Origin of the sequence: Hydrotalea flava, from assembly GCF_001623405.1 — a bacterium.
GTDB lineage: Bacteria > Bacteroidota > Bacteroidia > Chitinophagales > Chitinophagaceae > Hydrotalea > Hydrotalea flava.
Map to the genome: position 1 here is coordinate 1 of NZ_LUHG01000040.1, position 57,671 is coordinate 57,671.

Annotated in this window: 54 protein-coding genes and 1 pseudogene (1 of these 55 running past the window's edge); 44 read left to right on the plus strand and 11 right to left on the minus strand. The window is 37.1% G+C overall.

The window, feature by feature from the left end; all coding sequences use genetic code 11:
* A pseudogene (locus tag A0F92_RS03210) lies at positions 1-371 on the plus strand (integrase core domain-containing protein); the annotation flags it as partial.
* A gap of 259 nt (positions 372-630) precedes the next feature.
* Here A0F92_RS03210 and A0F92_RS03215 read toward each other — a convergent pair.
* From A0F92_RS03215 to A0F92_RS03250, 8 genes are all read right to left on the minus strand, one after another.
* The gene (locus A0F92_RS03215; protein ID WP_068241640.1) at positions 631-6,135 is read right to left on the minus strand and encodes a helicase-related protein; all 5,505 of its coding nucleotides are present in this window, start codon (positions 6,133-6,135) and stop codon (positions 631-633) included.
* Complete coding sequence (locus tag A0F92_RS03220; RefSeq protein WP_068241642.1) at positions 6,107-6,589, minus strand: hypothetical protein; 483 nt, start codon at positions 6,587-6,589, stop codon at positions 6,107-6,109. Before A0F92_RS03220 ends, A0F92_RS03215 begins: the two co-directional genes overlap by 29 nt.
* An 11-nt stretch (positions 6,590-6,600) precedes the next feature.
* Positions 6,601-6,921, minus strand: coding sequence for a DUF4134 domain-containing protein (locus A0F92_RS03225; protein ID WP_068241643.1), 321 nt, complete (start codon positions 6,919-6,921; stop codon positions 6,601-6,603).
* Between the two features lie 102 nt (positions 6,922-7,023).
* Positions 7,024-7,482 (minus strand): hypothetical protein, encoded by a 459-nt coding sequence (locus A0F92_RS03230; protein ID WP_068241645.1) that lies wholly within the window; start codon positions 7,480-7,482, stop codon positions 7,024-7,026.
* A 126-nt stretch (positions 7,483-7,608) separates the two neighbouring features.
* Positions 7,609-7,842 (minus strand): helix-turn-helix domain-containing protein, encoded by a 234-nt coding sequence (locus A0F92_RS03235; RefSeq protein ID WP_068241647.1) that lies wholly within the window; start codon positions 7,840-7,842, stop codon positions 7,609-7,611.
* A gap of 345 nt (positions 7,843-8,187) precedes the next feature.
* The gene (locus A0F92_RS03240) at positions 8,188-9,399 is read right to left on the minus strand and encodes a hypothetical protein (protein WP_068241649.1); all 1,212 of its coding nucleotides are present in this window, start codon (positions 9,397-9,399) and stop codon (positions 8,188-8,190) included.
* A gap of 125 nt (positions 9,400-9,524) precedes the next feature.
* On the minus strand, positions 9,525-10,169 hold the full coding sequence (locus tag A0F92_RS03245) for a LuxR C-terminal-related transcriptional regulator (RefSeq protein ID WP_167516781.1): 645 nt from the start codon (positions 10,167-10,169) through the stop codon (positions 9,525-9,527).
* A gap of 351 nt (positions 10,170-10,520) precedes the next feature.
* Positions 10,521-11,090, minus strand: a complete 570-nt coding sequence (locus A0F92_RS03250) for a GNAT family N-acetyltransferase (protein ID WP_068241653.1) — start codon at positions 11,088-11,090, stop codon at positions 10,521-10,523.
* Positions 11,091-11,297: 207 nt separating this feature from the next.
* On the opposite strand from A0F92_RS03250, the gene A0F92_RS03255 reads away from it, so the two are divergent.
* From A0F92_RS03255 to A0F92_RS03300, 10 genes are all read left to right on the plus strand, one after another.
* Positions 11,298-11,858, plus strand: a complete 561-nt coding sequence (locus A0F92_RS03255; protein WP_068241655.1) for a helix-turn-helix domain-containing protein — start codon at positions 11,298-11,300, stop codon at positions 11,856-11,858.
* Between the two features lie 135 nt (positions 11,859-11,993).
* Positions 11,994-12,380 carry a hypothetical protein gene (locus A0F92_RS03260; protein WP_068241657.1) on the plus strand — a complete coding sequence of 129 codons (387 nt, stop codon included), beginning with the start codon at positions 11,994-11,996 and terminating at the stop codon, positions 12,378-12,380.
* A gap of 147 nt (positions 12,381-12,527) precedes the next feature.
* Entirely contained in the window at positions 12,528-12,899 is a 372-nt protein-coding gene (locus tag A0F92_RS03265) for a hypothetical protein (protein WP_068241659.1), read from the plus strand.
* Positions 12,900-13,141: 242 nt separating this feature from the next.
* Positions 13,142-13,882, plus strand: a complete 741-nt coding sequence (locus A0F92_RS03270; RefSeq protein ID WP_068241661.1) for a heavy-metal-associated domain-containing protein — start codon at positions 13,142-13,144, stop codon at positions 13,880-13,882.
* A 108-nt stretch (positions 13,883-13,990) separates the two neighbouring features.
* On the plus strand, positions 13,991-15,238 hold the full coding sequence (locus A0F92_RS03275; protein WP_068241663.1) for a hypothetical protein: 1,248 nt from the start codon (positions 13,991-13,993) through the stop codon (positions 15,236-15,238).
* Positions 15,239-15,347: 109 nt separating this feature from the next.
* Positions 15,348-15,740 (plus strand): HYC_CC_PP family protein, encoded by a 393-nt coding sequence (locus A0F92_RS16115; RefSeq protein WP_068241664.1) that lies wholly within the window; start codon positions 15,348-15,350, stop codon positions 15,738-15,740.
* A 200-nt stretch (positions 15,741-15,940) separates the two neighbouring features.
* Positions 15,941-17,137, plus strand: a complete 1,197-nt coding sequence (locus tag A0F92_RS15760) for a heavy metal-binding domain-containing protein (RefSeq protein WP_068241666.1) — start codon at positions 15,941-15,943, stop codon at positions 17,135-17,137.
* 25 nt (positions 17,138-17,162) lie between these two features.
* Positions 17,163-17,600 carry a hypothetical protein gene (locus A0F92_RS03290; RefSeq protein WP_068241667.1) on the plus strand — a complete coding sequence of 146 codons (438 nt, stop codon included), beginning with the start codon at positions 17,163-17,165 and terminating at the stop codon, positions 17,598-17,600.
* 60 nt (positions 17,601-17,660) lie between these two features.
* Positions 17,661-18,182, plus strand: coding sequence for a YybH family protein (locus A0F92_RS03295; protein ID WP_081301256.1), 522 nt, complete (start codon positions 17,661-17,663; stop codon positions 18,180-18,182).
* 21 nt (positions 18,183-18,203) lie between these two features.
* On the plus strand, positions 18,204-20,474 hold the full coding sequence (locus tag A0F92_RS03300; protein ID WP_253810110.1) for a copper-translocating P-type ATPase: 2,271 nt from the start codon (positions 18,204-18,206) through the stop codon (positions 20,472-20,474).
* A gap of 457 nt (positions 20,475-20,931) precedes the next feature.
* Here the strand turns inward: A0F92_RS03300 and A0F92_RS15480 are convergent, their stop codons facing one another.
* Positions 20,932-21,156 carry a hypothetical protein gene (locus A0F92_RS15480; protein ID WP_143439185.1) on the minus strand — a complete coding sequence of 75 codons (225 nt, stop codon included), beginning with the start codon at positions 21,154-21,156 and terminating at the stop codon, positions 20,932-20,934.
* Positions 21,157-21,477: 321 nt separating this feature from the next.
* Here A0F92_RS15480 and A0F92_RS03310 point away from each other — a divergent pair, with 321 nt between their 5' ends.
* The 27 genes from A0F92_RS03310 to A0F92_RS03450 all read left to right on the plus strand — a co-directional run bounded on the left by A0F92_RS03310 (position 21,478) and on the right by A0F92_RS03450 (position 49,404).
* A complete protein-coding gene (locus A0F92_RS03310) occupies positions 21,478-22,137 on the plus strand; it encodes a DUF4136 domain-containing protein (protein WP_068241671.1) in 660 nt (219 codons plus the stop codon).
* A gap of 37 nt (positions 22,138-22,174) precedes the next feature.
* Positions 22,175-25,393, plus strand: a complete 3,219-nt coding sequence (locus tag A0F92_RS03315; protein ID WP_068241673.1) for an efflux RND transporter permease subunit — start codon at positions 22,175-22,177, stop codon at positions 25,391-25,393.
* A 219-nt stretch (positions 25,394-25,612) separates the two neighbouring features.
* Complete coding sequence (locus tag A0F92_RS03325; RefSeq protein ID WP_167516782.1) at positions 25,613-26,227, plus strand: class I SAM-dependent methyltransferase; 615 nt, start codon at positions 25,613-25,615, stop codon at positions 26,225-26,227.
* A gap of 2 nt (positions 26,228-26,229) precedes the next feature.
* Positions 26,230-26,799 (plus strand): DUF2911 domain-containing protein, encoded by a 570-nt coding sequence (locus A0F92_RS03330; protein ID WP_068241679.1) that lies wholly within the window; start codon positions 26,230-26,232, stop codon positions 26,797-26,799.
* Positions 26,800-26,805: 6 nt separating this feature from the next.
* Positions 26,806-27,591, plus strand: coding sequence for a hypothetical protein (locus A0F92_RS03335; protein ID WP_068241681.1), 786 nt, complete (start codon positions 26,806-26,808; stop codon positions 27,589-27,591).
* 358 nt (positions 27,592-27,949) lie between these two features.
* The gene (locus tag A0F92_RS16020; protein WP_353744848.1) at positions 27,950-28,270 is read left to right on the plus strand and encodes a DUF6660 family protein; all 321 of its coding nucleotides are present in this window, start codon (positions 27,950-27,952) and stop codon (positions 28,268-28,270) included.
* 260 nt (positions 28,271-28,530) lie between these two features.
* Complete coding sequence (locus A0F92_RS03345; RefSeq protein ID WP_068241684.1) at positions 28,531-32,907, plus strand: CusA/CzcA family heavy metal efflux RND transporter; 4,377 nt, start codon at positions 28,531-28,533, stop codon at positions 32,905-32,907.
* Between the two features lie 26 nt (positions 32,908-32,933).
* Positions 32,934-34,145 carry an efflux RND transporter periplasmic adaptor subunit gene (locus tag A0F92_RS03350; RefSeq protein ID WP_068241686.1) on the plus strand — a complete coding sequence of 404 codons (1,212 nt, stop codon included), beginning with the start codon at positions 32,934-32,936 and terminating at the stop codon, positions 34,143-34,145.
* A gap of 44 nt (positions 34,146-34,189) precedes the next feature.
* Positions 34,190-34,513 carry a hypothetical protein gene (locus A0F92_RS03355; protein WP_068241688.1) on the plus strand — a complete coding sequence of 108 codons (324 nt, stop codon included), beginning with the start codon at positions 34,190-34,192 and terminating at the stop codon, positions 34,511-34,513.
* 23 nt (positions 34,514-34,536) lie between these two features.
* Entirely contained in the window at positions 34,537-34,932 is a 396-nt protein-coding gene (locus A0F92_RS03360) for a hypothetical protein (RefSeq protein ID WP_074421079.1), read from the plus strand.
* Positions 34,933-34,993: 61 nt separating this feature from the next.
* Positions 34,994-35,371: a SpoIIAA family protein gene (locus A0F92_RS03365; protein ID WP_068241692.1), complete on the plus strand. Its 378-nt coding sequence runs from the start codon at positions 34,994-34,996 to the stop codon at positions 35,369-35,371.
* A gap of 78 nt (positions 35,372-35,449) precedes the next feature.
* Positions 35,450-35,926 carry an MgtC/SapB family protein gene (locus A0F92_RS03370; protein ID WP_068241693.1) on the plus strand — a complete coding sequence of 159 codons (477 nt, stop codon included), beginning with the start codon at positions 35,450-35,452 and terminating at the stop codon, positions 35,924-35,926.
* A 30-nt stretch (positions 35,927-35,956) separates the two neighbouring features.
* On the plus strand, positions 35,957-36,244 hold the full coding sequence (locus A0F92_RS03375; RefSeq protein WP_068241696.1) for a TFIIB-type zinc ribbon-containing protein: 288 nt from the start codon (positions 35,957-35,959) through the stop codon (positions 36,242-36,244).
* A 57-nt stretch (positions 36,245-36,301) separates the two neighbouring features.
* Complete coding sequence (locus A0F92_RS03380) at positions 36,302-36,919, plus strand: lipoprotein signal peptidase (protein ID WP_068241697.1); 618 nt, start codon at positions 36,302-36,304, stop codon at positions 36,917-36,919.
* A gap of 120 nt (positions 36,920-37,039) precedes the next feature.
* Positions 37,040-39,037 (plus strand): FTR1 family protein, encoded by a 1,998-nt coding sequence (locus tag A0F92_RS03385; RefSeq protein WP_143439619.1) that lies wholly within the window; start codon positions 37,040-37,042, stop codon positions 39,035-39,037.
* A 93-nt stretch (positions 39,038-39,130) separates the two neighbouring features.
* Positions 39,131-39,862, plus strand: a complete 732-nt coding sequence (locus A0F92_RS03390) for a ZIP family metal transporter (RefSeq protein WP_068241701.1) — start codon at positions 39,131-39,133, stop codon at positions 39,860-39,862.
* Positions 39,863-39,878: 16 nt separating this feature from the next.
* The gene (locus A0F92_RS03395) at positions 39,879-40,568 is read left to right on the plus strand and encodes a DUF1345 domain-containing protein (RefSeq protein WP_068241764.1); all 690 of its coding nucleotides are present in this window, start codon (positions 39,879-39,881) and stop codon (positions 40,566-40,568) included.
* Between the two features lie 35 nt (positions 40,569-40,603).
* A complete protein-coding gene (locus A0F92_RS03400; protein ID WP_068241703.1) occupies positions 40,604-40,840 on the plus strand; it encodes a hypothetical protein in 237 nt (78 codons plus the stop codon).
* A 315-nt stretch (positions 40,841-41,155) separates the two neighbouring features.
* Entirely contained in the window at positions 41,156-41,770 is a 615-nt protein-coding gene (locus A0F92_RS03405) for a class I SAM-dependent methyltransferase (RefSeq protein WP_068241705.1), read from the plus strand.
* A gap of 3 nt (positions 41,771-41,773) precedes the next feature.
* Positions 41,774-42,391, plus strand: a complete 618-nt coding sequence (locus tag A0F92_RS03410; protein ID WP_068241708.1) for a hypothetical protein — start codon at positions 41,774-41,776, stop codon at positions 42,389-42,391.
* 10 nt (positions 42,392-42,401) lie between these two features.
* Positions 42,402-44,402 carry a heavy metal translocating P-type ATPase gene (locus tag A0F92_RS03415; RefSeq protein ID WP_068241710.1) on the plus strand — a complete coding sequence of 667 codons (2,001 nt, stop codon included), beginning with the start codon at positions 42,402-42,404 and terminating at the stop codon, positions 44,400-44,402.
* Positions 44,403-44,411: 9 nt separating this feature from the next.
* Entirely contained in the window at positions 44,412-45,029 is a 618-nt protein-coding gene (locus A0F92_RS03420) for a hypothetical protein (RefSeq protein ID WP_068241713.1), read from the plus strand.
* A 63-nt stretch (positions 45,030-45,092) separates the two neighbouring features.
* Positions 45,093-45,479, plus strand: coding sequence for a DUF302 domain-containing protein (locus tag A0F92_RS03425; protein WP_068241715.1), 387 nt, complete (start codon positions 45,093-45,095; stop codon positions 45,477-45,479).
* 15 nt (positions 45,480-45,494) lie between these two features.
* Positions 45,495-45,722: a hypothetical protein gene (locus A0F92_RS03430; RefSeq protein WP_068241716.1), complete on the plus strand. Its 228-nt coding sequence runs from the start codon at positions 45,495-45,497 to the stop codon at positions 45,720-45,722.
* Between the two features lie 515 nt (positions 45,723-46,237).
* On the plus strand, positions 46,238-46,603 hold the full coding sequence (locus A0F92_RS03440) for a heavy-metal-associated domain-containing protein (protein ID WP_068241721.1): 366 nt from the start codon (positions 46,238-46,240) through the stop codon (positions 46,601-46,603).
* Between the two features lie 65 nt (positions 46,604-46,668).
* Positions 46,669-47,172 (plus strand): TlpA family protein disulfide reductase, encoded by a 504-nt coding sequence (locus A0F92_RS03445; RefSeq protein ID WP_167516783.1) that lies wholly within the window; start codon positions 46,669-46,671, stop codon positions 47,170-47,172.
* Positions 47,173-47,211: 39 nt separating this feature from the next.
* The gene (locus A0F92_RS03450; RefSeq protein WP_218836917.1) at positions 47,212-49,404 is read left to right on the plus strand and encodes a TonB-dependent receptor; all 2,193 of its coding nucleotides are present in this window, start codon (positions 47,212-47,214) and stop codon (positions 49,402-49,404) included.
* A 159-nt stretch (positions 49,405-49,563) separates the two neighbouring features.
* Here the strand turns inward: A0F92_RS03450 and A0F92_RS03455 are convergent, their stop codons facing one another.
* Both A0F92_RS03455 and A0F92_RS03460 read right to left on the minus strand, forming a co-directional pair.
* Entirely contained in the window at positions 49,564-49,992 is a 429-nt protein-coding gene (locus tag A0F92_RS03455) for a hypothetical protein (RefSeq protein ID WP_068241726.1), read from the minus strand.
* Positions 49,993-50,041: 49 nt separating this feature from the next.
* On the minus strand, positions 50,042-51,739 hold the full coding sequence (locus A0F92_RS03460; protein ID WP_068241727.1) for a DUF262 domain-containing protein: 1,698 nt from the start codon (positions 51,737-51,739) through the stop codon (positions 50,042-50,044).
* A 244-nt stretch (positions 51,740-51,983) separates the two neighbouring features.
* Between A0F92_RS03460 and A0F92_RS03465 the strand changes: the two genes are divergently transcribed.
* The 6 genes from A0F92_RS03465 to A0F92_RS03490 form a co-directional block, all read left to right on the plus strand.
* Positions 51,984-52,487, plus strand: a complete 504-nt coding sequence (locus A0F92_RS03465) for a gamma-glutamylcyclotransferase family protein (protein ID WP_068241729.1) — start codon at positions 51,984-51,986, stop codon at positions 52,485-52,487.
* A 571-nt stretch (positions 52,488-53,058) separates the two neighbouring features.
* Positions 53,059-53,457, plus strand: coding sequence for a single-stranded DNA-binding protein (locus A0F92_RS03470; protein ID WP_068241731.1), 399 nt, complete (start codon positions 53,059-53,061; stop codon positions 53,455-53,457).
* Between the two features lie 66 nt (positions 53,458-53,523).
* Entirely contained in the window at positions 53,524-54,558 is a 1,035-nt protein-coding gene (locus A0F92_RS03475; RefSeq protein WP_068241733.1) for a DUF932 domain-containing protein, read from the plus strand.
* 147 nt (positions 54,559-54,705) lie between these two features.
* Positions 54,706-55,572, plus strand: a complete 867-nt coding sequence (locus tag A0F92_RS03480; protein ID WP_167516784.1) for a caspase family protein — start codon at positions 54,706-54,708, stop codon at positions 55,570-55,572.
* Between the two features lie 193 nt (positions 55,573-55,765).
* Positions 55,766-56,239 (plus strand): JAB domain-containing protein, encoded by a 474-nt coding sequence (locus A0F92_RS03485; protein WP_068241737.1) that lies wholly within the window; start codon positions 55,766-55,768, stop codon positions 56,237-56,239.
* Positions 56,240-56,294: 55 nt separating this feature from the next.
* On the plus strand, positions 56,295-57,671 hold the 5' portion of the coding sequence (locus A0F92_RS03490) for a DUF3375 domain-containing protein (protein WP_068241739.1). The gene runs 87 nt beyond the window's last position; only the first 1,377 of its 1,464 coding nucleotides appear in the window; its start codon is at positions 56,295-56,297; its stop codon lies beyond the right edge, outside the window.

Genomic DNA, 57,671 nt, shown 5'->3' on the forward strand with positions numbered 1-57,671 from the left:
CTAAACAACTGCCACTGCTGCGGATTTTAACTGATCGTGGAACCGAATTCTGTGGCAAGCCGGAGTATCATGAGTATGAATTGTATCTTCAAATCGAAGGAATAGAACACTCAAAAACGAAAGCCCGCAGCCCTCAAACCAATGGTATCTGTGAACGTTTTCATCGCACCATTCAGGAAGAATTTTATGCAGTAGCGTTCAGAAAAAAAATATACACCTCCGTAGATCAAATGCAGCAGGATCTTGACCAATGGCTAAGACACTACAATGAAGAGCGGACACACTCAGGTAAATACTGCTATGGCAAAACGCCCATGCAAACTTTTATTGACAGTGTGCATTTAGCCAAAGAAAAACGTATCGATGAACTCTTGGAAAAAGACGCTAACTTTAGCATGTCAGAAGAAGCGGAAGCAGGCTCTGCTGAGGAGCAACCTGCCAGGAATATTCTGACCGATGAAAATAATAAAGCGGTTGATCAAAACCCAACCACTTTTAACCAATAATTTTTATCGCATATGCCTTAAAAAAACCTGCTCTAAATTTAACCGGTTGTCAGATTAAGTAGTAGCAATTACATATTAACAAAATATGGCGGAACCGAAAAGTCTATGAGTAGGACTACATCCATCAAATCCGCATCCCTCTTGTTTTAACATCATCTTGTTTTTTCTTCGGCAAAAGACTCTTAGTGTTTTGGGATATGCCAGGCTCCATTTTTACTACCGGTGCTTCGATAGTTATTTCAGCAGCCTCATGCTGTTTCATCTGATTCTCCTGTATCTTCAGCATAATCTCCCTTTCCAATCTTGATACATCTTTCTTCAACTGCCCTAATTCATCTTCCTTATCAAAAGGCTTTGCCACGATCTTTTCCAGCATTGGAATGTTTTGGTTCAGCTCACTCAGTACTCTTTGATATTTTTCTTTTAAACTTTCCACCCGGTCAATTGCATTTAAAAAGTATCGGGCCGCAAGCTTGGGGTTGTCAATATTGATATGCCCCTGGTTCCAAGAGTATTTAATGCCGGTCTGTTTATTCTCGGCATAAAATACATTATTGTATTTGTATTCAAAGAAGCCTTTGTCCTCATAAGTTTCTTTTTGCCTGCGGATAAATAAATCAAAGCCATACAGTTCTCCAACCTTTTTATTATCATCGTCACCAATATCAGGTTTCCAGGCTGTGTAGAGACGGATTAAATGCTTGCCGATAGTTTCTGCATCTGCATTATTTAGACCTTCGAGATGAACAGGATTAATCTTTATTCCGTCTTTATCATACTGTAACTGACTTTTGTATTGCTTTTCATCTATACTCAACTTGTCTAAAGTTTGCAGTGTTTTACTTTTATCTTCCTGAAGATTTTCTAATTTAAACCTTGACCGGAATGTTTCTTTATGGTGGGCATTGCGTAAACTCTCCAATACTGCAATCTTCTTTTCCATCTTCGATTTCTCCAGCAGTGTAGTATCTCCGGATAAGATGGCGATGTATTCAGAAAAGTTCATACCACTCTTTTCATCAATGCTTCCTTCATCAATTGTTCTTACATTCAGTTCGCAGTTCTTCATCTGGCTGATGAAGGTTTGTTTATTTTTTAACAGGTTGAACTTGTAATTATCCAATGACTGCTCAACAGCATAAATAAAGTTCTTAACCTTATTATTGTAAAACTCCTTTGCAACAATATTCCCCTGCCTTGCTCCACGGCCATCTCGTTGTTCCAGTTCAGAGGGCTTCCAGGGAATATCCAAATGATGCATGGCAACTACTTTCGATTGAACATTCAGTCCTGTACCTGCCTTTTCTGTGCTGCCTAATAAAATGCGTATATCACCATTGTTCATTTTACGAAACAGTTCAGGTTTTTGCTTATCTGTCCAGTCATGTATGAATGTGATATGATGGGCAGGAATTTTAAAATCATTGATTAGCTTTTCTTTCAGAGCATCATAAATGTTAAACTCATCAGGCTTTGGCGTACCAATGTCACAAAATACAATTTGAGTGCCTTTGTGTTCCTTGCTTTGCTCATATACTTCAGCTACTTTTCTTGCACAAACATTTACCTTATTATTAGGATGGTCACTGTATTTTTCAGCATCAATCAACCTCATATCGGCTGCCATTTTCTTAGCATAATTCGTAGCAATCAGCATACGGCCTTTATCTTCTTCATCTGTCAGTCTTGGCCTGCCAATTAATTCACCATCACCGGTTTTGGCAAATTGCATCAGTCGTTTTGTAAATTCCTGTTGTTCTGGTGTTGGTGGAATATTGATTAACTGTTCATCAATTTCAGGTTTATCAAGGTTAATATGCTTTGCTGTTTTATAATCTGTAATCTCGTTATAGAATAAAGCCAGCTCTGGCACTTTAATAAAGTGACGGAACCTTTCTTTCGCAATAATTTCATTGGTAACTGAAAATTCAAAGTCAGTTGTCTTTTTTGCAAACACGGCTGCCCAGGCATCAAAATTTTCAATCCGCTGTCGTTCCATTTCCTTTGGACGTAGGTATTTAAACAGCAGGTACATTTCAGTAAGGCTGTTACTGATAGGTGTGCCAGAAAGAAATGTAACACACAGGTCGCTGTTAAATCTTGTTTGCAGTTCCCGAACGGCAAACAGCATATTTAATGCTTTCTGGCTTCCTTCTTTATTTCCCAGGCCAGCAACTCTATCATGTCGTGTAGTGTAAGTAAGATTTTTATACTTGTGGGCTTCATCTACAAATAAATGGTCAATACCCAGTTCCCGAAAGTTAATACCTGCATCTTTCTTTTCTTCAATACTTTTTCTCAATTCCTGAAGTTTAACCCCAAGATTTGTTTTGCGTATTTCCAGACCTTTCAACATTCGCCTGCTAATTTCACCACCCATTTCTTTTATGGTATGCAAATCCCTTTCTACATTGTCAAGCTCCGCTTCAAATATTTGCTTTTGTATTTCAGGGCTTTGGGGAATTTTTCCAAACTGGTCATGAGTAAGAATAATGCAATCCCAATTATTATTTTTTATTTCATTAAACAACCGCATCCGTTTAGCCGGTGTAAAATCATTTTCATCCGGTGACAGTATCCTTGCATTGGGGTAAGCTTTTCGGTAAGTTTCTGCAATTTGCCGCACATTAGCTTTAAGTGCAAGAATCATTGGCTTGTTTACAATCTTCAGCCGCTTCATTTCATGGGAAGCTACCACCATTGTCAATGTCTTTCCTAAACCAACTTCATGGTCAATCAATGCTCCACGATTTTGCACAATACGCCAAACGGAGTTTTTTTGTGAACTGTACAAATCATCAATAGCCAATCTTTTTCTATCCAACCCCGGAAACTGCAAATGGTTGCCGTTATACTCTCTCAGCACATAGCAATTAAAGGTGTCGTTGTATAATGCTTCAAGTTCCTTTTTATCGTTATCAGGTAATTCTTTCAGCCAGTCAATAAAACCGTTGCGTATGGATTCTATTTTTTGATGTGCTAATTGTATAGCTTCACTATCCGGCACACGGATTCTTTTGCCAGCTACCTCTATTTCATAAGTATAGAACGGCGTAGTATTTTCTAAGGCATATTCCAACAAGGCATCGCCATAAGTTGGCCGACCGGCTTTTGTGGTAACAGCATACTCCTGGTTAATTTTGGCATTGGTGAGCTTTGCTTTTACTTTGAAAGTATCTAAAGAAGAAAAATAATTTACTTCGGTATTGAGTTCAAACAAGTGTGAAGCAAAACGATTGTAGTAGTCAAGGGGAATCCACCTTTCTCCCAAATTAAAATCAAGCAATTCAAATGGAATTTTTTCGGGTTGTACTTTTTGTATTGCTGTAAGACTTTCTAGCAGTTGCAGATTATCGGGATTCTTCTCTGCAACTTCTGTTGCAATTCGCAACTTACTTACCACATTACCACTTAAGAACTGGTCGGCTGTTTCCCATTCATTATTAGCCGGATTAATGTAAATATGGTTACCCAGAGCGGCAATGGTTTCAGGTTCTGTATTGTCTGTTGCTGCAGCAATAAACTCCATATCCACCTTGCCTTTATCATTCAGGCTTTTTGCCAGGGCTTCTAAAGGATTGTCGGTTGTATAAACTTCCTGTTTCGGTAATAAGGATTGAGTAAGAATATCAGACTTAATAAACTGTTCCCCTTCTTTTCGTTCGATTGAGGAAAGCATGGTTAATCCAAATGCTTCATCTTTAAGAATCCTTTGCCGATTAGCAGCAGCGTTTAGTAGTCCATATCCTTTAATCAATGCTTCATATCCTTCGTTTAAATCTTTTCTCAAATTTTCATCTGCTGCAATACCTGTGTTTTCCTTTTCTGTAAGGGATAAATACATATCCCTTATGTTGGTATATTGCTGATAAAAACCAAGGTCTTTTTTATCTTGCAGGCTGGGCATAAAAACAGGCTCGTTATCATCGAATGCCAGGTAAGAAACAAAGCCAACCCTGTTGTTATGTACAATCAGTGTACCTTCTTTAAAAAGTGGATTTATATTCTTCAATGTTTCCAGCCTGTCAACTTCTCCCAATGAAACATGAAACACTGCTTCACCATCGTTATAAAATTGCTCGTCATATTTTTTGAGTGAATTGGTTAAGCCAGCCAATTCATGCTGAAGTAAAGCTGCATTCATCCAATTAGCGGAGAACTGTAATTCATCAGTATTGGAGTAAAGTTTATATACATATTGTTTGAAGGCAGTTGATTTTGCCGTCATTAAAACAATCAATTCATGTTCCGGTTTGTCTTTCGTTCGGATGATATTTAAAATTCTCGCGGTCTTTTTATCAATTACTGTTGCATCCAACGGATTGATATAAGCCGCAGCCCGGTTTACAATAGTTGCTGAACCGGTATCAAACAAACCCAACTGAACTGAAGAATTATCGGATTTGTTTTCAGGCATATCCGTGTAAGTAAGCTGTTTGCCTTTCGGCTTTTCAATTTGTGTAATTGCCTGATTGAAATTTTCATAATTAAATCTTTTATCAAACCCTTCGTTGATAGTTCTGCTTAAAGCTGGAGCAATCAAATTAATGTCGCCGGTTTGCCAGATAGTTTCATGTGCTTTACCATATTGGTCTCTGCCGGGTTTTATCTGGTTACCGAGAATAATTTCAGGATGAAGAACGATGAAATGATTGTGGTGATAGTTACCAAATTCGTTTTGTTGTTCAACTGTTTTAGTTAACTGTTTTTCTTCTTCTGAAAGAGATTTTTTAGTTTGATTCTTTTGAACAATCAGCAAATGGCTTGGAGCTTCGGTATTGCCTGTATCTTTCATCAGGTTATCCGGCATTACATTCAAACTAATAAAATCCGAACGGGTAAAAAGATATTCCCTGGCGATTTGGTTAGAGCGGCTGTTTAGGAAGGCATCGGTAGTGATATAAGCCATTACACCACCGTCTTTCAGCTTATTGAGCCCCTTTACAAAGAAGTAATTGTGAATTTTATCCTTCAGCTCTTTTTCCTGCATGCTTTCATCATACACTTTAAAATTGCCAAAGGGAATATTGCTTACGATTAAATCGTACTGGCTGTTTTCTGAACCCGAAGTTTCTTGAAAGCCTTTTATTTGAACGGAAGCAGGAATGGATAACGAACTACTTAATGCGGTTAATACTTTACCAGTAAGAAAATCTTTCTCAATAGCATTGACTTTTTGCAATGATGGAAATGCAGCAACTGCTTCCGTTACAAACACACCAGCACCACTGCTTGGTTCATACATAGCAGTAGGTTCAATACCCTTCTCTTTTAAAACACTAAATAGTGTTTGCGGAATTATTTCAGGAGTGTAAAAAGCAGTGAGAATACTGTTACGGATAGAATCAATTGCATCTTCATATTCTTTCTCACCAAGTTTTTGCTGCAATAGTTCATGCAGTTCAATTATTTGCGGATATAGTTTTAAATCTTCTTTAGAAGCATTTTGCTTCTTCCATTCTTCTTTGGATGCCTTTTGAAACAGAATTGCTTTTAATCCACCGAAGCCGGAATATTTCTTCAAAGCAGAAAGCTGGTCAAAAGACAATTTATTTTCTTCCGACCAGTTCAACGCAATACGAATAGCTTCAATATTGTCTTTAAGTTTTTGCTGACTGTTGTAACTCATTGCTCACAGATTCATTCACACGGTTACTTTCCAGGTATTCACTTACTGCGCCGGTTATGGCATAGCGGATAAACTGATTGTCCTCATTTTCTTCGGCAAACACCAGGTCATCAAAAGTGGAATTACAAAAGCTAATCATATTGACAACCTCATGCTGAAGCAATCCCGATTGAAGAAGTTGCTTATAGTCATTTTCAAATTCCGTTTCCAGGATATTCAGTATGTAGTTGTATCTCGATGGACGTAATTCTTTTGTAATTTCCTGCAGGCAAGTTTCCACAATAATATATTCAGGCCGGCTGCTATTCTTTAACTGCTTTATTAATGGCCCGGCGGTACTTACCTTGTCATACAGCCAAACACGGAGTTTATCTTTAGCTTCTAAATCAAAAAGTATATCAGGATTATTATCCCTGATATACTCCAGTAATTTGCCAATCAAGATTTCTTTCATACAAAATGGGTTTATACTCCAAAGAATGAACGGATAACGGTGGCCACTATCACCAGGAATACGCAACTGCCAAACCATGCGGCTGCTACTTTACCTGTATCATGGTCGCCGCTATTCCATTTCTGGTACACTTTTACGGCACCTATCAACCCCACAATGGCGCCAACTGCATACATTAGGTTTACACCGGCAGCAAAATAGCTTCGTACTTTGGTGTTGGCTTCATTAATACCAGCGTTGCCATCCTGCGCTAGCACTGATACAGTAAGGAACAGTAATAAAATGGACAGTGTTCCGCAAATCACCCTTTTTCTTTCAATCACTTTTTTCATACACACATTAATTTTGAGAAATAAATAATAAAAAAGAATGCTTCACTATACTTAACCCATCGCACTTGATTTTCCTGCACACAGATAATGAAGCATTACTTTTCAGCGCCAGATATGTTGCATATCTGTTGCTGTAAATCTTCCAGCAAAATATTGATTTAGTAAACCAGATATTGTTGTTTCCACTGCCATTTTGTTTTCATCACTTTTTAAGGCTGGATATTTCTCCAATATCATCTTAACAGCAAAACAAATTTCCTTTTTTGGGGCCTCCAGCTTTATTTCAGCCAAGTAAGCATTCACTTCATCCCAAAATGGTTGAAGTATACCATTTATTTCATTAACAGGTTCCTTTGGTAAAAAATCAGCATGATTACTTACTGAAAACTGTTTTTTGATTTCTGCAACAGGAATTGCTATACCTGTTTCGTCTATTTTTCTTATTCCTATCAGGCGAAGTATTTCCCAACGAAAATATTTGTAAGCTACATAGACGTAATAGCAAATTAAGGCAAACAACAGAGCTGTGATGTATTGACCCCATGATATTAATTGTAACATAATACTGTCAATCTTTGGTTATGAATTTGTATCTATAAAAGGAATACAAAAACATTTCCAAAAACTGCGAATTTGAGATAGGTACAGTAGGACTACCTGAAGGATGAAAAAAGCCTGGAAGCGAAATCAATCATACTCCGTCATAAGTAATTCGGAAGGGGAGATTTCTAATGCCTTTGCTAATTGCAGGATTGTAGTAAACGTTATATTGATTTGGCCTTTTTCAATTTTTGAAATCTTGCTGTTATCAATATCGCAAGCATACGACAGCTCACGGAGGCTTAGTTTTTTTGCTTCCCGAAGCCTTTTAATATTTGAACCCAACTTTTTTAAATTGCCTTTGTCGCTTTGCCGAATCATAAAAAAAAATGAGTTGGCAAGATGACCTAAACAGGCATAATAATTGCGGTCTAAAAAGGCCGCAGTTAATAATTACTTACAAGTTTTAGCAATGAATGAAGAATTATTTAGAAGAAGTCCCCTATCAAATCATCTCTTTACTCCAGAGTTTCAAGATATGTGTGACCGCCTTTGTTTTAAGAATATGGGCCAAATACTAAATTGGCCGGTAAGCCAGCTACTAAACTTAAGTGGATTTACATATCATCATTACCAGGAACTGTGGAAGTATCTTGATAAAAATGGCCTTACCAGGCTAATCAAATTTTAATTGAATATTCTGTTTCGCCGACAGAAATGAGGCGCTTACAACTTTCCCAATATATGAATCCACTTTTGGAGCATTTCTTTCATCATACCTATTGTTGCTTTATCAGGGGCATGATATTTTGTTTCCAGACTGCCAAATGAAATTTCTTCCCGTTGCAAAGTGGTGAAGGTTTTGGCGACAGTTCGTAACATGGGAGCCATAGTACGGTTTACAATTATTTTATCAACTACCAAAAGCCTAATGAGTAAGCCCAATTTTGCAACCGATAGTGTTGTATTGATTTTGTTTTCGGGGTCAATTCCTGATAAGTTGGCTACCTGCATAAAATTCCCTGCCTCACAATACTTTATTTCTTCTGCTATCCATGTGCTAACCTGTTCCTTCAGCGAAGGCATATTATCGTCAAAGCAATAGTTTATCCTGAAAGGTAATTGATTAATACTTTTTAGTTCAGACCGAAGCAGGTTTATTTTCTCCGATTTTGATGCAAGTGGGGTTAACAGGTTCACTAATCTGTCAAACTCATAAATCACAAACCCGGAACAGTTGAAATTAAAATAGTACAATATGTTTCTTATAGAAGAACTGGTAAAGTTATATTCTTTTAGCAGTTCTTGCAGAAGTTCCTTTTCGTAGAACAACTGACGATAAGTGACATTGTGCTGATGACTTTCTGTTGGCTCCATGAAATGATTGTTTATTACTTCAGATAGACCAGTATCAGCTGGCATTGAACTACTCAATACATGTTTTAATTTTTCAGCAAGACTATTTATTTCCTTATTGTAAATAGTTGCAAGCGCCGCAGGTACTCTCTCATTTTTGTCAAAATACTTTCCAAAAAACTCTTGAACAAAGTATATTGTTTTTAGCAGGACCTGTATGAATGATACCACTGAATCACTTGTGGTTTTATTCAGATTTGTGTTTGTGTAAACTGAAAGATGGTCGAGTAGTCTCGTTGCCATCATCTGAACCATTCGGATAAATTGCTCCTTGTCCTTCGCAGCATTTCTGCCAATCATTTCATCGAGAATGAGTCGTTGCAGATTTTCAGCTATATTGGTATGCTGGTTTAATAAAGTCCCAATTATGTGAATTTCCTGACTGCCAGAAGGATTATCTCCATATTTTAATGTATTACTTAGCGAATTACTCCATTGGTGAAGTATTTCCGTGGCTGATGTCAACTCCATTTTTCCCGTTACTTCCGCATCAGAAGCAACGCCATTCTCTCTTTTTGACATAATGATTGATTTGGTATAAACAATACCAATTCAACTATCAAAATATAAACCTAATCCAATACGTAAATCTTACTATTTCACTGCGTAAAATTGACTATTTTTTGCTTTTCTGCTTGCTACGCATTTTATACCATATCCAGTTTCCTGCTCAGTTCTAAGCGATTAGATACCTGCGCCTTTTCAAATATATTCTGTACATGTTTTGCAACAGTCCTTTCCGCAATAAACAACATTTCAGCAATTTGTTTATGCGAATACCCTTTGTAAACGAGTATAACAATTTCAATTTCTCTGGTTGTAAAGCTATACAATTTGCAATTTTGTGTAAGTCTCTCTTCCCGGCTAATCCTTTCCAATTCCTGTGTACGTTTTCTCACCTCTTCCTGTAATTGCTCATTCCATTTAAGCAACTGTTCTTCAGAAGTAATCAGCCGTTCATGCTCTTCCCGTAACCGAACGATATGCTGTTTCAATTGCAGCGCCAGCAATAAAAGAAAACCAGTATTTGTTGTAGTAGCTTCCACTGCCTGTCCCAAGTTGAAGTAGTCAATAATAGGTAATCCAACCCAGGGTGTCAGGCTCAGGAAAAGAACAGCAACTTCTTCTTTCGCCCCTCTTATACTAAAATCATTTTGATACTTAACTTTTACGCTACTTATCAATGTGAAAATTACCCATAGCGCATAAATAACCGGAATAATAAGCAGGTTTTTTGCAGTATCCAGATTACCGGACGCAGCGAAGAGAGTTACAAATACTATGTAAGGCAAAACAAGAAAAAATACGACTCCCCGGTACGCATGAAATTTCATTTTTTCAAGTGCAAAAGATTTATGAACATAATACGGAAAATAACAGGGGGTAATAAAGCCGGTTCCATAGGCTATAGATTCTTGTATAAAAAAAGAACCTGGCAAATTAGGGTCAGGCAAAAAGCCACCAGTAACATTGTAAAGAATAAGCAACAGGATAAGGGCAATATTAAGTTTAGTTGATTTATCATCTGGTCTTGCAAACCGGTAGATGACTAGGTAAAACAGAATAACTGTTTCTATACAAATAAACAGAAACGTTATCACATGCATTTGGGTACCAGACAAAAGCATAACCTTATATGTTTGTTACGGCCTTTTCATACAATACAGCTTGTATCCAAAATCCAATTCCTGGTATATTTTGAAACCATGTTTGTCATACCAGGGGATGTTTTTTAGAGTGGATGTTTCAAGGCAAATAGTTTTTTTCTCAGAAATTCCCTTTTGAATAATTTCATTGAGGAGTTGGCTACCAACCCCATGTCCTTGTTCTGATGGTTGAACACCTATAAACCATAAATAATAAATAGCTTTTCCTGGATGAATCTTACTGATGGCAGATTCCCGGCTAATGACTTTTTTAATATTTGATAACCCTATTACGGAAAGAGCCATTTTTATGTCCAGTAAAATTGATTTTATTGTAACTTTTTTTCTATCAGGCATAACAATCAAAGCACATCCATTTCTATCATCTGAAATAAAAACATCACCAAATAAATTGCAGATATCAAATGAATATTCCATCAGTTCTCTTATACGCTGCTCTCTTTTTTCATCCTGTTTAATTATGTAATTGACGCTTTTGTTATCAATAAAAGACCGGGTTAAAATGTCAGCTACCAACTCCCTGTCATTTAATGTTGCTCTCATCATAGCTCAATTGGTTGTCTATAAATTATTGACACTCAATTTTTATACCGATTTTGGCATTACCATGCTTTTGTTCTATAATAATGCTGGAAATCAGACCTTACTCTAAACAACCTTCCCAAATACAGCCATAGCCTTGCTTAAAATTGCGATATTGCGGTGTAGAAATACTGATAATTTAATGCATTCTTACAGTAAGTATATACCCTTATGACTTTATTTATAAAGAACATGGTTTGTCACCGTTGTGTAATAGCCGTTAGCCAGGAACTTGAAAAGTTAAACTTGAAAGCTGTCCGGATTAATTTGGGCGAGGTTGAATTAAAAAAGTCACCAACAAAAAAACAAATAAGTCAATTATTTGAAAGATTGAATTTTTTAGGATTTGAAATACTGGATGACCAGAAACAAAAACAGATTGAAAGAGTTAAAGGCTTATTGATTAAAAAAGCACAATCGGCTGAAGTGGAAGGGCATTTCAGTATCACAGATTTTTTAAGCAAAGCTTTGCACAAAGACTATAGCTATATTTCCCGATTGTTTTCCGAAGTTGAAGGAATTACAATTGAGCAGTTCTTTATCCTGCAAAAGATTGAGAAAGTAAAGGAGTTAATCATCTACAATGAAATGAATCTGAGTGAAATTTCATATCAGTTAGGATATAGCAGTGTAGCACACCTTTCTGCACAGTTTAAGAAAGTAACCGGACTTACGCCAAGCCATTTTAAAAAGGCTGGCGGCAGGCATAGAAAGTCTATTGATTCAGTCTAATATGAGCAAAATCATATAAATCTTTACCATAACTATATAAACCCCATTATAAGAAAGTATGTAGCTTTGTAAAATAGCCGACAAGAGTAGCTGGTGGCGTGAAATATCTTTGTTCTCAGTTTCGTTAATATATAAATGAAAAAAGTTGCCCTCATATTATTGATTTGTGTTTATGGCCTTTCCAGCTTTGGAGTGGGTATAAGGCAATTCTATTGCTGTGGCAAACTAAAATCAACCACTATTAGCTTTGTGCAGGAGGTTAAAGGAAAGTGTGGTATGGCAGATGAAAAAGGTGGATGCTGCCAAACAAAGTTTAAAAGCTTAAAAATACAAGACAGCCATATTGCCGCTGATGATATAACCACTTCTGTAAAGCATTTTACCGGCCTGAATTTATTTACGCTTTCTTTTGAAATAATGACATTGGCAACTAAGCCAATGAATGTGGCAAATACAAGCCATGCTCACCCGATACATCATGGCATTTCTTCTTACATTTTTAATTGCAATTTCCGTATTTGATTCCCTTCTTGTTTAATACCCGGCATTCTGCCGGTAGTGGGTATATCATTAATAGCCTTTTCAAATTCAATTTTACTGCTTATAAAATAAACAAGCCTGCGTGTAGCAGCCCCTAGTTTCGATTATTCACAATAAAAATTAAATAAAATGAAAAAGATTCATTTATTATTTGCAATTCTGGTCGCATGTGCAACATTTCAATCTGCCAATGCACAAAGTGATAAATCACAAAGAGAGATTGGTATAAAAACACAGAAGATAAAAGTATCCGGCACATGCAGTATGGATAAACGTCGTATTGAAACTGCAGCATATACTGTAGATGGTATAAAATCCGCCGTGTGGAATGAATATTCACAGGTACTTACTTTAAAATATAGTGTGTTTAAAAAAGATGCAGCCGACAATGTTCAAAAGAAAATTGCATCTGTTGGTAATGATACTGAGATGTACAGAGCTGATGACTCAGTGTATCAGAAATTGCCCGATTGCTGTCATTATCAACGAAAACAGTTATAAGTATTTAATCGGTATAAATAAAAATATAATTTTTCTAAAAGCACTGAGATACCTATTGTATTTCTCAGTGCTTTTAGGTTTTAAATGTATAGGAAATAATATCTCACTGCTATCCTAAAGATTATGAAGGATCGATATTTTGTATTACTTAGAGCTTACCAAAATTTTATAAAACAATCCCACAATTCTATAATATTTGACCGGCAATGAGGTGGTAATTTTGAGGCAGAAATAATTATACAATGACACATACTTATAACGTAAGCGGAATGACCTGCGGCGGTTGTCAGGCAAAAGTGCTTGAGCTTCTATCGAAAGTAACAGGCGTTAACAATGTCAGTATTGATTTACCAACAGGGAAAGCAATTATTGATATGGATAACCAAATTGCAATTGCAGAATTAGAGACTGCATTAAAAGATTATCCCAAATACAAGCTCTCCGAGACTAATCACCAACATAATGAAGTAATATTGCCTATATCTGAGGACGAATTAAAATCCTTGGTGCAAACCTACAAACCTATACTGCTGATTTTTGGTTACATTACCGTCACCACATTGCTGCTGGAATGGATGCAAGGAGATTTTGTATGGATGCGTTGGATGAATCATTTCATGGCAGAATTCTTTTTGGTTTTTTCTTTTTTCAAATTGCTTAATCTGAAAGGATTTGCTGAGAGTTACCGTATGTATGATATTGTTGCCAAAAGGTGGGCTGCATGGGGCTATGTTTATGCATTTACTGAATTGGCTTTAGGCTTAGCCTTCTTAACCGGGTTCAATCCTATCCTTACCAACATCGTTACCTTTGCGGTGATGACGGTAAGTATCATTGGAGTTTTGCAAAGTGTTTTAAATAAACGCAAAATAAAATGTGCCTGCCTCGGTGATGTATTTAATTTACCAATGAGCACCATCACTATTATTGAAGACGCACTGATGATTGGAATGAGTGTAATTATGTTACTAACAATGCTGTAATGACTATAATAAAATCAATAGGACAGTTTTTCTGGAAAATATTCAAAGTGATTTTTGTGCGAAAGAAGGATTGCTGTAAATAACGTATTTTGCTGTTTTAACACACTTATGAACAGCAACTTTTCCCAAATCATCCAGCAGTATAAAGAAGATAAACAATCTGTTTTTAACACATGGTTTATTAATAATGAAGAACGGCTAAAGGCCTTTCGCTCCATCCGGCGTGGTGTAATGCAGGTGATTGATGATATTAAGAGCAAGAAATTTCCTAATGATTTTAAAGGCTCTTCTTTAGAATTTGTACTCACTTGTATCACCGAGCAAAAACAAGTATTTGAAGGAGCTTCCCATCCCTTTTACTGGAAACCAAAGTTGAGGATCCCTGATATTTATGAGAACGAAAATAATAAACTGGCTTTCGGGCAGTTTTTGGAAAACTGCCTTAATGCGAAATCAGAAGAACAAATACTGAAGGAAATTATCAAACTGGACAGTTTAAAAATAAAAGGACTTGGGCCTGCTGTTGCCAGTATCCTTTATTTTCTTCACCCCACTATCATTCCACCTTTTAATACTGCTATCATTAATGGTTTCAATTTTCTGTTTAAAGATAAAAAGAAGCTTGGTAGCTGGAGTGAATATCTAAAGTTGAGAGAAGTAATGATTGATACCAATAACCAGCAGCGTTCCGAATTATCATCAGACCTGGGAGCTATAGCAGGGCTGTTATTTGAAATAGGGACACAGAAATTAATTTTAGGCAGTGACGAATATTTATCTGAACCGGAACGTAAAAAACTGGAAAAATTAATCGAAAAAAGACAAGCGGATGTCCAGCAGGAAAAAGAAGAAGAAAACCTGCATACTGAAATGCAGTACCATTTGCTGAAAATTGGGAATGCTTTGGGCTATGATGTTATTTCAGCTTCCAACGACCGTTCTAGGTCGCATTGTGGCAACAATTTTTCATTTTTGAGTTTACAGCAGTTTCCTGAAATTAATCTGGATAAAGAAACATTAAATACAGTAAAATTGATTGATGTGCTGTGGTTTCAAAAAGGGACAAACAATGTTATCGCCGCATTTGAAGTGGAAAAAAGCACCAGCATTTATTCAGGTATTTTGCGCTTAACAGATTTGAGTTATACCATTGCAGATGGCGACGAAGTTTTTTATTTGATAGTGCCTGATAAAAGAGAGAAGGATGTTTGCCTGCAATTGTGCCGTCCTGCCATTAAGCAAAGCAATGTAGTTATCAAATACATTCTTTTTTCAGAACTCCGCAGCCATTGCGATGCTCTTTGTAAGTTTGGTGAAAGTCACCATATTATGGAGAAGATAGCAAAAACGGCGTGATTTTTATAAGTAAACCTTAACTTTATGACAAAAGTCATTGTTTTGAATGATTAACCTCTTTTTTTTCGAAAAAGGTTAACAGTAGTTTTACATTGTAAATTTCTTTTCAGTGAAAAAATTAGGGGCCATATTTCTTCTGATAGTTTATACCAGCACAGCGCTGGGGGTCTCCATTAATTTTCACTACTGCAGCGGGCATCTAACACATGTTTCCATTATCAATTTTGGCGGAAAAACCGGGTGTTCCTGCAACCCCGAAGCAATGCCGAAAGGCTGCTGCAAAGATAAGCTCGTTGTAAGCAAAGCAGACAACCACAATTCAACTCAGGCATACTTTATTGCAAATATTATTTCATTTGTACCTCATTTACCTCCCGTTAATTGCCTTCAAAATTTAATCTTAAATAGCGGCGGTTTTAATGCTAATAACTCCTGGACTAAATATGTCAAACGAAGTTGTACCGACCCCATTTACTTACTCATCAGAGTGTTTCGTATTTAATACCTTTCTTCCTGCATATTCTCACTGAGTATTTCTGGCTTCACGTCTTTCCATTAAAAGCAGAAATTGAGAATACACAATTGCATAATTAATTATAACTCTTTTCAAACGGTTTCTTGCCAGCATCCGGGCACTTGCAAGTGCACAGATGCATTAACTAAAAACAATTTTCAATTCCAGTAACACTTAAATTTAAAAAAATGAAATCGTTTAAAATGCTGATGATAGCAGCCTTAACCATCCTTACAGTTTCAGTTTTTGCTCAGGATTCAACCATGCAAAAAAACAAAAACAAAGAAACCGCTGAAGTAACATATGTATGTCCCATGCATCCTGATGTAATTATGGATAAGTCGGGGAAATGCCCAAAATGTGGCAGAAACCTTACTCCAAAAGAAAAAATGAAAATGGAAGTAGTTGGCCTTTATGAATGCCCTGCTCATCCAAATATTACAAGTGATAAACCCGGACAATGTTCAGTGTGTGGTTCTAAGATGAATCTTTCGCCCAAGGAAAAAATGAAAATGGGAGTAATGAAAACCTATACCTGTCCCATGCACCCCGAAGTAACCGGTAAAGAAGGCGATACCTGCCCCAAATGCGGTATGAAACTGGAGCATAACGACAACGCAACAGGTCCGGGTAATGTAACCATGCAGTTCAGTACCAGCCCTGCTTCGGTTAACCCCAACCAGGAAGTTACTTTATCACTTACACCCAAAATGAAAGACAAACCCAATGAACAAGTTCCGCTGGATGTGGAGCATACGAAAAAAATACACCTGATAGTAGTAAGTGAAGACCTTAGCTGGTTCAATCATATTCATCCTGAATTAAACGCTGATGGTTCTTATACAGTAAAAGAGAAATTCCCTTTCCCCGGAAAATACACCCTGTTTGCAGATTATAAACCAAGCGGTGCCAACCATACGGTAGATAATTTAAGTGTAACAGTAGCAGGTACTGTACCTGCAGCAAAAACTTATGGGGCAGATAAATTAAGTGGCGCAGCCGGTGATGGATTTTCTGTTTCACTTTCGCCTGAAGGTGGCAAGTTTTTAACCAATATGCCCATGCACATCAATGGTGTAATGATGCTGAATGGTAAAGAAGTAGATGTAAATACTTTAGAAGATTACCTCGGTGCAAAAGCACACATGGTGGTAGTAAGCCTTGCCGATAAAAAGTATTTACATGTGCATCCAAGTGTGGAAGGCGGCAAGTTTGACTTACACACAACATTTGATAAACCAGGTGTTTACCGTGGCTGGATACAGTTTCAAAGCAAGGGAAAAGTTTACACAAGTGACTTTGTTATGAATGTTAGTGAAGGTACGGCCGCTAACATGAAAGATATGAAGCATGATAGCATGGATATGAAAGAAATGAAACATTAATTTTTAAAAATAAAAACAAAGCAAAATGAAAGCATTAAAATTAAAGACAATTGTTGCAGTATTTGCAATGATGCTGTTAGGCATTACTACAACGTTTGCACAAAAGAATCCACACAATGTAGGTGTTGCAGGCAAAGGCCCACACGGTGGCACGGTACAGGAAGCTGACCCAAACCATGCAGAAATATTATTGAAGGATGGTATGCTGCAATTCTTTTTGCTGGATGGTGATGCAAAACCATTATCTAACAAAGGGATAACCGGCACAGTATTGCTGCAGTTTGCAGATGGTACTTCAAAAACTGTTGCTCTTATGCCAATGGGCACCGAGGGCTTTATGGCAGATGATGCCAAAGCGTCTACGTATGCCAATGCTATTGCAACATTTAAAGTAAATGGTAAATCAGTTTCGGCAAAGTTTAAAAATAAACCTGCCAAACCTGCCGATGCTCATCACCATTAATCATTTTATAAGAACACAGGTAACAAGTACCTGTGTTCTTATTCATCAAAAAAGAATAAAATGAAAAAGATATTAAGCGCTTTAGCAATTTGTTTAGTAGTGCTTTCTTCGTTTGCGCAAAGTAAAGAAGCAGGCACAGAGAGAGAAGCAATAAAACAGTTCGTGACAAAGGACAACAACTTACCGGTATCACCAAAAGCCAAAGACGAAGATGCCGTAAAGTTGGTATTAAAGCAATACAACAACGCCGTTGAAAAATTAGATGTTACCGGTACAGAAAAACTATTTACAGCGGATTCAAAAATGTATGAATCCGGCGGCAGTGAAGGCAGCTATGCTCACTATCTGGAACATCATCTTGCTCCTGAATTAAAAGAGTTCAAATCTTTTACTTTCAGCGATTACATAGTGGAAGTGCAGATAGATGGCAACTATGCTTTTGCCACCGAAACTTATAATTATACAATTATTGTGGCGAAAGATAATACCGAAGTAAAACGCAAAGGAGTAGCAACATCAGTTTTAAGAAAAGTAAAAGGAGAATGGAAAATTATGATTAACCACAATTCATCAAGAAAATAAGGATTTATAAAACTGTTTAGTATGGAAAATCAACATCATAACGATAATCATCCAACAGATACTTTTTACACCTGCCCTATGCACCTGGAAATTATCGAGAATAAAATGGGCAGTTGTCCAATTTGCGGAATGACTCTGATAGAAATAAAAAAATCTGTAGGTAAATCGCATCCTGAGAAACATGATTCGCAAGTTGTTGATATTTCTAAAAATCAGCACTCATTTCAAAAATATACCTGCCCAATGCACCCACACATTTTGAAGGATGCCCCGGGTAAGTGCCCATTATGTGGTATGACCCTTGAGCCGGTTGTAACCGCAGATTCGGATAGTGTTCATGGAAAGGACAATAAGCATAGTGGCATGATTGCTGATTTTCGCAAAAGGTTTTACACCGTGTTGGTTCTTACTATTCCAATAATGCTCTTATCGGAAATGATACAGCACTGGTTGAATATTCATATTAGTTTCCCAGGTTCAAAATATGTTTTGCTGGCATTATCCTCTGTCGTTTTCTTTTATGGTGGCTGGCCATTTTTAAAAGGATTGGTGGATGAAGCCAAAGCAAAAAATCCTGGTATGATGTTCCTGATTGGCTTTGCCATCACAGTTGCTTATGTGTATAGCGTAGCCATTGTGTTTGGCTTGCAGGGTATGGATTTTTTTTGGGAACTGGCAACACTAATACTCATCATGCTGCTGGGGCATTGGATAGAAATGAAATCGGTAGCAGGAGCATCAAGAGAATTGGAATTGCTGGTCCAGCTTATGCCTTCAGAGGCACACAAAGTAAGTGGGCAAATGACGGTGGATGTGAAAACAGACACCCTGAAAGAAGGCGATTTGATTTTAATAAAACCCGGAGAAAAAGTGGCAGCCGATGGAATCATTGCTGACGGTGAAACCTATTTGAATGAAAGTATGCTTACGGGAGAAAGTAAACCGGTACAAAGAATAAAAGGGGAAAAAGTAATTGCCGGTTCTATCAATGGCAATCGTGCTATTAAAGTTACGGTATCACATAGTGCTAAGGATTCATACTTATCACAGGTAATTAAGCTGGTACAGGATGCACAAAACTCCAAATCAAATACGCAACTCTTAGCAGATAAAGCAGCAAAATGGTTAACTATAATTGCATTACTTGCTGGGATTACCACATTTTTATATTGGTATTTAACGGGGCAATCGCTGGCATTTGCAATGGAGCGGATGGTTACTGTAATTGTTATCTGCTGCCCCCATGCTTTAGGCCTTGCTGTACCATTGGTAGTTGCCAAATCAACTGCATTGGCTGCAAAAAGTGGATTGCTGATTAAGAACCGAACAGCATTTGAAAATGCAAGAAAAATAACCACGATTGTATTTGATAAAACAGGAACATTAACTGTTGGCAAATTCCAGGTAATAAGATATGTATCGCACAGCGCAAACTTCACAAAGGAACAGGTACTACAATATGCTGCTGCACTGGAACAAAATTCAGAGCATCCAATTGCAACGGGTATTACTGCCAAGGCAAAAGAATTAAATATGGTTTTACCTGAAGTAAAGGGATTTGAAGCCATTACTGGAAAGGGAATTACCGGAATCATTGACGGTAAAGATGTAATGGTAGTTAGTCCTGGCTATTTAAAAGAAAAATTTACATTTCTTACAAAAGATGATACGGTAAAAGCTGAGGAAACATTGGTATTTGTATTAGTGGATGAAGATATAGCAGGTTCTATTGCGCTTGCTGATGAGATCCGCCCCGAATCTTTTGATGCAATAAAAACATTGCGTCAAAATAAAATCAAAACCACCCTGCTCACCGGCGATAATGCAGTTGTTGCGAAAGGAGTAAGCGAACGGTTAGGCATGGATGGTTTTATTGCAGAAGTGTTACCCCATCAAAAATTAGAGAAGATAAAAGACCTGCAAAGCAAAGGCGAATTTGTCGCCATGACAGGCGATGGCGTAAATGATGCGCCAGCTTTGGCAATTGCAGATGTAGGTATCGCTGTTGGCAGTGGCAGTGATATTGCAGCAGAAACGGCAGGAATTGTTTTAGTAAACAGCAATCCAAAAGACATTGTGAATCTGATTTTATTTGGTAAAGCTACTTACAGGAAAATGATACAGAATTTAATATGGGCTACCGGTTACAATGTTGTGGCATTGCCATTAGCAGCAGGCGTGTTATATAAGCAGGGTATATTATTAAGCCCCGCTGCCGGTGCTGTGTTAATGACATTGAGTACTGTAATAGTCGCTATTAATGCTATGACTTTAAAAATCAAACAGGGGTAATATAGGTTTATTCAAGTACAATGCTTTCAGACATAAAAACATATTATACCAACCTAAAACAGAAAATACTTCCGAACTTTTATATTGGTTTCGGAACGATTATTCTTTTGACAAGTATTGTATTGATTTTTGGTTTAACAATTTGGTGGCTGAATCAAAATTCTTCTTTACAACATATTTGGGAACCCTTTGCTTTTGATAAAAAAATACCTGCTTCCTTTTGTGAAAAAATTGGCATTAGTAACCCTGTGCGCCAGCCAATCAATACGTTCGGCAATATTATTTATTTAATTGCCTCAATAATTATTTTTAAAAGGAGTTGGAAAGAAAGACATAATGGCGATACTCATGACCTGAATACGGTTTATAGCTATCTTTTGGCCCTTATCCTTTTTTATGTTTTTTGTGCAAGTACATTTTACCATGCTTCACTCATAAATCTCGCACATAAATTTGATTACTCGGCTGTATTTTCATTTTCGCTTTTCCCGGTAATATTTTTTTTACACAGCCGGTGGCTTACCCGGAACAACAATCTATCAACATTACAAAAACGGCAATCATTTACCGTATCTTTTTTAACCTTTCTTGCAACTAATCTTTTTCTATCCTTTTTAATACCAAAAGGAAAAGAAAGTATTGCTGCACTTATAATCATACTGGTATTTTTGGGATTAGCCATCGTCAACATTTTAGCCAAACCTGGTTATCCGGGAAGACATTACCTTATTCTAAGCGTCAGCTCGATTCTGATTGCCTTATTGTGGTTTGAATTTGATAAAAACAAGGTTTTATGCAATCCCGGGAGTTATTTTCAGCCGCATGGTCTATGGAACATGTTTGTTGGCAGTTCTGCATTTTATTTCTTTTTGTATATCAATAGCCAACAAAAAAACAATTTAAAATGGCAGGGAAGAAATGAAAATCGTATAAATGAATAAAGCATCACTCAGATAAAAATTACAGTAATACCATCATACTTAAAAATGTAAAATAAAGAATTATGAAAAATAAAATTATCATCCCCTTAATGCTGCTGTTATTTACAGCGGCCGGATGCAGTACCGCCTATAATCTTACTTATGCTGACTATGATAAAAGTGTGGAATTCGCTAAGTATAAAACATTTTCCTGGATTCCGCACCAGGATAATGACAATACGCCTTACCACAACCAGATTATTTTCAATAATGCCATCAATTACTTTTCGCATGAACTTGCAGCCAGGGGTATGACAGTAGATAATGATAACCCCGATTTATTATTTGAACTAAAAGTAACGGAAAGTAAAAAAAGCAGAACAGAACAGGTTCGCTCAACAGTCCCAACCTATAACTATAATAATTCTTTCCAATACCGGGCTATTTCACCGCATAACCCATATTATAATGTAAATCCACGGGCATATTATTATAACAGGCCATTGAATTATAGTAATAATTATAATAGCTATACGTACGGTTATACTACCAAAATAGTAGAATACACCCGGGGCGGTATAACATTGAATGTAATAAACAGGAAACAAAATAAATTTATTTATACGGCTACTGTAGAAGCAGATTTGTACGACCCTGCTACTTTGCAAAATGACCTGCATCCTGCCATACACACACTTTTAGAAAATTATCCTGTAAAACCTCCTTCTAAAAAAAGAAAATAACGGAAAGTAGTAACCATCAGTTAATAAAAAATGTAACATGCTCAATAAAATCATTCAATTCTCATTACGTAACCGTTTGTTTGTAGTTGCCTTTGCAGCTTTGCTGATGGTATATGGTGTTATTACACTTATCAATTTGCCGGTTGATGTATTACCCGATTTAAACCGGCCCAGGGTGACTATATTTTTAGAAGCCAATGGCATGGCTCCCGAAGAAATTGAAGCACAGGTAACACTGCCCGTTGAAACTTCTTTAAACGGCGCTCCCGGTGTGGAAGTGGTACGTTCTGTTGCCAGTCCGGGGTTGGGGCTTGTGTTTGTTGAATTTGACTGGAGCACCGATGTGTACCGTGCCCGCCAGCTAACTGCCGAAAAATTACAAACAGTTCAATTACCCAATAAGATTGTTCCGGTAATGGGTCCCATTAGTTCTGTGATGGGGCAATTTATGATGGTGGCCGTCACGGGTGATTCTACATCACCGGCTGATATCAGGACATTGAGTGATTTTACCATTAGAAGAAGGTTGATGAGTATTAAGGGGGTAAGCCAGGTTATACCAATTGGTGGTGAAAGAATGCAGTACCAGGTATTGATATCTCCTGAAAAAATGCGCCAGTACAATGTTTCAATCAATGAGATTGACAACGCTTTGCAGGCAACCAATCTTAATTCAACCGGGGGATTTGTGGATGATAATAAAGGAAGTGAAGTGTTGGTGAGAAATATTGCCAGGGCAAATTCTTTAGAGGATTTAGCCAGTACAGTAATCAGTAATAAAAACAATGCTCCTGTTTTATTAAAGCAGGTTGCTGAATTAAAATTTGGCGGCCCTATTAAAAGAGGGGATGGTTCGTTAAATGGTAACCCGGCAGTAATCCTGAGTATTGAAAAACAGCCAGGTGCCAATACGGTTACTTTAACAGCAGAAATTATCAAAGCTTTGGATGACATAAAAAAGTCAGTACCAAAAGATGTCAAGATTAATACCGACGTGTTTCAGCAAAAACATTTTATTGAAAACTCACTTACCAATGTAGAAGAGGCATTGAGGGATGGTTTTATCCTTGTGGTTATTATTCTTTTTTTATTTTTAATGAATTTCAGGACCACTATTATTACCCTTACAGCTATTCCTTTGTCATTAATTATTACGGCTATTATTTTTAAAATGTTTGGTATTTCCATCAATACTTTAACGTTGGGTGGATTGGCTATTGCTATTGGAGAACTGGTAGATGATGCGATAGTGGACGTAGAAAATGTTTTTCGACGCTTAAAGGAAAATTGGGCACTTCCCGAACCAAGGCCCCTGTCAAAAGTAATTTATGAAGCCAGCAGCGAGGTAAGAAATTCTATTGTGTATGCCACCATCATTGTAGTGCTGGTGTTTCTGCCGTTATTTTATATGCAGGGAATTGAAGGCAAAATATTTGCGCCTCTTGGCATTGCCTATATCACATCAATTATTGCATCCCTGGCAGTTTCATTAACAGTAACTCCGGCTTTATGCAGTTATTTATTAGGGAAAAAGAAATATTTGCAGCATGTTAATCTTGCTTTTTGGAGAAAGAAAAAGGAATATACTGAGCACCAGATTTTAGACCATACGCCTTCCAGTGATACAGAGGCTACCATGCTGGCTTCTTCTCATGACGATAGTTCGTTTGTAAAACTTTTAAAGCGACAGGACATTAAGTTGCTGAAACGTGGTTTAAAGCATCCTAAAATAGTAATAGGTATTGCCATTGCTTTAATAGTGTCCGCCATAGCCATTGTACCTTTTTTTGGTACAGAATTTTTACCGCCGTTTAATGAAGGAAGTTTTACTATTAACCTTTCTTTGCCAGCAAGTACTTCTCTAACGGAAGCCAATAGTGTAGGCAGCATAGCAGAAAAGGAGATATTAAAAGTAGATGGTGTATTGCTCACTGCACGACGTACCGGTCGTGCCGAATTAGATGAACATGCAGAGCCTCCAAGCAATTCAGAAATTGAAGTTGCCATAAAACCATCAGACGTAAAAAGAAGAGATATAATATTAGCTGAAATTCGAAAAAGACTTTCAGTTTTGCAGGGCGTAACGGTAAATATTGGTCAGCCTATTTCTCACCGGTTAGACCACTTACTTTCAGGTGTCAGGGCCCAGGTAGCTATTAAAATATTCGGTAACGACCTTGCAGACTTAAGAAGTAATGCTGCACAGTTGAAAGAGATTGTAAGCACAGTGCCCGGCGTAGTAGACTTACAGGTGGAAAAGCAGGTATTGGTACCTCAACTCATTGTTAAAATTGACCGGCAGGCAGTGCAGCGTTACGGCTTGCAGGTTGGCAAAGTAGCAGAGGATATTGAAATATTCTACAATGGTAAAATAAGCAGCCAGATATTAGATGGTATTAAAAGCTTTGACATTGTGCTGCGTACTACAGATAGCACAAGAAAGAATTTAGACGAAATAAAAAATACACAGATATCCCTGCCTGATGGCTCATTGATACCACTGGAGCAAATTGCAAAAATTGAAATTGAAAACGGCATTAATTCCATCTATCATGAAAATACACTGCGGAGGATTGTAGTAAGTGCCAATGTGCAGGGCAGGGATTTGGGAACTACTGTAAAAGAAATGCAGCAAAAAGTAAATGCACAATTAAAACTGCCACAGGGATATTTTTTACAATGGGGCGGCCAGTTTGAAAGTCAGCAATCAGCATCAAAACTGATAGGCATTTTAAGCATATTCTCTTTCCTGGGAATTTTCCTGGTATTGTTCAGTCATTTTAAATCATCAAGAATTGTTCTGCAGATTATGTTGAATATCCCGTTGGCATTAATTGGCAGTGTGATAGCCGTAATGCTGACTGGAGGGGTGTTTTCTATTGCTACGCTTGTTGGTTTTATCACTCTCACAGGTATAGCTTCAAGAAATGGAATTATGATGATTTCTCACTACATCCATTTAGTACAGCATGAAGGAGAAACTTTTGGAGATAAAATGATTATTCGTGGTTCACTGGAAAGATTAGTGCCTGTATTAATGACGGCATTAGTTGCAGCATTAGCATTGATACCATTAACGCTGGATGCAACTGCACCCGGTAAAGAAATTTTATATCCTGTGGCCACAGTTATTTTAGGCGGATTAATCAGTTCTACTTTATTGGATATGATTGTTACGCCAGTGGTATTTAAAATGTTTGGCGAAAAGGCATTGAAGAAATATTTGGAAGAGCAAAGGAAGAAAGAATTTGAATAAACTAATTGATATCATAAAAAAAGAAAAACCACATGGGTCGGAGCCCTGCTTTAGTTTCCTTATTTATAATGAAACGCTTTGGGAGCAGGGTTTCCGTACCCACCAAATTGAAAAGCTGGGTTTAAAAAAGATTTATGTACTACATCATTTCAGGAATGAGATATTGCAATGAGTAAAACAAAATACATACCGGCACTCCGCTTCAAATGGCTAACTCCTTTGTATGATTTTTTGATAAGTATTACAATGCCTGAGAAGAAAATAAAACAGGCATTGGTTGAAGCAGCCAATGTTTCGGCGAAGGAAAAAATACTGGATTTTGGTTGCGGTACAGGAACATTAACTATTATGATAAAGGAATTCCAGCCTGAAGCGAATGTAGCCGGTATTGATGTTGATGTGAAGATATTAAACAAAGCAATTGAAAAAAGTGAGGATAAGGGGCTTGATATTTTCCTGATTGATTATGATGGAACACATCTGCCATTCCAGGATAATAGATTTCATAAAATATTGTCCTGTCTTGTTTTTCATCATCTCGATACTACTAAAAAGAAAATAATACTGGCTGAAATCTTCCGGGTAGTGAGTAATAATGGCAAACTGTACATCGCAGATTTTGGCCGTTCAAAATCGTGGTTGCAAAGAACACTCTTTAATATTATAAGAGGCCTGGATGGATTTAAACCTACAGACGCAAATGCCAAAGGGCTACTGCCCGAATTAATCTCAGAAGCAGGATTTGCAAATGTAACTATCAATAAAAGTTTTAAAACAATGTTTGGTGAAGTTCAGATAATCAGTGCAGAAAAATATAATCTTATAAATAATTAATCATGAAATTTTATTTTCAACTGTTTGTTTTCTTTCTTGCAGTATCAGCTTTATCAGCGAATGCACAGCAGCAAAAAAATGAAGAGATATGTTACAACCCCAACTTAGTAAAAGATACCAGCAAGAAGAGTATTAAATCAATGGCTGTTGCTGTCATCAATGGCGACAGCATCAAAATCAATTATCATTCTCCCGGTGTTCGTAAAAGAGTTATTTGGGGTGGTCTTGTTCCTTATAATGAAGTATGGGTAACTGGGGCACATGATGCCACCACCTTTGAAATTGGTAAATCTTTTATTGTGGGCGGTAAAGAAATCCCTGCCGGTAAATATGCCATCTTCACCATTCCCGGTAAAAATGAGTGGACAGTTATTATTAACAAACAATGGAAACAACACCTGGCAACTGAGTATGACGAAAAGGAGGATGTAGTGAGAATAAAAGTTAAACCAAAGAAAAATGTGCACACCGAGCGGCTGCAATACTTTATAGAACCTGCTAAAGGCAATGATTTAAAACTTGCAATGGCATGGGAAAAAATCAGGATTGAGTTTTCTATTAAAATAAAGTAAGCAGCTATGGCAAAAAGCAAACACTACTATATCCGCAAAATACATCGCTGGCTCGGTGTAGTACTCGGCATTCAATTTTTGTTATGGACAATTGGTGGACTTTACTTCAGTTGGAGCAATATGGATGAAGTACACGGAGATTTTCAAAAAAGAAATGCACCGCTGTTATCATCCAATATTTCATTGGTTTCCCCAACAATGGTTTTAGATACAATTAAGAAAGTTCACCGGATAGATTCAGTTGTATCCATTCAATTGATTGAAATATTTGGTAACCCTTTTTACCAGGTTCGTTGTATCAGTGCCGCCCACACTGATACAAAGCACCAACATGAAATACAATCCATGAATCATCTGGCTGATGCAATTACTGGTCAGCTTCGTGGACCATTGACAAAAGAAGAAGCAGTTGGTGTAGCTAAAATGAGATTTAACGGTGAACCAAAAGTAAAATCAGTTGAATACTTAACAGGCACAGATGGTCATCATGAATATCGGGAAAATCCTTTACCTGCGTATGCCATTACATTTGAACATCCATCAAAAACCACCGTGTATGTAGCCAGCGAATTAGGAACTGTTCAAAAATTCAGGAACAATAAATGGAGAATATTTGATTTTTTATGGATGATGCACACAATGGATTATGAAGGCAGGGACAATTTTGGGAATACTCTGCTTCGGTTCTTTTCAATTTTTGGATTGGTTACAGTGTTAAGTGGATTTGCATTATTCTTTGTGAGTACCAAACGCAGGAAGAAAAAAGCTATGCATTTCCCAACTCTGAATTAGTATTAATATCCGGGCTTTTGTTGTAAACTTTTATTGCAATTTAAAAAATGAAGAAGGATATTAAAAAGCAAGGCACTAAGAACAAAAGACCGATTCCAAAGGTTCTGAAATATGCCCTTTGGATTATTCTTGCTCTTTTTGTACTTGCAATCTTTGCTCTTATCATGCTTATACAGAACATACACATTGAAAAATAATAAAGCCTGGCCTTATTTAAGACGTATGTATTTTTTGGTTTTTGAGAAATAGTGAGGAAACTGTGGATTTTAGACACTTAATTGACTGATTTGCAACAAAATTCCTAAATTGCACATACCCAATGTTTAATTTGAAACAAAACGCCTTATATTTGCAACCAATGAAATTTGTATTTAGATATTTAGCCATTTTTTTACTCTACCTGTCCTGCCTTCCATGTGGAGACAGAGTGGAATGTAATGTAAAAACCCAGGCAAAAATTTCAACATCTACAAGTCATCATGGGCATAAACATTCTTCAGCGGCCTGTACCCCTTTCTGCAATTGTTCCTGTTGCGCCGCCTCAGCGTTTAACTCTCCTTTATTAAAAGTACAAACTGACAAAGTATATTTTCAGTCAGTAAAATTTCCTCTTCATAATGAAGACTGCAATACCGAAGTCTTCTATTCCATTTGGCAACCGCCTAAATTAGCTGCATAATAAACCCTTCTTTCAGTGCAGCGTCATACACTGCTGTTTGCATTTTATCATTTAAGATACCAAGTTGGTTATGACTAAAAGAAAAAAGTCAATGGCCCGCAGTAAACCAGTTTACAGCAAAATAAAAGACCCTTAAAACCGAAATGGATGCGGGTTACAAAAATCATTACAATGATAGTGTTTGGCATTTTAATGCTGATGGCTATTGCAGGAATGATTATAAAATATTATAGACTTGTTTCAAAACATTAAATAGAATTATGCTCAATAAAATCATTCAATTCTCCATAAAAAATAAATTGGTCATCTGCCTGTTTACACTTGCATTAATAATATGGGGTGTTTACTCGGCAAAAAAATTGCCGATTGATGCCGTGCCTGATATTACTAATAACCAGGTACAGGTTATAACTTTAAGCCCATCGCTGGCGGCACAGGAAGTAGAACAACTGATTTCTTTTCCGGTGGAACAAACAATGGCCACCATTCCGGAAGTGCAGGAAATCCGTTCCATATCCAGGTTTGGATTATCCGTAGTTACTGTTGTATTTCATGATGATGCCAACATATATTGGGCCCGTCAGCAAGTAGGTGAACGGCTGATAGAAGCCCGTAACCAGATACCGAATAATATAGGCAACCCGGAAATGGCTCCTATTTCTACGGGATTAGGTGAAATTTACCAATATGTTTTACACGCCAAAAAGGGCTTTGAAAATAAGTACGATGCAATGTCCCTTCGTACCCTACAGGACTGGATAGTTCGTCGTCAGTTGCTTGGCACACCCGGCATCGCCGATGTAAGCAGTTTCGGCGGTCTTTTAAAGCAATATGAAATTGCTTTAAACACTGATAAGCTTCGCAGCTATAATCTATCCATAGCAGATGTATTCAATGCCCTTGAAAAAAATAATCAGAATACAGGTGGAGCTTATATTGACAAAAAACCCAATGCCTACTTTATCCGCAGCGAAGGATTTATTAAAACCATTACTGACATTGAAAAAATTGTAGTTACAAGAACTTCCGGCGGTTCCCCTGTATTGGTCAGAGATATTGCAACGGTACAGTTGGGCCATGCCACGCAATACGGGGCATTAACCCGTAATGCGGAAGGCGAAGTAGTTGGTGGCATTGTTTTAATGCTCAAGGGAGCAAATTCCAGCATTGTAATTAACAGTGTAAAAGATAAAATAACACAGATTCAGAAAAGCTTGCCGGAAGGTGTTGTGATTGAACCCTTCCTTGACAGAAGTGCTTTAGTGAGCAGGGCAATCGGAACCGTAAAAACAAACCTTATTGAAGGGTCTTTGATTGTAATTTTTGTATTGGTGGTTTTCCTTGGCAATATCCGTTCTGGCTTAATAGTGGCTTCCGTAATTCCCCTCGCCATGCTTTTTGCTATTTCGCTGATGAACATGTTTGGTGTGTCAGGCAACCTGATGAGTTTAGGCGCTATTGACTTTGGTTTGATTGTGGACGGAGCGGTGATTATTGTGGAAGCTACCATGCATCAGTTGGGGCATCGAAAACCCGGAAGACTAACGCAAGACCAATTGGATGATGAGGTATATAAGTCGGCAGGTAAAATGATGAACTCTGCAGCCTTTGGACAAATCATCATATTGATTGTGTACCTGCCCATTCTTGCATTAGTAGGTATTGAAGGAAAAATGTTTGGACCAATGGCACAAACTGTTTCATTCGCAATCCTTGGAGCCTTTTTGTTGTCACTTACTTATGTGCCCATGATGAGTGCCCTGGTATTGAGCAAAAAAATAAGCCACAAAGAGAATCTATCTGATAAAATGATGAAATTTTTCCAGAGGCTTTATACTCCTTTAATACGAGGTGCTTTAAAAACGAAATTGCTTGTAGTAAGTATAGCTGTTGGTCTATTTATTATCAGTTTATTTATTTTCAAAACACTTGGTGGTGAATTTATTCCAACATTGGAAGAGGGCGATTTTGCAGTTGAAACAAGGTTACTCACTGGTAGTTCGTTAACTCAGACCATCGAAAAAATCACTCAGGCCTCTGACCTTTTGATGAAAAGATTTCCGGAAGTAAAAGAGGTGATTGGGAAAATAGGTGCATCAGAAATACCAACCGACCCTATGCCTATTGAAGCTTGTGATATGATTATTCTTTTAAAGGATAAAAAGGAATGGACCAGTGCCAGCAACCGGGAAGAGCTGGCAGAACTGATGCAAAAAGAACTGGAAAAAATACCGGGAATTTCTTATGGACTTTCTCAACCCATACAACTTCGGTTTAATGAATTGATTGCCGGTGTACGGCAAGATGTAGGAATTAAAATATTTGGAGAGGATTTGGATGTACTGGCAGATTTGGCAAAGAAAATTGGAACCATCGTTCCTACTGTTAAGGGTGCCGAAGATTTATATGTAGAACAGGTTACGGGTCTTCCGCAAATTGTTATTAAACTCAACAGGGATAAGATTGCTCAATTTGGTTTAAATGTAGAAGATGTGAACCGCACCATCAGCGCTGCATTTGCCGGGGAAGCTGCGGGTATTGTATATGAAGGCGAGAAACGTTTTGATATGGTGGTGCGGTTAGAAAAGACAGGCCGCCAGAGTATTGATGATGTAAAAGGATTATTTGTTGCGGCCCCTGATGGTAACCAGATCCCATTGGAACAGGTAGCCGATGTGAATTTGCAGTTAGGCCCTAACCAGATACAACGGGAAGATGCCAAAAGAAGAATCATAGTAGGTTTTAATACAAGAGGCAGGGATATCTCGTCAGTTGTAAAAGAAATACGGGAAAATATTGAGAAGCAGGTAAAAATGCCTCCCGGTTACTTTATTACTTATGGAGGACAATTTAAAAATCTCGAAGAGGCCAATAAAAGATTATCTGTTGCTGTGCCTGTTGCATTAGCATTAATTCTCCTGCTTCTATTCTTTACGTTTGGTTCTATTAAATATTCACTACTCATTTTTACAGCTATACCGATGAGTGCTATTGGCGGTGTATTCGCTTTATGGTTCAGGGGAATGCCATTCAGCATTTCCGCAGGTGTGGGTTTTATCGCACTGTTTGGTGTAGCTGTATTAAATGGCATTGTGTTAATCAGCGAATTTAACCGGCTAAAAAAGGAAGGTATGACCGACATAAATGCAATTATTCTAAAAGGAACCTCTGTAAGGTTGCGACCTGTGTTAATGACCGCAACAGTTGCTTCATTGGGCTTTTTACCAATGGCGTTGTCCACAGGTTCCGGAGCAGAAGTACAAAAGCCGTTGGCGACGGTTGTAATAGGCGGATTGATTACGGCTACTTTTCTTACGTTGGTAGTTTTGCCGGTGCTATACACCTGGTTTGAAAAGATAAAACCGAAGACGAAGAAGACCGATGTAACAAAAGGGCTGGCTTCATTGCTTATCCTGTTTTTTGTCTCATCATTTGCAGCAAATGCACAACAACAACCAAAGTCAATCATCAATCTTAATGATGCTGTTGCAGCAGCTATGAAGAATAACCCGTTGGTAAAAGTAGGAACGCTGGATATAAGTTATCAGCAACAATTGAAAAAAACGGTAAAGGACTATGGCAAAACAAATGTAGGACTCACATTTGGGCAGTATAACAGTCGTATAGCGTATGATAACAATTTCAATATTAATCAGAGCATACCGAATCCAGCTTACTTTAAAAGTCTCATAAAGCTATCTGAGTCAAATATCAAAAGCAGTGAGTGGCAACTGAAAATTTATCAAACTGAACTGGCAGCGAATACTAAAACATCTTACTACCAGTTAAGTTTTTGGATTGAGGAAATAAGATTATTAAAAGAGTTGCTCGCTATTTACGAAAATGTATTGAAGGCATCTGCGTTGCGGTACAAAACGGGTGAAACAAATGCATTGGAAAATTATAATGCTGAAAGCAAGGTGAATGAGATAAAGGCGCAATTGAGAAATGCGGAAGAAGGTTACCGTATTGAATTAAACCGTCTGAAAGTGTTTACTGCAGATTCTTCTGTTACGGCCATTGCCGACACTTCACTTATTGAAAAGCAGATACAGGTAAACTTTGATACTGCTGCCATTGCGGCCAACCCTACACTGGCATTTATTAAACAGCAGATTGATATTGCAAACCGGGAGAAAGCTGTTGAGCAATCGAGATTAAAACCTGATTTCTCAGTAGGCTATTTCAACCAGTCGCTGGTGGGCTATCAAACCGTAAACGGTGTTGATAAATATTATGGAGTTGGCCGCCGTTTCCAGGGTGTTAATTTGGGCATCAGCATTCCCATATTTGCCAGGGCGCAAAAAGAAAAAGTAAAAGCGGCAGAAATAAACCGGGTGCGTCGTGAAGCAGAACTGACCAATTATCAATACAACCTGCAGGCCGAATTGACAAGGCTGTTTGGCGAATTGCAAAAACAAAGAGTTCAAATCAACTACTACCGCAATACTGCTTTACCGCAAGCCGATCTCATCATCAACCAGGCGCAAAAAGCTTTTACTGCCGGTGAAATCGGTTACTATGAGTTGACGCAATCACTCAATAATGCCGTTATTGTAAAACAGGAATACACCAAACTTTTAAACCAATACAATCAAACCGTCATTGCTATCGAATTTATCGGCGGCATCAATTAATAAGAACGGGCTAAAATAAAATTAATATGAAACAAAAATTTTTAAGTTCACTTGTTATACTCACTGCGGCCACTATATGGCTTTCATCCTGCTCTTCCAAAGGAGGTGCCGAAGCTGCCCCTGCACAAGAAACTAAAACTGAAGAAGCTGACATGGTGGATTTGTCTGAAGACCAGTTTAAAACAGTCAACATACAATTCGGCGCTGTAGAAGATAAAAACCTCAGTAGTGTTATCAGGGCAACTGGTGTGCTGGATGTACCTCCACAGCAATTGATAACTGTCTCCTCTCCTTATGGTGGTACATTAAAGAGTACTGAATTGTTGCAAGGGAAACCTGTTACAAAAGGAGAAGTAATAGCTGTATTGGAAAACCCTGAATTTATTCAGTTGCAACAAGACTACCTGGACTATAAAAGCCAGTTGGTTTACCTGAAAGAAGAATTGGACCGTCAGCAGGAATTGGCTAAAGAAAATGTAAATGCAAAGAAGACCCTGCAAAAAGCCGGCAGCGATTACAATAGTATCATGGCAAGGGTGCAGGGCTTAAAATCAAAGCTGCAACTCATCAATATTAATCCTGATAAAATCAATCCTGCAAACATCTCCGGCAGGGCAAATATTTATGCTCCTATATCAGGCTATGTTACTAAGGTATTGGTGAACATAGGCAAGTTTGTAAACGCTAACCAGGAGCTATTTGAAATTGTAGATACCCGTCACCTTCATGCAGAACTTACCATTTTTGAAAAAGATGTTCCAAAATTGAAAATAGGTCAGAAAATACGTTTTGTGTTGAATAATGAAACAAAAGAGCGTTTTGCAGCAGTGTATTTAATAGGACGTGAAATCAGTGCTGAGCGAACGGTTCGGGTGCATGGACATTTGTTGCAGGAAGATAAAAACCTGTTACCAGGTATGTACCTGAAAGCAATTGTAGAAACTGGTGTTGCTACCACTACTGCATTGCCTGATAAAGCGATTGTACAATCGGCAGGCAAGTCATACATTTTTATTGCATCAGAAGAAATGAAAGAGGGAAAAAAGCCAGATGATGCTAATAAAAATACAACTGTTGAAAAGCATATTGCCTTTAAAAGAATTGAAATAACTATCGGTGTTTCAGAAAATGGATACACAGAAATTATTTTACCTGAAGGCTTTGACAAAAACAGCAAGGTAGTGGTTAACGGAGCCTACGATTTGTTATCGAAAATGAATAATGTGGAGGAGGAATAAATTCTATATGGGTCGGAGCCCTGCCTTGTTTGTCCCGTTTTAAAATGGAAAACCTTGAATGGCAGGGTTTCCGTACCCACCAAAAAAATAATTGTCTGATTGATTTATTTAAAACAAAACCAATTTTAATTATGAAAAAGATACTCGTTACCGCTATACTGTCTATAGCAATCGCAACATCTTTTACAGCCTGCAATAATGCTGCTGATAAAACTAAAGAAGCAGATAAAGAAAAACTACATGATGTGCATGATGGCGACAATCATAAAAAAGACGACGGTCACCAGCATGACACCACCTATAAAAACGATATCGATACTATGGGCATGAAAATGGGTGACAATGAATTGGATACAAAGAAAAAATAAATCATCATTTAAAATTAAAAATTATGAAACAGTTATTTGCATTTATCGTGATGCTGTTATCTGCATCTTTTTTGAACGCACAGGACATGATAACCTTGAGTACAGGAGAAATCATTAATGGAAAAGTAGCCGAAGTGGGGACCACTGAAGTGAGATATTACAGGGCTGATAATATAGACGGCCCCGTATATGTGACCAGTAAAGCAGAGGTGGCGCAAATTGTTTATGCCAACGGCACCAAAGATGTTTTTCAGTCACAGACCGCACAGCCTATTGTACGAACAATAGTATATGACAGACGGACTGGCAGAGGTTTTTACCGGCCTTATGTGTATCCGATAATTACACCACATATTGATTTGGGCCACCACGGAATCTTCGGAGGGCATCATGGTGGTTACTACGGAGGACATCATTAGTCTTAAATGATTTCGAAAAACGAAAATTAACTGGATTGATTTATAAGAATTCTTTTCAATTATGCTACAGCTTTTAGATTTTACCCAAAAAAATATTATAGCAACAAGGGCAAATGATTTGTTGGGTATCAAAGACTACGAGAAAATACACCCCTTTATCCATAATATTATCGGCACCGGGAAAAAAGTCAGGTGGTATTTTGAAATGGATGATTGCTCCTCTTCAGATTCAACCGGTTTTTGGGAAGACGGCATTATCGAAGTTAATTATGGTAAAATGAATTTTACGCATGCAGAAGATATTGAAAAAATTGCCATTGTTGGTGCTAAAAAATGGGAAAAGTGGATGCATTCAATAATGAAACCTTTTACAAAGGCAAGCATAATGTATTTTGATTTGCCCGATAGAGAAAAGGCAAGGGAATGGATTCTGAATTAATATAACCGGGCTTTAATGTTTAATGCATGTTATCAGTCAGGATTCACTGTTTAAGTAATCATATTTAAAAGGCAAAAAATGGATATAAGATTTGAATTAATTATGGTTGTAAAGCTTTTGGTAGCATTTGCATTTGGAGCATTTATAGGATACGATAGAGAAAAGCAGGGAAAAGATGCAGGCATCAGAACCTATGCTGCCATTTGTTTTGGGGCAACTCTATTTACTGCTATAGCGGATGAGTTTAATGATATAGCAGCGGCATCCAGGATCATTTCAAACATTGTAGTGGGTATTGGATTTTTGGGAGCAGGAATTATTGGCAACAGTAATACTTCGAATGCTACTTACGGGTTAACTACCGCTGCTACTGTTTGGTGTACGGCAGCAGTAGGTGTTGCAGTAGGGATGGATAATTTTATTATTGCCATCGTAGCTTCATTAATGCTATACTTTTTGTTATCGTTAGACCGGCAAAAGTGGTATATCAGCTGGATGAATAAAATTAAAAGCAAAAATGATAAAGCATCCAATGATTCAACAAACTTAACTTAAATAAATTATTCATCTTAAAAACTAAAACATATGAAATGTCCATCGTGTAACGAAACATTGTTGATGACCGACAGGCAAGGAATTGAAATTGATTATTGCCCTAAGTGTCGTGGTGTATGGCTTGATAAAGGCGAGTTAGATAAAATAATTGAGAAATCTCTTGAACAGCAAGACCCCGATCAAAATCAGCAAAATCAAAATTACAAGCCTCCATATAATCAAGACGGCTATGAAGGCGGAGGTTATCGAGGTAGTAAGCATGGCGGGTATGGCAAACATAGCAGGCGAGGCTTTCTTGGAAGCCTGTTTGATTTTTAAAACCAATAAATAAATTAGCCGGTAAGCAAAGCACAGATTGTAGCGTAAAGCATAATTATGAAATTGAAACAAGTAGTATTATTTATTCTTTTTCTTGTTGTAATTGACCAGGCTATAAAATTTTACATTAAGACAAATTTTTATTATGGTGAAGAACATAAAGTGTTTGGTCTAAACTGGTTCAGGCTTCATTTTATAGAAAACTCCGGAATGGCATGGGGATGGAAGTTAGGGAAAGGAGATATAGCAAAAGTTGCATTAACACTGTTCAGGCTTATTGCCGTAATATGGGGTTCATTTTATATAAAGAAAATTATAAGTAAAAATTATCACAAAGGATTTATCATTTGCGTGGCTTTTATATATGCAGGTGCTTTGGGTAATTTAATTGACAGCCTTTTTTACGGATTAATATTTGAAAATAGTGATCCCGATCTTGAAAATATTGCAAGGGCATTTTCATCCAATGGCGGTTATGCTGGTTTAATGTATGGCCGTGTGGTGGATATGTGGTACTTCCCACTTATCAATACAACATTACCTTCAGGGTTACCGATTTGGGCCGGCAAACACTTTGAATTTTTTCAACCGGTGTTTAATACAGCTGATGTATGGGTATCAACAGGTGTAATAACACTTCTGATATTTCAAAAACGGTTTTTAAAAAAAAAGTGAATATTGAAAGTGATTGGCAGCCTGATCATAGATAATCACATCAGGCCTGAAATTCACCCGATTTTGCAAACGGAACTGATAGAATTAAAGGGAATTTCGCAACTAAAATTCAACACACAAATGCAGTATATTATCTCATATAAAACGTTAAGAAAATTAATTATTTCATTTATTGCATTTAGCCTGTGCAGTACAATTACATTTTCTCAGGGATTACCTGCTAAAAATAAATCTTCTGACCGTTTGACCTTCCAGGCCAGAACACTTATTAACCTGCTGGATTATGTGTCGCAGGATTATAGCCGGGCAGTTAATAATGGCGAAGTGATTAATAATGCAGAATACAGTGAGATGATTGAATTTACAGTAGAGTCAACTTCTCTTTTTGATTCGATAACTTACAAGATAAACATCAATAATAAAAACCAGATTGCACAACAATTGTCTTCATTACTAACATCTATACAACACAGGAAAAACAAAGAAGAAATTGCAACGAACGCCCAGCAAATTAAAATACTGATATTGCAATTAAATCTGATAGACATAAGCCCCGAACAATATCCTGATATAGCGAAAGGGAAAAAAATATTTACTGCCAGTTGCCAATCTTGTCACGGAATCTATGGCGCCGCAGACGGCCCCCTCTCTAAATCTTATAATCCTGCCCCAGTAAATTTTCAGAACGATTCTCTTATGCAATTAATTTCTCCCCTACAGGTATTCAACACTGCCCGGCTTGGGGTACGTGGGACCGGAATGCGTGCTTTCAACGAACTTTCTGATAAAGAACTTTGGGATGTTTCGTTTTACATAAAATCGTTACGTTTCCAAAATAAGTTTTCCTCAGAGCAGGACTCTTTTAATAAAATTTATAACCGTATTCAGTCATTTGTTACTCTTTCAGATATTGCACATCTTTCCGATAAGGAATTAAAACAAAAATCAGGCAACCATAGTGATTTCGCAATAGCTGCTATTAGACTACATAAGGCAGGCACGGGTAGCAATTCTTTTGAGGCAGCATTCAATTACCTGGCTGATGCTCTTTCTTTTTACAAGAATAATAATAGCGCACTTGCTGAAGAAAAAGCCCTATATGCATATTTAGAAGGAATTGAACCTTATGAGCAGCAACTTAATGCAGTTGACAATTCTATTGTTTCTGAATTGGAAAATAAAATGAATGAAGTTCGGTCGGCAATTAAAAATAATAAAGATGAACAGGAAGTAGAGCAAAAAATTACTGATGCAAAATCATCTATTAACAAGGCAAAAGTATTATTGGGAGAACAAACTTATTCGTTTTGGTTTTCGTTTTTTATTTCTTCCTCTATTTTACTGCGTGAAGGTCTTGAAGCGGTGCTCATCATAATCACCATTTTAAGCCTGTTAAAATCCCTTCATGCAAACAGGGCCATTCGCTGGGTACATGCCGGATGGATGAGTGCGGTAGCTATTGGTTTTGCAAGCTGGTTCTTCACAGGTTGGCTCATTTCATTCGGCGCTCAAAATCGTGAACTAATGGAAGCATTTGGCGCCTTGCTCGCTGTTATTATTTTAGTCTATGTAGGTTTTTGGCTGCACAAAAAAACGGAAGCAAAAAAGTGGAAAGAGTTTATTGAAGAAAGAATTGTGAAAATGCTTGACCAGGGGAAATTATTTACACTTGCCTTTATATCTTTTATAGTGGTATTTCGTGAAGCCTTTGAATCTGTTATTTTTCTTTCTTCAATGCAATTGCAGGTAGATGATAAAAGCAGACCGGGTATTTGGATGGGGGCACTGGCAGCTATAGGTAGTGTAATACTTGTATCAAATTTGTTACTTAAATTTTCTGTAAAAGTTCCAGTCAAAAACCTTTTTCAATACTCTTCCATTATCATTATGATATTATCTGTAGTGCTTGCAGGTCAGAGTGTACATGCCTTTCAGGAAAGTGGCTGGATCTCAGTAAGTAGTGTAAGGTTTAATTTTCATTTAACCATACTTGGAATTTACCCTACCGTGCAAACTTATCTGGCACAAATTATTGTTTTAGTAATCACACTTATTCTTTGGGTTTATGGGATAGCAAAAAATTCAAAAGACATTAGTGCTGAAAACCAAATATCATAAGTAAGAAATAGTATGGAAACAGTATAATGTTTTTTAATATTAGTATGACTGAGCTTAATAATGAATGTAATGATCTGAAATAAATAGAAATTAATGATACCGTTGTTTCAAAAAATAATCTTATTCTCATTAATACCCGTTTTTACTATGCTGGTTGGCGGCATTGTGGCTATTTATAAAAGGCCAAACGGAAATATTCGGAGCTTGATCTTGCATTTTGCTGCAGGGGTGGTATTCTCTGTGGTAGCGGTAGAGCTATTGCCTGATATTGTAAAAGAACACAAACCCATGCAGGTGATTATTGGTTTTGCCCTGGGGTTGATAACTATGTTATTAATTAAAAGATTTACAGAGAAAAAAGAAGAAACGGAAGCTGTAACAGTCTCTGGCAAATTACCTATGAGCCTATTGGTAGCTATCGGGGTTGATATTTTTGTTGATGGCTTATTGTTAGGTATTGGATTTTCGGCAGGCAGTACGGAAGGAATGCTGCTTGCTATTGCATTATCTGTGGAACTGTTATCGTTGGGCATGGCAACTGCAACTGAGTTAGGGCAAAATAAATTAAGCAGGCAAAAATCAATAACCGTTATCGCAGTACTTTCTTTTGTGTTTTTTGCAAGTGCAGTTTTAGGGGCTACATTATTACATAATTTATCGGATAGCGCAATGGAAATTGTATTGTCTTTCGGATTGTCTGCTTTGCTGTTTTTAGTTACCGAAGAGTTATTAATGGAAGCGCATGAAGAAAAAGAAACAGTATGGCATACTTCTTCATTTTTTGTTGGATTTCTGTTGTTTTTAATTTTAGGTATGATTGTTTAAACCTTTATATGTTTTTATGAGTAAAAAAATAAAACATGAACAACAAACGTGGCTTAAAAATATAAGCGGTGTAAAGAAATTACTGATTTGTATTTTACTTACTGTTGTTGTTTATATTATTCTGTTGTTCTTTAAAGTTGACCCGAAGAGCAGGATAATATTAGGATGGGACACATTTTGTCTTTGTATGATTTTACTAAGCTGGCTTCTTTTTTTTACTACAGGCCCCAATGAATTATGCGCCATTGTAGAAAAACAGGATGATGGGCTTAAAGTAATTTTTATGATAGTACTTGTCGCCGTTTGCCTTAGCCTGTTTGGTACGCTATTGCTTTTAAACAGTAAAAGTGAATTAACATTTAATAAAGTATTTCATACTATCGTTTCGCTCTCTCCAGTTTTGCTTTCATGGATTTTACTGCATACAACTTTTGCCATACGCTACGCACACTTGTATCATGACCACAACAAATTGAATACCGGCAGTAATGTTGGAGGTATTGACTTTCCCGCCAAACAGCAGCCCGATTATATTGATTTTGCATATTTTTCTTTTGTGATAGGCATGACGTTTCAGGTGTCGGATGTGGTTGTAAGCTCCAGGGTTATCAGGCGCTTTGTTTTAATGCATAGCTTAATTTCTTTTGTTTTCAATACGATTATTGTTGCACTAACTATAAATACTATTGCGGGACTTAAACAATAATTAATTGGAAGAGCTATTATTTAAAAATTATAATTATGGACGAATTAAAATTGGATAAATGGCAGAAAGATTTTGAAACAGAAGTTAAAAGTTTGCAGGCGGAGTACGATGCATTTCTTTTACCAAAAAAGTTTGAGGATATATATCAATTAAAAATTGATGAAACAAACCACACACTTTCTTTATGGATAGATACAGAGGATTTACCAAAAGAAATTGAAAACAGGCTATCTGAATTGTTGTTAAAAACAGAGCCGGAAGATTCGGTATAAATTATTTTGTGACCATTTATTTTAAAAGCAGTTCTTTTTATTAAAAGAGATATAGTATAATTAGCAAAAAAATTAAGAATAAAAAACAGAGAAGTATCTACTAAATATTAACAAAATTAAGAGCAGAAACTATGTATTTTTACATCCATAAAACAAATAAAAATGAACAGACTCAATTGCTGGAAATGCGTAGTGATGCTGGCATCCGTTTTAGGAATGGTTTCAGTGTTTACTGCATAGTAACGAATAAACAATCATTTTGAAAGGTTGCGGATAGAAATATCTGCGACCTTTTTATTTTTAAAACCAAACGTCATGCAAAGTAGAAAGCAACATTGGGAAACAGTATTCACCTCTAAAGCATCAAATGAGGTAAGTTGGTTTCAGGAGTATCCTAACACTTCAATAGCGTTTTTAGAACTTTTCAACTTGCCATTGACTGCTAACATCATTGACATAGGTGGCGGCGATTGCAATTTGGTTGATACACTTTTAGATAAGGGGTATAATAATATTTGGGTGCTGGATATTTCAGCGGCAGCATTAGAACGGGCAAAAAACCGTTTAGGTGAAAAAGCCGGTTTGGTGCATTGGATTGTTTCTGATATAACTGAATTTGAACCACCAGTGCAGTTTGATTTTTGGCACGACAGGGCAGCCTTTCATTTTCTTACCAGCGATGAGGCTATCAGTAAATATGTAGCTATTGCTGAAGCAGGTATTCGTAACAAAGGGTATTTAGTGTTAGGTACATTTTCAGAAACCGGACCCGAAAAATGCAGTGGCTTACAAGTTCAACAATACAACGAGGCATCTATGAGTGCAAGATTTGAGATAGCATTTGACAGGATTAAGTGTATTACAGAAGACCATACGACACCTTTTAATACGGTTCAGAATTTTCTTTTTTGCAGCTTTCAAAAGAAGTAACAAATGTACAGCATCATAACAGGCACCATATTATTAGGCATTACTCATGCTCTTATTCCAAACCACTGGTTGCCATTAGTGGCTATTGCCAGGTCGGAAAAATGGGAGAAATATGAATTGATGCTGGTAGCTTCTATTACAGCATCGGCTCATGTGCTGGGCACTGTTATTCTTGGCTTTGCATTGGGAATGGTTGGTTCAAAACTGGCGCATCAATATGAAGGATATGTGCATGTAATTGCACCGGTGCTATTGATAATATTCGGATTAATCTATTTTACTGTAAACCTGCCGCACCATCATCATGCTGCCAATAAGGATGTACAGCAATATAAAAAATCGAAAACCAAATGGGTGTTGATTTTTGCAGCTACCATGTTTTTATCTCCCTGCCTGGAAGTAGAAAGTCTTTTTCTTGCAGCGGGTGCCTATGGGTGGAATGATATTTTACTGCTGGCCCTGGTGTATGCGGCAATCAGCATCACAGGAATTATCACTCTTGTAATGCTTGCATTTAAAGGAGTGCAGATGATGAACTCACAATTTATTGAGCACAACGAAAAACGTATTACCGGTATGGTATTAATTATTGTAGGCATTGTTACATTTTTTTTACACTAAATAAAGTTTTATGGCACATAAACATGATGAAACAAAAATTGCAGAGCAGGAAGCTTGTTGCAATCTGGATGAAAAATTAAACGATGCAAAAGTGGTATCCATGCAGAGTGATGACGACAGGCATAATCATGGTGAAGAGGAAGGCCCGGGAATAAAGCCCTGGTTACCAGCAATAGCCAGTTTTACACTTTTGATGCTGGGCATTGCTATGGATAACTGGATTAAACCAACTCCATCCTGGTTTTCAGGTTGGGCCCGGCTTGCATGGTATATTGTTGCTTATGTTCCTGTTGGTTTACCTGTGGTGATTAAAGGAATAAAAACAGCTATTAAAGGAGATGTGTTTACCGAGTTTTTCCTGATGAGTGTGGCTACTATTGGTGCTTTTTATATTGGCCAATATCCGGAAGGTGTAGCGGTAATGCTTTTCTACGCAGTGGGAGAATTATTTCAGGATGCTGCTGTTAACCGTGCTAAGAGAAGCATTAAAGCACTGCTGGATGTAAGACCGGACAGCGCCGATGTTTTAAGAAATGGCATTTACGTTAATCTCCCGCCGGAGAGTGTAAAAGTTGGCGAAACCATCCAGATAAAAGTTGGTGAAAGAGTTCCCTTGGATGGAGAAATGTTAAGCGAGGGAAGTTCATTTAATACTTCAGCTTTAACAGGTGAAAGTAAACCTTCCAGTTTTACCAAAGGTGAAACAGTGCTGGCAGGAATGATTAACCAGGAAAAAGTAGTAGAGCTAAAAGTAACAAAGCTATTTAATGATTCTTCGCTTGCAAGAATATTGACGCTTGTACAGGACGCAACGACCAGAAAAGCAAAAACAGAACAATTTATCCGGAAGTTTGCAAGAATATACACTCCCATCGTTGTGTTTCTTGCAATTGGCATCACACTTATCCCCTGGCTATTTGTAGAGAACTATGTGTTCAATACATGGCTATACAGGGCCTTAATATTTTTAGTAATCAGTTGCCCTTGTGCATTGGTAATTTCAATTCCGTTAGGATATTTCGGAGGAATTGGAGCGGCTTCACGGAAAGGTATTTTATTCAAAGGCTCCAACTACCTGGATTTGATGACAAAAATAAACCAGGTGGTAATGGATAAAACCGGAACACTTACCAAAGCTGTTTTTAAAGTTCAGGAAGTGGAGAGTTATGATATTCCCCAGGATGAATGGTTACCGCTTGCTGCCGCACTGGAAGCTAAATCAACCCATCCTGTTGCAAAAGCTGTTGTGGAGTATGCAAATAATAACTATCTTAAAATACAGGTAGATGCTTTAGAAGAAATTAGTGGCCACGGGTTAAAAGGAGAAGTAAATGGAAAGGAAGTGCTGGCAGGTAATGTGAAGTTGATGGATATGATGAAAGTACCGGTAAATGATGGATTAAGAACAATCGTGGATACAATTGTAATTGTGGCAATTGAAAGGAAACTGGCAGGCTACCTGACAATTGCAGACGAAATAAAAGAGGATAGTAAACAGGCTGTAGATGCCCTGCACAAACTGAATGTAAAAACAACCATGCTTAGCGGAGATAAGCAAGCCGTTGTAGATAAAGTGGCTAAGTATTTAGGCATTGACAAAGCTTACGGTGACCTCTTACCCGAAAATAAAGTACAAAAGGTTGAAGCCCTTAAACATGATAAAATGAATGTAGTGGCATTTGTAGGTGATGGTATTAATGATGCGCCGGTGCTTGCATTAAGTGATGTGGGAATTGCAATGGGTGGTTTAGGCAGCGATGCTGCTATTGAAACAGCAGATGTGATTATACAAACTGACCATCCATCCAAAATTGCTACTGCAATACAAATTGGTAAAGCAACCACAAAAATTGTCTGGCAAAATATCGGGTTGGCTTTTGGGGTAAAATTAATTGTGTTGATTCTTGGCGCTAGTGGCCTGGCTACTATGTGGGAAGCTGTGTTCGCTGATGTTGGAGTAGCTATGCTGGCAATATTGAATGCGGTAAGAATTCAAAGAATGAAATTCTAAAATTCTCATATGCACAGTACCCAGTTGAAATTATTTTTTACGGTACTTCTTCTGATAATTTCGTTTAATCTTTTTTCTCAAAAAGAACGGGTTAGGGCAATTTACAGAACCAGTGAAGACTTCGTAAAAGGAAATCTTTCTTTTGACAATAATTGCAACAACAAGCATTTAAGAATAAGGCTGAATGATTTTTTTTCAAAGAAGTATATTACTGTTAAGAGAGGCGATAGTAGCTTAAGGCTTTTAAAAAACGATATTTTCGGATACAGAAATTGTAACAATGAAATTTTTCGGTTTAAGGGTAAAATTGAACTTTTCTTACTAAATGCGGGGGAACAAATTCTTATCTACAAACATATTGTTTCAAAGCCGCCTATGGGCAGAACTAATGTGACGAATTATTATTTCAGTTTAGGTGTTAATTTCCCGGTTCAAACACTTACAATCAAAAATTTGAAGAATGCTTTCCCGGCAAACTTAATCTTCAATAATTTTATTGATGCGAATTTTAAGTACAACACAGATTTAGCTGCATTTGATGAAATAAAAAAGATATATAGAATTAACTTGCTTTTAAATGAGAGTTTGAGGCAAAATAATTCAAGAGAAAGAATAGATAAACAGTAAAACCAACACAGGGATGTCATTTTTGCAATACAATTTTCTCAACTATTATCTAAAACAAATTTTATGAATTATTATTTCACAAAAACTCTATCAGGAGATTTTAATAACATCATTGAAAGAGTAACCGGATTATTAAAAGCCGAGGGGTTTGGAGTGCTTACCGAAATAGATATAAAAGCAACCTTAAAAAAGAAACTTGATGCAGACTTTTATAATTATAAAATCCTTGGTGCCTGCAACCCAACTTTTGCATACAAAGCACTGCAAACTGAGGATAAAATAGGAACCATGCTACCATGCAATGTGATTGTTCAGGAAAAGGAGTCCGGGAAAATCGAAGTTTCAGCGGTGAATCCAATTGCTTCAATGCAGGCAATAGAAAACCCCGGTTTGAAAGATATTGCTGAACAGGTACGGGAAAAATTGAAGCGGGTTGTTGATTTAATTTAATAACATTTATTTACGATGAAAAAACTTAATGAACTAATGCAGGAAATAATCCTGATAACGACAAAAATTGAAACCGACTATCCGGAATTATACCGCTACCTTGACGAAACCCCATTAGTAATTTGTGATACCGAAGAAAAGGCAATATGCCTGGCAGATATGGAGAAATATCTTGAATCCCTAAAAGAACAGCTTGAACATCACATAGCAACACATATAGGCCAGTCTAACATGCCATCCTAAATTACTATGAATCAATTGCCTTATGGAGGCAGGATTGTATTCAATTACATGGAAAGTTCAAGGATTTGATTACCTTGCATTACAGATATGAAAATTATTGCTTCAATAATGGCTTTTGTTGTGTTGTTCCTTTCAGTGGAACCGGCTTTAGCATTATTGAAGAAAAAACAATCAACTGAATGTTGTGGCGGAGGTTGCCACAAAACGGGTAATGAACAGAAACAGGAACCATCAAGCAACAATAATTCCCAAAACAATAATTGTAACCCTTTTCAATCATGCGCAAGCAACATTTGCAGCTTCACAGTAACTTCTTCTTTTTTCAATATTAAGGAGCCTCACTTTTATTCAAATAACTTTACTCCCTTTTCCGAAAACTTCCGCTCACAATTTGCTCCTGACTTCTGGCAACCGCCTAAGATAAGTTAATGAACTCCCCGACTATCTGTTTGATGTTATGTCTTTAGCTCATACTAAAGGCGTATTCTTATTCATTAACTCAAAAATTATTTTCAATGAAATCAAAATATTTCAGTGTAATGGCGTTGCTGTTTGCAATGTCGTTCACAATTGCACAGGTTAGTTGTGCCCAAACACCTAATCCACAATCAAAAGCTTCAAATCCTAACGATACAACTGTTACTGTAAAAGTATCAGGCATAACCTGTTCTGGTGATTTAAAAATGATTGCCGACAATGTAGAGAAAATGAATGGCGTAAGCAGTTGTAAGCAAGTGGGTAAAATGTCAACTTCCACAAGCTTTGAAGTGAAATTTGATGGCACAAAAATATCTTATTCAGAACTGGTAAAAGCCATTGAAGGTACGGCAAGCTGCGACCACCCAGACCAGCGGCCATATAAGGTAAAGGCAAAAAATTAAATTCATTAACAAACAGTATTGGCGCAGGTGTGAACATGCCTGTGCCAATACCTAAACTCCGTCAAATGAAAAAAATATTCATTTGCTTGTGCTTGTTAATGTTTTATTCATTTTCCTATGCACAAGCTGATACACTGCCACATGTACTTATTAAAAGGATTAGTGGTACTAAACTGTATGCTTCGGAATTAACAAACAAAAACAAACCTGTTTTAATTGCTTTCTGGGCTACCTGGTGCAAATTCTGTTTGGCAGAGCTTTCGGCAATTTCATCCCAATACCAATTATGGAAAGACTCAACCGGTATAAAACTGGTTGCTATTTCTACAGATGAAGGAGTAACAGAAGAATACATCAAAAGCTTTACAGAACGCCGCAATTGGCCTTTTGAAATCTATTGGGATTATAAAAAAGCTGTCAAGAAATCGCTTGGTATAGAGGAAATTCCTCACCTCTTGTTAGTTGATAACGGAGGTAGAATCATTTGGCAGAAAATTGGCTTCAACCCAGGTGATGAAACAATCATTTTCATAAAGCTTAAAGAGCTTTTACCAACTCAAAAAAATTAAGAGATGAAGGTACTATATATAATAACTGCAATAATTTTTATGATGCCAGGCATTTCAGCCGCACAATCACTCAAAGGCAAAGTTGTAACTGAAAACAATAAACCACTTGCAGGCGCAAGTGTACATTGGTTAGATTTACCCAATGGAACTATTACCGACAGTCTTGGAATATTTGAGCTGCAATTTTCAAAAAACACAGTCAAAAAACTAGTCGTTAGTTATGTTGGTTACCGGTCTGACACTATTGCAATCAACAATGAAGAAGCAGTGGAAATCAGGCTTGCGGAGGGTAAGCAATTAGGTGAAGTTATAGTAACTGGAAAACGACCCGGGATTTATATTTCAGAAATCAGCCCCATAAAAACCGAAGTAATAACAAAAGTGGAACTAAAAAAAGCCGCCTGCTGCGATTTGGCCGGTTGTTTTGAAACACAGGCGTCAGTTCAGCCACAAACTACCAATGTAATTACCAACTCTAAAGAATTACGAATACTTGGTTTATCCGGTGTTTACAACCAGGTGCTGATTGACGGGATGCCGATGATACAGGGACTTTCTTATACTTATGGCATCAGCAGCATACCGGGTACACTGGTTGACAATATTTATATTTCTAAAGGAGCAAACTCTGTGATACAGGGTTTTGAAAGCATAAGCGGTCAAATAAACGTAGAAACAAAAGAGCCTGATAACACCGATAAGCTTCTGTTGAATTTGTATGCAAATAGTTTTTTGGAAAAACATCTGAATGCCAACTATTCATTTAAATATAAGAAATGGAGTAGCCTTGCAGCATTTCATACAGTGCAACCTGCCAACAGGATTGACAGGGATAATGATAAGTTTATGGACCTCCCCTTGCTTACCAGGTATATGATTTCAAACAAATGGAAATATGGAAATGACAGGGACTGGGGTTGGAGTTCCAGGATTGGTATCCGTTATCTGAATGAACAAAGAATTGGCGGGCAAACAAATTTTAATATCAATACAGATAAAGGCACTACAAATGCTTACGGCCAAACTGTAAATATTCAGCAACCTGAGTTATGGACAAAAACCAGTTATCGTTTCAACGATAAACATAAAATTACATTCATTGGGTCATCATTTTATCAAAATCAGCACTCGTTTTTTGGTACTACAAAATACTCAGCCAGTCAAACAAATATTTATGCTAACCTGCAGTATGAATTATTGTACAAAGAAAAACACATACTAAAAACAGGTATAAGTTACAGGCATCTTTCTCTGAATGAGGATATTTCTTTTACAGCAAATCCGTTAAACAGAACCTTTGCAGGGAGATATCAAAGAATAGAAAATATCCCTGGCATTTTCGCCGAAAATACATTTAACTGGAAAGGTGATAAGTTGGTTTGGATTACAGGCATTCGTGCAGATTTTCATAACCAGTTCGGCACTTATATCACTCCAAGAACTTTACTTAAATATGAAATAAAAGAAAATTCAACCTTCAGGGCATCTGTAGGCACAGGATGGAGAACTGTAAATCTCTTTAGTGAAAATGTTGGTTTATTGGCAAGCTCAAGGGATATAGTTTTTACAGAGCAGTTAAAGCCGGAAAAAGCAATAAATTTTGGTGCAAATTTTACACAGAAGTTTGATAGTAAAAATATTGAGGGATATATCAGTATTGATTATTACCGAACCCAATTTCAAAATCAGATTTTTCCTGATTATGATGCCAGCCCATCTAAAGCAATCATTTCTAATTTCACTGGCAAATCAATTTCTGATGGTTTTCAGGTTGAAGCGTATTCAAAGTTTTTCAGTCGCTTTGAGGCTAAAGCAGCTTATGTGTATTTGGATGTGTACCGTAAAGTAAATGGGAGAAAATTTGTTCTTCCGTTTAATCCGGCACATAAAATTCTATCAACTCTTTCTTATAAGCCTTTAACCAGCAAATGGCATTTAGATGTAAACATACATTGGTACGGAGTACAGCAATTGCCCAATACATCTGCTAATCCGCCGGAGTTTCAGCGGCCTCAAAAATCAAAACCATTTACGCTTGTCAATGCACAGTTCACCAAAACATGGAAACAGTTTGAGGTATATGCAGGTTGTGAAAACATTTTTGACTTCAGGCAGCAACGGCCAATCATAAGCTGGCAAAATCCTTTCAGTCCTTATTTTGATACATCTTCTGTTTGGGGGCCAACAAGAGGAAGAGAATTATATCTGGGAGTTAGATTTATGATAAAATAAAAAAGGGTTCCTAAATCAACAGGATGTAATTATATAATATGGATGGTGATGTACTCCCTATCCTTCTTGCCTTTAGTTGGCGGCCCGCTGTACAAACAGTGATTCGCATGAACTATCATTTCAACTGGCAGGTTTTCAATTTGAGGTAAGCAGTTACATTTAACCATCAGCATAAATGGCAATAGCACCTTTCTCAAATGCTGAACTCATAATCTTCAGAGGTAATTTACCTGGACAGTATTTTGTTGTTTCTATCAGATAAACAACTCTCAGGTTGGTAAGTGGTTTTAGCCATTTCAGATACTCCTGAAGATGTTCCGCAATTTGCCTGACCTTTGTATTAGGCTTCTCTTTTATTACAAGCACAAATATGCCATTCTTTTCATTAGTCAGAAATCTGGCTGCTTTCAGCATTGCACCCAAATATCCTTTGCGGCTGGTGCCTGTATCACATTCCATAATGATATAATCATTTTCCTTTTTTAAAACAGTATCGGGTTTATATCCTTTAGCAAGCTGACCGCCTGAATTTAGAACTGAATAGCCTTCGGCATTGTGCAAGAGATTCTTAAATAACTTGTCTTTCATTTGTTCCTGTATAAACTATGGCTTGATATTCTGTAAAGTAAAGAAGATTCTATTTCAAGTGTGTCAAAATACAATTCAATATCAGACTTGCTCTTGCAGTAGCAAATTCTTCAAATCTATCCTCTGTCCACAAGGTTTCATCAGCAGGAATTAAATGTCGCTTTACAAAAGCTGCTTTATCTGTTACATGATTATTAATCCAGTCTTTGAAAGGGCTTGCATTTTTTAATCCTCTGTTAGTGCTGAAATCTATTAGTTGAGAGTTTCTGATACTATTGATTTTTGCTGATTCAATCTTTAGAGATTCTAATATTGATTTAGGCATGATGTGGTCAATATCATTTATTCTAATAGTCTGTCCTCTGTCGCACATCAGGTAATAAACAAATGAACTTTCTAATTCATCGAGGTTATCGATAGTATAAGTTCTGGTAAACGTAATTGGATGGTCTGTATAAACCTGGAACAATTCATCGGTTGGGAAATCTTTGTTCTTAAAATGCTGCATCTTATCTAATAGCTTACGGATGCCTGTTTTGTATGGTATCCATCCAGCGCCTTTACTTTTGAAAACCCCATTAATAAGTGAATGGTAAATCCATTTTTCCATTTTAGGATACTCTGTATTTTTAGCATCAAAATTGGCAAAGAATCTACCCAGTTCAGCATCGCTTATTTGCTTATGAAAAAGATGATAAGCAATAAAAAACAATGGAATAAAAGAACGGTTACCATCCTTATAGTAGTAATATAATTTTGAATTGATAAGAAAATCCTTGAGGCATTTCAGAGTAATTTTAATCCTATCCCTGTTTTTTATAGCAAATTGAGCATCGGCTGCTTCAATTGCAGCCATCTCTTTTTTGTGATTGTCCTGCAGCAGGAAAATCAATTTAATAAGATTATCCTGTGTTAGTCCAATTTCTTCATAGCTCTTTAAGGTTTCTTCTAAAAAACCTTCCATCTCCCATTCAAATCCTTTGAGCACAGAAGCTACCAAATCAAACGAAGAAAGCTTTGTGCCGCCATCGTTCAATCTTCGGAATAACTCAACGATTCTTTGTTTATTGGTTATTTCATCAAATGACTTATTCACTGACACTTTTGAAATACCAAGACAATCCGCTGTCAAGGTATTCTTGTAAAACGCTTTTATGTTTTTTTCAACATGTTTTGTTTGAATAGCATCCTGTATATTTTGTACCTTTATTATTTCTTCAGCAACCTGGTCTTCATCGTTGGTGTCTTTTAATCTTTTTAGCAAGGAACTGGCAAGATACCAGTTATGTTCAGGTATTGTTCTGTCTTCATTTCCCTTTGACTGTTTCGGAAGTTTACTTTCTTCCTTTTCAAACTTAAATTCAAATTCAGTATTATAATCACTGAACAAGTCAAAATATAAAACTTTGCCATTAAAACTCCCTTTTAGCCCTATATAAAAGGATTGCAATCGCTGTTGCCCGTCAATAACGAAATTTTGTAATTGGGTTAGAGTATCTACTTGTCTTGAATTTATGATGCCACCATCTTTTGTAAATGTCCTGTAATTAAAAAGTGGTTTACTTCCCTTTTCTTCCTCAATCACCATAATGCCGCCAAAAGAGTCACCTTTCAATAATGTATCAAACAGCAGTTCCATTTTTTCCTCATCCCAAACCAGTCTTCGCTGAATAACGGGGAGAACAAATTTTTCCTCTTCTATTTCGTTGATTACGTCTGATATTTTATATGATTTCCAGATTGCCATAAACAGTTAGTTATTGAATTGCTAATTTAGACTGATTTTCTTAATTATCAGGGAGACCCGGCACAGTCCTTCTGCCTTTTCAAACATTCTCCTTTATTATGACAGATGGCAGAACCACTGTGCCGGACAATGAACTCAGCAATTGAGTTTGGCTATCGGCAGATATACATAACCTGTCCTGCCAAACACAATTCCAGATAAATAAAGAAGCCATATACATTTGTAATCTAATCCTGAATGCTATATGTTGATTTTTGCTTACGGCTCAAATATGAATCTGAACAGGCTTACAAAAAGGGTTCCTTCGGCAGTGAAGGTTACCAACGCATTTCTTCCGGGATACAGATTAGTTTGTAACAAAGTAAGCAAGGATGGTTCTGCAAAAGCCAATATTATAAAGATTGATAATCTTGCTGAATTGGTTTGGGGAGTGTTGTTCACCATTAATAGTAATGAAAAATATTTGCTTGATAAAGCAGAAGGTTTAGGCATGGGTTACAATGAAGATATATTGACTTTTTTTGATGACATCAACAATACTTACACTGCCCAGGTTTATATTGCCGACAGTAACTCTATAGATAATACTTTGCTACCGTATGATTGGTATAAAGAATTTATTATAAGCGGTGCAATCCAAAATAAATTACCTGCTGAATATATTTCACAACTACAATCTATTATTTGCATTCGTGACCATGATGAAGAAAGAAGAACAAAAAACTATTCTATTCTTTCAGGAAAGTAGTATTTTTTTGTTACCGGCTTTTAAATCTTTGTGCATCTTCCGGTGCGACGCTCCGTTCATCGTTCTGTTCTTCTATCATCAATAGACCCGGCGCAATCCTTTCTCCATTTATATAAATCGTTACTCCTTCGTCATAACGAAACGGCGAAACCATTGCACCGGATAAAGATTATTGGGAATTGAGATTGGCTTCTCCACCAGATTCCAGAAATCGCTCCTGCCAAACACAATTCCAGGCATTCATATATTCCTGATACTTTAAAGAATACCCCTATCATTTCGCAAATAAGAATCCATAAATAGTAATAACCCGTTTTGTAAGAAAATGGGCAAAAGCGAAAGCGAAGCTATGCGGCTGCGATAATGATTTATCAAAGTGCAAAAAGACTACGGCATAAACAAGAATATACCACACTACTTACGATTTTATTTATTCCGTTTCCTTTTTGCTTCCATGCAGCCGCCTTACTGTAATGCTTTCTTTTTTTCCATTTTTTCTTTTACAAAACATTTTTTTTCATCATCAGAACACAATTAAACAATCATTTTTTAAACATTTAAAAATTCAGTTATGGAAATCATCGGAAGAATTACAGCAGACGCAACCATTATCGAAACAAAAGCAGGGAAAAAAGTGGTGAACTTTTCCATTGCTATTAATGACACTTACAAAGCAAAAGGCAGTACCGAAGTACAAAAAATTGTAACCTATGTAAACTGTTCGTACTGGATTAATCCGGGTGTATCGTCTTATTTAACCAAAGGTACTTTGGTAGAATGTTATGGCCGTATTAGTGCAAACGCCTGGACGAACAAAGAAGGCGAAGTAAAAGCCAGTCTTACATTCCATGTAAATACCATCAAACTGCATGGCCGTTCTACTGGTGGTAATGCAACACCTGCACCTGTAGTGCCAATGAACACCACACCTGCGGCAGTTTCAGAAGTTGCAGAGGATTTACCATTTTAACTTTCATGGCATCCCGTCAAACGGCGGGATGCCTTTCATTTTTTAATCATTCAAAAAATTATAACTATGGCACACAATATCAATTTTAATGAACAAACAGGTAAACACAGTTTCTTTTCAGTAAATGAAAAGGCATGGCATGGTTTGGGGCAAATTGTACAGGATTATCCCACCAGTAAAGAAGCATTGCAATTTGCAGGGCTTGATTTTGAAGTTTCCAAAAGACCTAATATTCACAGATTGGATAATGGAAACGAAATAGTTTCCAACAGTTCTTTTTATACTTACCGCCCTGATACCAACGCCATATTGGGTGACCGTTTGGGTAAAGATTATGAAGTAGTACAAAATGCAGATGCCTTTAGTTTTTTTGATGCTATTGTAGATGGTGATGGCATCCAATACGAAACCGCAGGAGCATTAGGCAAAGGCGAGAAGATTTTTATAACAGCCAAACTTCCCGGTTATATCAAAGTGGGCAATGATGATATGATTGAAAAGTATTTATTTCTTACCACTTCGCATGATGGTTTTGGAAGCATCATGGCGGCATTTACACCTACAAGAATTGTTTGTAACAATACCCTCAGTGCCGCTTTGAGAAACTGTAGTAATTCCGTTAAAATTCGTCATACTGCCAATGCGAAAGAACGGCTGGAGGAAGCTCACAAAGTAATGGGAATATCTAACCAGCTTTCTGTACAGTTAGAAGGGATTTTTAACCAATGGGCAAAGGTTCGTATTACCGATAAGGAAGTACAGAAGCTAATACAAATGGCGATGGTTCCTAATAAAGAGGTATTGCAAAACATTCAGAAAGGAGAACTGGATGAACTGAGTACTTGTTTTAAAAATATGTGTGATGATGTGTATGAATATAACATGAGCAGCCTATCGCAGCAATACGAAACCACAAAAGGAACGGTGTTTGGAGCTTACAACGCTATTACCGGCTATTTTCAGAATGTAAGAAATTACAAAGATGATGAAGCCAAAATGAAATCCTTATTGTACGGAGGAACGGCACAGTTAAGAACACAAAAAGCCTTTCAACTTTGTGAGGATTTTGTAAAGAGTGAAATGGTGGGTATTTATAATTGACGATTATTAAGGGGCATTGCAAAATGCCCCTTAAACTTGTAAAAAAGCTGCCCCGCAACATCGTGGTAGAGTTTACAAAATGGCGGGGCAGCTTGAGGTTTTGGTGATAATAGATTGTAATGGTAAATTTGGATAATGCACTATGCTATGCAAATAGAACCAATTAGGAAAGCCCTGATAATCGGTTCCCCCGGTATTGAGGGTGTGGACTATTTATATAGCACCTCAACAGATGTCACGAATATCAAAAATCACTTGCTTTCTTCAAGGGGAGGTAAATGGAAGGATAACGAGATACAAGTGTTATGGGATCCGGGCATTGCAGAATTAGCTGCAATTGTAGAAAACACAATTGCAGATTATCTTTTTGTTTATTATGCTGGACACGGTTATGAGACTACTATCAGAGAAAGAAAAATATGCTTATGTGATGCAGATGTTTCTGACTTTTTTCTGCTGAATAATAGTCCCCGGCAATTAATAGTGATTGATGCCTGCCGGGAAAAAGAATATCCCGCAATCAGCGGTATTCCGGAGGAGGAAGAATGGTTGCCTTTTGATGGTTATTATCCGGAAAGAGAGGCATTTGATAATTATATTTTGCAATCGCCGGTTGGAAAGAAAATAATTCATGCAACAAAAAGTGGGTTTGCTTCATGGGAAGATGTAAATGGTAGAGGTGGCATATTTACGACCAGTTTAATACTAAGTGCAAGAAAAATTCAATGCGCTGCTCTTTATGCTCCGCATAGTATAGAACAATCACTCAAAAAGGCAAGAAAGATTATTAAACAGTCAGGCGATGAACAAGAACCTGAGATAGTTTATTCAAGCGGCAACATGCAGGTACCGTTTGCTGTTTACGTTAAGACTGAAGCTAAAGCGGTTTATTCAAATTTCTCCAATCATAATAAGCCCCGAACTATCTCAAGAAGAGAGCCATCAAATTCTGGAGCTTTAGCCTTGGGTTTAATATTACTTGGGATTGTTTTAATAGCTAATAGTTCCGATTAAAAGCTTCTTATTTTCTTCATTAATTCTCCCACAAAGTTCGCCTTTTGTCTCCGTGGCGGCAATGAAATTCCGGCATAAAAAAGCTGTTCACACATAATTTAAGATACTATTTATTCCGTTGCTTCATTGCCTTGGTCGCCAAAAGACGGGACAGGTTCCATAATTAATTTTTAAATCTTTAAAATGAAATGTTATGGAACAGTTAGTAATGAATTTTCCGGAATGGACAAGAGTAGCTGAAGTAGAATTGGTGTATAAAACAAAAGTAAAGGCTTCTGAGCGGCCAAAGATTTCCAGCGTTAAAGATTGTTATCAATTGCTGAAAGAACTATGGAATGAAAACACTATTGAGATGCAGGAAGAATTTAAAGTGTTGCTATTGAACAGGGGTAACAAAGTAATTGGTGTTTATGAAGCTTCCGCAGGTGGTATTACAGGTACAGTGGCAGACCCAAGATTGATACTGGCTGCTGCTATTAAATCTCTTGCTGTAAGCATTATTCTTTCTCACAATCATCCGTCAGGAAATCTAAAACCAAGCAGGGCTGATGAAGAATTAACTCAAAAGATAAAAGTTGCTGCTTCTTACCACGATATAAAAGTGATAGACCACATTATTATTACCTGCGAAGGGTATTATAGCTTTGCTGATGAGGGGTTATTGTAAGCCCCTCTAAATCATTCTATTTCATTCTCTTAACTAAAAATGCTATTTTCGGTATATGACCTTTGAGGAAATTCTTGTACAATTTAAAACAGCCAAACCTTTACTGCTTTTAAGGGCTAAAAATGCTGCATTTATTATTTCCTTTTTCCAAAAGGTATTTTCAGATGCAAACGTAACCACCATTACAAATAGCGAATTGCGAAGTAAGCTGGAAGGATATATGGAAGAACTGTCTTATGAAGAAAAAGATGAAGAACTGGATGCCGGGACATTGTTTGATGACTTCTCAATCAGGGCATCACAGTACATTGATAAATGGAGCAATGGCGGATTCTTAAGTAAATATCCCAACGATGAAGGCGAAGACCTGCATGAATTAACTCCAGACACTCGTAAGGCTTTAAAATGGATTGCTGATTTAGAACGCAGGGAACATGTAGGAACAAACAGCCGTTTCAAGGATATTTTCTTTAAGCTTCAAAAAATGATTGAACAGACTAACGAAGATGCAGAAGCAAGAATAGAAGAATTGCAAAAGAAAAAATGGGCTATTGAAGACGAGATAAACCTGTTAAAGTCTGGAAAGAAACCATCAGTGTTTGATGAAACAGAGATTAAAGAACAATTTTACGATCTAAACAAAATGGCAAGGGAACTGCTTGCAGATTTCAGCGAAGTAGAACAGAACTTTGAACAAATAAGAAAGGATATACAACGGAAGTACACAGAAAAAGATATAGCTAAAGGTACATTATTGGTATTTGCTTTGGATGCCCTTGATGACATTGACCAGAAGCCACAGGGAAAAAGTTTTAAAGCTTTTTGGGAATTTTTGATGGACGAAAGAAGACAACAGGAATTTACACAACTTACGGAAAGACTTTATCATCTTTTGAATGAACACAATATTGATTATAATAACGACAGGTTTTTAAAACACCTGAAGCGCTACCTGCATGTATCAGGACGTAAAGTGATTGATTCAAACAGAAAATTAAGCGAAAAAATTAGCCGTGTACTTTCTGAAAAAAATATGCTGGAAAGAAGGCGGGCAATGGAGTTGATTGGCGATATAAGGCAAATGGCTTATTCCCTTATTGAAACAAAAATAAAGGAAGATGATTTTATAGTTATTGAGGATGAGCCCTACATTAATCTTTTTGACAGATGGGAACCCGGTGAAGAGAAAGACGATATTACGGGCATATTATTCCCTGATGGCACCGGCGAAGATGGGGATGCCGATTTTAAATTACTCTTTGACCAGTTTACAATTGACAGAAAGAAACTATTACAGAGAATTGATACTATGCTTGAAGAAAAGACTCAGGTTACATTGAAAGAAATTATTGATGAATATGGAATTGAAAATGGACTGAGTGAAATAGTTGGTTATTTTTCGATAGCTACTTCAAGTACGCATCATATAATA

Excerpts from the sequence above, each read along its gene's own strand:
- A0F92_RS03215 (WP_068241640.1), bottom strand. The coding sequence starts at position 6,135 with ATGAGTTACAACAGTCAGCAAAAACTTAAAGACAATATTGAAGCTATT.
- A0F92_RS03220 (WP_068241642.1), bottom strand. The coding sequence starts at position 6,589 with ATGAAAGAAATCTTGATTGGCAAATTACTGGAGTATATCAGGGATAAT.
- A0F92_RS03225 (WP_068241643.1), bottom strand. The coding sequence starts at position 6,921 with ATGAAAAAAGTGATTGAAAGAAAAAGGGTGATTTGCGGAACACTGTCC.
- A0F92_RS03230 (WP_068241645.1), bottom strand. The coding sequence starts at position 7,482 with ATGTTACAATTAATATCATGGGGTCAATACATCACAGCTCTGTTGTTT.
- A0F92_RS03235 (WP_068241647.1), bottom strand. The coding sequence starts at position 7,842 with ATGATTCGGCAAAGCGACAAAGGCAATTTAAAAAAGTTGGGTTCAAAT.
- A0F92_RS03240 (WP_068241649.1), bottom strand. The coding sequence starts at position 9,399 with ATGTCAAAAAGAGAGAATGGCGTTGCTTCTGATGCGGAAGTAACGGGA.
- A0F92_RS03250 (WP_068241653.1), bottom strand. The coding sequence starts at position 11,090 with ATGATGAGAGCAACATTAAATGACAGGGAGTTGGTAGCTGACATTTTA.
- A0F92_RS03255 (WP_068241655.1), top strand. The coding sequence starts at position 11,298 with ATGACTTTATTTATAAAGAACATGGTTTGTCACCGTTGTGTAATAGCC.
- A0F92_RS03260 (WP_068241657.1), top strand. The coding sequence starts at position 11,994 with ATGAAAAAAGTTGCCCTCATATTATTGATTTGTGTTTATGGCCTTTCC.
- A0F92_RS03265 (WP_068241659.1), top strand. The coding sequence starts at position 12,528 with ATGAAAAAGATTCATTTATTATTTGCAATTCTGGTCGCATGTGCAACA.
- A0F92_RS03270 (WP_068241661.1), top strand. The coding sequence starts at position 13,142 with ATGACACATACTTATAACGTAAGCGGAATGACCTGCGGCGGTTGTCAG.
- A0F92_RS03275 (WP_068241663.1), top strand. The coding sequence starts at position 13,991 with ATGAACAGCAACTTTTCCCAAATCATCCAGCAGTATAAAGAAGATAAA.
- A0F92_RS15760 (WP_068241666.1), top strand. The coding sequence starts at position 15,941 with ATGAAATCGTTTAAAATGCTGATGATAGCAGCCTTAACCATCCTTACA.
- A0F92_RS03290 (WP_068241667.1), top strand. The coding sequence starts at position 17,163 with ATGAAAGCATTAAAATTAAAGACAATTGTTGCAGTATTTGCAATGATG.
- A0F92_RS03295 (WP_081301256.1), top strand. The coding sequence starts at position 17,661 with ATGAAAAAGATATTAAGCGCTTTAGCAATTTGTTTAGTAGTGCTTTCT.
- A0F92_RS03300 (WP_253810110.1), top strand. The coding sequence starts at position 18,204 with ATGGAAAATCAACATCATAACGATAATCATCCAACAGATACTTTTTAC.
- A0F92_RS15480 (WP_143439185.1), bottom strand. The coding sequence starts at position 21,156 with ATGGCTAATCCCAAAAATACCAGTATGATTATAAGTGCAGCAATACTT.
- A0F92_RS03310 (WP_068241671.1), top strand. The coding sequence starts at position 21,478 with ATGAAAAATAAAATTATCATCCCCTTAATGCTGCTGTTATTTACAGCG.
- A0F92_RS03315 (WP_068241673.1), top strand. The coding sequence starts at position 22,175 with ATGCTCAATAAAATCATTCAATTCTCATTACGTAACCGTTTGTTTGTA.
- A0F92_RS03330 (WP_068241679.1), top strand. The coding sequence starts at position 26,230 with ATGAAATTTTATTTTCAACTGTTTGTTTTCTTTCTTGCAGTATCAGCT.
- A0F92_RS03335 (WP_068241681.1), top strand. The coding sequence starts at position 26,806 with ATGGCAAAAAGCAAACACTACTATATCCGCAAAATACATCGCTGGCTC.
- A0F92_RS16020 (WP_353744848.1), top strand. The coding sequence starts at position 27,950 with ATGAAATTTGTATTTAGATATTTAGCCATTTTTTTACTCTACCTGTCC.
- A0F92_RS03345 (WP_068241684.1), top strand. The coding sequence starts at position 28,531 with ATGCTCAATAAAATCATTCAATTCTCCATAAAAAATAAATTGGTCATC.
- A0F92_RS03350 (WP_068241686.1), top strand. The coding sequence starts at position 32,934 with ATGAAACAAAAATTTTTAAGTTCACTTGTTATACTCACTGCGGCCACT.
- A0F92_RS03355 (WP_068241688.1), top strand. The coding sequence starts at position 34,190 with ATGGAAAACCTTGAATGGCAGGGTTTCCGTACCCACCAAAAAAATAAT.
- A0F92_RS03360 (WP_074421079.1), top strand. The coding sequence starts at position 34,537 with ATGAAACAGTTATTTGCATTTATCGTGATGCTGTTATCTGCATCTTTT.
- A0F92_RS03365 (WP_068241692.1), top strand. The coding sequence starts at position 34,994 with ATGCTACAGCTTTTAGATTTTACCCAAAAAAATATTATAGCAACAAGG.
- A0F92_RS03370 (WP_068241693.1), top strand. The coding sequence starts at position 35,450 with ATGGATATAAGATTTGAATTAATTATGGTTGTAAAGCTTTTGGTAGCA.
- A0F92_RS03375 (WP_068241696.1), top strand. The coding sequence starts at position 35,957 with ATGAAATGTCCATCGTGTAACGAAACATTGTTGATGACCGACAGGCAA.
- A0F92_RS03380 (WP_068241697.1), top strand. The coding sequence starts at position 36,302 with ATGAAATTGAAACAAGTAGTATTATTTATTCTTTTTCTTGTTGTAATT.
- A0F92_RS03385 (WP_143439619.1), top strand. The coding sequence starts at position 37,040 with ATGCAGTATATTATCTCATATAAAACGTTAAGAAAATTAATTATTTCA.
- A0F92_RS03390 (WP_068241701.1), top strand. The coding sequence starts at position 39,131 with ATGATACCGTTGTTTCAAAAAATAATCTTATTCTCATTAATACCCGTT.
- A0F92_RS03395 (WP_068241764.1), top strand. The coding sequence starts at position 39,879 with ATGAGTAAAAAAATAAAACATGAACAACAAACGTGGCTTAAAAATATA.
- A0F92_RS03400 (WP_068241703.1), top strand. The coding sequence starts at position 40,604 with ATGGACGAATTAAAATTGGATAAATGGCAGAAAGATTTTGAAACAGAA.
- A0F92_RS03405 (WP_068241705.1), top strand. The coding sequence starts at position 41,156 with ATGCAAAGTAGAAAGCAACATTGGGAAACAGTATTCACCTCTAAAGCA.
- A0F92_RS03410 (WP_068241708.1), top strand. The coding sequence starts at position 41,774 with ATGTACAGCATCATAACAGGCACCATATTATTAGGCATTACTCATGCT.
- A0F92_RS03415 (WP_068241710.1), top strand. The coding sequence starts at position 42,402 with ATGGCACATAAACATGATGAAACAAAAATTGCAGAGCAGGAAGCTTGT.
- A0F92_RS03420 (WP_068241713.1), top strand. The coding sequence starts at position 44,412 with ATGCACAGTACCCAGTTGAAATTATTTTTTACGGTACTTCTTCTGATA.
- A0F92_RS03425 (WP_068241715.1), top strand. The coding sequence starts at position 45,093 with ATGAATTATTATTTCACAAAAACTCTATCAGGAGATTTTAATAACATC.
- A0F92_RS03430 (WP_068241716.1), top strand. The coding sequence starts at position 45,495 with ATGAAAAAACTTAATGAACTAATGCAGGAAATAATCCTGATAACGACA.
- A0F92_RS03440 (WP_068241721.1), top strand. The coding sequence starts at position 46,238 with ATGAAATCAAAATATTTCAGTGTAATGGCGTTGCTGTTTGCAATGTCG.
- A0F92_RS03445 (WP_167516783.1), top strand. The coding sequence starts at position 46,669 with ATGAAAAAAATATTCATTTGCTTGTGCTTGTTAATGTTTTATTCATTT.
- A0F92_RS03450 (WP_218836917.1), top strand. The coding sequence starts at position 47,212 with ATGATGCCAGGCATTTCAGCCGCACAATCACTCAAAGGCAAAGTTGTA.
- A0F92_RS03455 (WP_068241726.1), bottom strand. The coding sequence starts at position 49,992 with ATGAAAGACAAGTTATTTAAGAATCTCTTGCACAATGCCGAAGGCTAT.
- A0F92_RS03460 (WP_068241727.1), bottom strand. The coding sequence starts at position 51,739 with ATGGCAATCTGGAAATCATATAAAATATCAGACGTAATCAACGAAATA.
- A0F92_RS03465 (WP_068241729.1), top strand. The coding sequence starts at position 51,984 with ATGTTGATTTTTGCTTACGGCTCAAATATGAATCTGAACAGGCTTACA.
- A0F92_RS03470 (WP_068241731.1), top strand. The coding sequence starts at position 53,059 with ATGGAAATCATCGGAAGAATTACAGCAGACGCAACCATTATCGAAACA.
- A0F92_RS03475 (WP_068241733.1), top strand. The coding sequence starts at position 53,524 with ATGGCACACAATATCAATTTTAATGAACAAACAGGTAAACACAGTTTC.
- A0F92_RS03480 (WP_167516784.1), top strand. The coding sequence starts at position 54,706 with ATGCAAATAGAACCAATTAGGAAAGCCCTGATAATCGGTTCCCCCGGT.
- A0F92_RS03485 (WP_068241737.1), top strand. The coding sequence starts at position 55,766 with ATGGAACAGTTAGTAATGAATTTTCCGGAATGGACAAGAGTAGCTGAA.